Raw genomic sequence first — 57,039 nt, forward strand, 5'->3', positions numbered from 1 at the left:
GATCGCCGGCGGCGGACGAGCCGGCACCGGCGAGCGTGCGGGGGCGGGCGCGGCGCCCAGGCTGCGCGTGGCGGTGGTCAGCGCGGCCGACCCCGTGGACCGCGGGACCGGCCGGCTCGTGCACCTGCCCGACGCCCCCTTCCTCATCGGTGACCTCGACGCGCCGGCGCTGCTCGCGGGAGCCGTCGAAGGGCCCGTCCTCGTCGACAACGACGTGAACTGGGCTGCCCGGGCCGAGCGTGCGTCCGGCGACGCCGGGGCCGTCGGGGGCTCGCACGACTTCGTCTACCTCTACCTCGACGAAGGGCTCGGCTGCGCCGTCGTGTCCGACGGTGAGGTGCGGCGTGGTCACTCCGGCCTGGCCGGGGAGATCGCCCACCTCCTGACGGAGGGGCCGGACGGTCGGGCCGTGCGTCTGACCGAGGTCTTCGCCCACCTCGGGCTGCGTCGACCGGGCTCGACCGCCATCGACGTCGAGCTGTTGCGGAAGAGGGTCGCCGAGGCCGCCGCTGGCGACAGCACGCTCGTCGCCCTGGGCACCGCCGTCCTGGGTGTCCTCAGCGCGGCGATCGCGCTCGCCGACCCGGAGATGGTCGTCGTCGGTGGCGCCTGGGGGCGCGACGTCGCGTTCGTCGACGAGCTGCGTCGCCGGTCCGCCGAGCTGCCGCGACCCGTTCCGGTCGTCGCTGCTCTCGACGGCGACCGGCCGCAGCTCTCCGGTGCCCGCGCGGCGGCCCTGCACCAGCTCCGCGAGTCGGTCGTCGCCGCGGTACGTGCTCCAGCCGGGCGGCTGGTCGACCGGCAGTCGCCCCGGTAACACGCCGAGTCACGGAGTTCATCCCGTCGACATCTTCATCCGCTGTACTGGACGTCCGACGAAGGGGAGCCCACATGTCCGGAACGGAACGCAGCAGGGTGGATTCGTTCAGCCACCCCGAGGACGGCCTCCACGGGGCCACCCCGTGGTACGACTGGGGGCCCTACCTCTCCGAGCGGGCCTGGGGAACCGTGCGTGAGGACTACAGCGCCGGCGGGGCTGCCTGGGACTACTTCCCCCACGACCACGCCCGCTCCCGGGCCTACCGCTGGGGCGAGGACGGCATGGCAGGCGTCTGCGACGTCGACCAGAACCTGTGCATGGCCCTGGCGCTGTGGAACGGCCGCGACCCGATCCTCAAGGAGCGGATGTTCGGCCTCACCGGCCCCGAGGGCAACCACGGCGAGGACGTCAAGGAGTACTGGTGGTTCCTCGACGCCCTGCCGAGCCACGCGTGGCTGCACTGGCGCTACCACTACCCGCAGGCCGAGTACCCGTATGCCGCCCTCGTGGCCGAGAACGGCCTTCGCGACCAGACGCAGCCGGAGTACGAGCTCATGGACACGGGTGTCTTCGACGACGACCGCTACTGGGTGGTCGACGTCGTGCACGCCAAGGCCGACCCGCACGACCTGCTCATGGAGGTCCGCGTCACCAATGCGGGCCCCGACGTGGCGACGCTGCACGTCCTGCCGCAGCTGTGGTTCCGCAACACATGGTCCTGGGACGTGGGCGCCACCCGGCCCTCGCTCAGCGCGACGGGCCCCGACCGGGTCGTGGTGGAGCACCCGCGGTTCGGCGAGCTCGAGTGGGAGCTCGCGCCCGGGCCCACCGGTGAGTCGCCCGAGCTGCTGTTCTGCGAGAACGAGACCAACAGCCGGCGGCTGTACGGCTCCGACTCCTCAGCGGACTACCCGAAGGACGGGGTCAACGACCACGTCGTGACCGGCGCGCCGACGGTCAACCCGGAACGGGTCGGGTCGAAGAGCGCGGCCTGGTACCGCCTGACCGTCGCCCCGGGCGAGACGCAGGTCGTACGCGTCCGCCTCCGGGCGCCGTCCTCGGCGCCCGCCTTCGGCGCGCCGTTCGACGCAGTCATCGAGCAGCGTCGGGCCGAGGCCGACGAGTTCTATGCCGAGGTGATCCCGGCAGACGTCGAGCAGGACGTCCGCCTGGTGGCGCGGCAGGCCTTCGCGGGGATGATCTGGGGCAAGCAGTTCTACCGCTACGACGTGAAGCGCTGGCTGGAGGGGGACCCCACGCAGCCCCCACCGCCGGCGGAACGACGGTCCGGGCGCAACGCCGGCTGGCTCAACGTGGACGCCCGCGACATCCTGTCCATGCCGGATCCGTGGGAGTACCCCTGGTTCGCAGCCTGGGACATGGCGTTCCACACCGTCGCCCTGGCTCATCTCGACCCGGCGTTCGCCAAGTACCAGCTGCTCGTGCTCTGCCGGGAGTGGTTCCAGCACCCGAACGGCGCCCTCCCGGCCTACGAGTGGGCCTTCGGCGACGCCAACCCGCCCGTGCACGCCTGGGCGGCCCTGCACGTGTGGGACATCGACGGCAGGCGCGACACCGACTTCCTCGCCCGCCTGATGCCCAAGCTGCTCATGAACTTCACGTGGTGGGTCAACCGGATGGACCCGGAGGGCGACAACCTCTTCGCCGGTGGCTTCCTCGGTCTGGACAACATCAGCGCCATCGACAGGTCGCACCTGCCGCCGGGTGGTCGACTGGAGCAGGCGGACGGGACGAGCTGGATGGCGTTCTACTCGCTCACCCTCCTGGAGATCGCGAGGATCCTCGCCGAGAAGGACGACGCCTGGACCGACATCGAGGTGAAGTTCATCGAGCACTTCGTCCTCATCGTCGACGCCATGCACTCCCAGGGACTCTGGGACGAGGAGGACGGCTTCTTCTACGACGTCTTCCACTCCACCGACGGCAGCACCGTCCCGATCAAGGTGCGGTCGATGGTGGGGGTGCTGCCGCTGATGGGGATGGTCGTCGTGGGGCCCGACCTGCTGGCAACGCTGGCGACCCTCCAGAAGCGCTTCTCGGGCTTCCTCGGCCGACAGGACTCCAGCCACCCGGACCGCGGCGCTGGACGAGTGGTCCCGGTTCCCGGCACCGAGGCGGTCGCGTTGGGCGTGGTCCCGGCGAAGGAGGTGCGCCGGGTCCTGGCCCGGGTCTTCGACGAGGACGAGTTCCTGTCCTCGCACGGGCTGCGAGGGCTGTCGAGGTACCACCTTGAGCACCCCGTGTCGCTCGAGCTCGCGGGATCGACGGTCACGGTCGACTATGAGCCCGCCGAGTCCACGACGGGCATGTTCGGCGGCAACTCCAACTGGCGCGGACCGGTCTGGATGCCGGTCAACTACCTCGTGCTGCGCAACCTCCAGCGCTATGCCCACTCCCTCGGTGCAGCGGGTGAGGTCGAGTACCCCACGGGCAGTGGACGCACGCAGGGCCTGGGCGACTGCGCCGAGGATCTGCGCCGGCGTCTGATCTCGTTGTTCCTCAGGGGCCCCGACGGCCGTCGGCCCTGCCACGGCTGGGTCGACAAGCTGCAGGACGACCCGCGATGGCGGGACAACGTGACCTTCTACGAGTACTTCCATGGCGACAACGGCGCCGGCCTGGGAGCCAGTCACCAGACCGGGTGGACCGGACTCGTGGCAGACCTGATCTGCCGGCCCGACCCGTTCGCCGGCAGCGAGCAGCCGTGGGGCCCGTGAGCCCCGCGAGGCCCGCCACCGGGATCGCGTTCGGTCGGGGTGTCTGTGGCTCCCTCGACGAGGCATCGTCGAGGGAGTGGCTGGTGACCGACGGGCTCGGCGGGTACGCCTCCGGCACGGTCTCAGGCCTGCACACCCGTCGATACCACGGCCTGCTGTTGGCCCCCACGGCACCGGCTGGTGCGTCCCGGATGCTCGGGCTGGCCGCGCTCGACACGGTCGTGGTGGTCGGCGACCGCCGCATCCGGCTGTCGACCCACGAGTGGGAAGGGGGCGTCGTCGATCCCCGCGGGCACGAGCAGCTCGCGTCGTTCGACCTGGCCGACGGGGTGCCGCGATGGCGCTTCGACCTCGGCGCCGTCCAGCTCGAGGTCGAGGTGGCCATGGCTCACGGTCTCAGCGCGGTGGCGGTGGTGCACCGCCTGCTCGGCGGGGAGGCGCGCCTGGACGTGACTCCGCTCTGCACGTGGCGCGACCAGCACGGTGACCGGTTCGCCGGTGCCGACCCTGACGTGGAGCCGACCGGGTCCGGCCTCGTCTTCGAGTCCGCCTACCGGGTGGAGGGCCCGAACTACCGTCCCGGGGGCGAGTGGTACCGCGGGGTCCACCATCGGGAGGAGGCGGCCCGAGGGCTGGGTGCGACCGAGGACCTCTGGGCCGCAGGCACCTTCACCGCCGAGCTCAGGGCCGGTGACGTGCTCGGGGTGACGGCTACGACAGACCTGGGCGCCCCGTCTCCGGACGCGGTGGCCCTCGTGGCCGACGCCCGGGCGCGTGCCGACGCGCTGGCGGTGCAGGCCGGTGCACGTGGTGCTGTCGATCGGACCCTGGCCGTCGCGGCGGACCGGTTCGTGGTGCGGACCCCGAGCGGCCCCACCGCGGTGGCCGGCTACCCGTGGTTCGGTGAGTGGTCGCGTGACCTGTTCACCTCCTACGAGGGACTGTTCCTCGCGACGGGCCGGGCCGAGGAGGGCCGCTCGGTGCTCGTCCGAGCCGCCGACAGCGTGTCTGAGGGCATGCTGGCCAACACCGCTGACGTCGGCACGCTGGAGTACAACACCGTGGACGCCACGCTCTGGTTCCTGCACGCACTGGGTCGGCACGTCGCAGGCACCACTGACCTGGACCTGGCCGCGCAGCTCGCCGACACCGTCGTCGACATCCTGTCCGCACATCGGGCCGGCACCCGCTTCGGCATCCGCGTCGACCCGGACACGGGTCTCGTTCGGGGCGGGGCCGACGGATGGGCCCTGACCTGGATGGATGCGCGGATCGACGGCCGGCCGGTCACCCCGCGTTCCGGCTGTCCCGTGGAGGTCGAAGCGCTCTGGATCAACGGGCTCGGGAGCGCCATCGACCTGCTGGAACAGGTCGGGCGCGCCACCGACGACTGGGTCGCCTTGCGGGACAAGGCAATCGCCTCCTTCATGACTCTCTTCCCCGTCGGCCCGAACGGCCTGCCCGACCTGGTCGACGACGCCGGACAGGCGCGCACCGAGTGCCGCCCGAACCAGCTCTTGGCCGCGTCGCTGCCCCACGGCCCCGTGCAGGACCCCCGGGCCGCTGCGGCTGTCGTCGCTGCCTGCCGCGCCGACCTGGCGAGCTCGGTCGGGCTTCGGTCCTTGTCGCCCGAGGACCCCGCCTACCTCGGCCGACACCGGGGCGGCCCCGCCGCCCGTGACCGGGCCTACCACCAGGGAACGGTCTGGCCCTGGCTCATGGGTCCGTACGTGGACGCGGTGCGCCGTGCCCAGGAGGACACGACCGGCCTGCTCGACGGACTCGAGCTGCACCTGTCCGAGTTCGGGCTCGGCTCGGTGTCCGAGACGGCGGACGGGGACGCGCCGCATGGCGCGACCGGCTGCCCCTTCCAGGCCTGGTCCGTCGCCGAGCTCATCCGGGCGAGGGCCTCGCTCGCGGACGGCCCCCCGATCCCACCGACGTAGGAGCAACGCCATGAACGACACACCAGCCGTGGCCCGGACCTCGACCGACTTGCGCCGGGTCCTGATCCCGCTGGCCCTGGCCCAGTTCATCTGCAGCTTTGCCGGCTCGAACATGAACGTCATGATCAACGACATCAGCGAAGACCTGGACACGACGGTGCAGGGCGTGCAGACGGCCATCACGATCTTCCTGCTCGTCATGGCCGCGCTGATGATCCCGGCCGGCAAGCTGACCGACCGGTACGGCCGGCGGCGCTGCTTCACCGTCGGTCTCGTCCTCTACGGCATCGGCGCCCTCATGAGTGCGGCGGCCCCTGGTCTGGGGGTCCTCATCCTCGGCAACTCGATCCTCGAAGGGGTCGGCACGGCCCTGCTGATCCCGCCGGTCTACATCCTGACGACGATGCTGTTCACCGAGACCACCTCACGGGCCCGCGCGTTCGGCGTCATCAGTGCCCTCGGCGGGGTCGGGGCCGCAGCCGGCCCGCTGATCGGTGGCCTGATCACCTCTGCAGTCAGCTGGCGGGCAGCGTTCCTGTTCCAGGCCGTCGTCGTGGGCGTCATCGTCCTGCTCAGCCGACGGATCGAGGACCCCGTGCCAGCGGATCCCACGCGTCAGTTCGACACGCGCGGGGCGGTGCTGTCCGCGGTCGGTCTCGTGCTCGTCGTCATGGGCATCCTCGCTGCCGACGAGAGCGGCTGGCTGATGGTCGCCCTGCTCGCCCTCGGTGCAGCGGTGCTGTTCTGGTTCTTCCGTTCGGTGATCGCCATGGAACGCGCAGGCGAGGAACCGCTGCTGTCCACCTCGCTCTTCCACAACCGCACCTCGAACCTGGGGCTCATCACGCAGAGCGCGCAGTGGCTGATCCTCATGGGTGTGTCGTTCGTCGTCTCGGCGTACCTGCAGGTGGTCCGTGGCTACGACGCGATCTCGACCGGCGTGATCTTCACGGCGGCCACGGTCGGCCTGCTGGTCTCCTCCTTGGCAGCCGGCCGTCTAGCCCAACGTCTCGCCCAGCGGACTCTCATCCTGGCGGGCTTCGCCATCTCGACCAGCGGCATCGCCTTGCTCCTCGCCCTGGTGACGGGGTCGTCGAACGCCTGGGCCTTCATCCCGGGGCTGCTCATGATCGGCGTCGGCCTCGGCACGATGCTGACCCCCTCGGTGAACGTGGTCCAGTCCAGCTTCAGCCAGGACCGTCAGGGCGAGATCTCGGGGCTGTCGCGAAGCGTCTCCAACCTCGGCTCCTGCCTCGGGACGGCCGTCGCCGGCACGATCCTCGTCGCCGGTCTGACGACGACCCCGGAACGGGGCTACGGACTCGCCATGGCCGCTCTGGGCGTGGTCGGGATGGCGGGCCTCGCCGCTGCCGCGCGGCTTCCTCGGGCGGCCGCCACCCGATCGACCTCGGCCACGGACCCGGTGCAGCAGACCTGACCAGAAGGGGCCGCCCCGACACGCCCTGCGTGGCGGGCACGGTCCCCGACACGCCCTGCGTGGCGGGCACGGTCCCCGGCGCGCACGTCAGGCCACGAGGGGCGGCCCACCCGCCGGGGCGTCGTCGGTCAGGGAGCGGTCGCCGAAGTCGGGACGCACCGGCGTGTAGTCACCCGAGAGCAGGGGCGAGGAGATCATCAGATCGGCGCTCGCGACGTTGCAGGCGACGGCCGTGTTCCAGACCGCGGCCACCCGCAGGAGCGCCTTGACGTCGGGATCGTGCGGTTGGGGCTCGAGGGGGTCCCAGAAGAAGACGACCAGGTCGATGAGGCCCTCGGCGATCCGGGCGCCGATCTGCTGGTCGCCACCGACCGGACCGCTGGGCAGCCGGGTGACGGGCAGGCCCAGCTCGTACTGCAGCAGGGTGCCCGTCGTGCCGGTGGCGTAGAAGCGGTGCTTCGCGAGCGTCTCGCTGTTGAAGGCAGCCCACCGGAGCAGGTCGGGCTTCTTGTTGTCGTGGGCGACGAGGGCGATCCCTCGTTCGGTCGTCGTCATGGCGTCTGGCCTCCGTGGGTCGGGGCTGGTCACACCGCGGTGACCGGCCGACGTGACGCCGCGGTTGCCAGCGCGTGAGCCCCGTGTTGCGGCTGGGGTGGATGGCGCGGAAAAAACTTCTCGGATCGCTGTAACGCCCCGGCCGGCCCTGCCGATGGAGGGGTCAGAAGAGGCGCCACTCGGACCCCCGAGCGAGTGGCGCCTCTCCTGTGTCCGGGAGGCCTGCTCGCGTATGCGTGTGGCGGCGTCAGCGCGCCGGTGGCAGCACGACGCCGAAGCCGGCCACGGCCAGCCGGAGCAGCACCTGTCCGGGGGCGAGCAGGTCGGCGATGCGAGCGGCGCTGAGCACCTCCAGCTCGGCGAGCCGGACGGCATACGCCTCCGGGCCGTCGACGCGAGCCCGCTGGAGCTCGGTCGTGTTGTGCCACACCTTGGTGCGGGCCTCGCGCAGGAAGCGGGTCGAGGCGGCGCGGTTGAGCGGCGTCAGCACCCGGTCGAGCGCGTTCTTGGCACGCAGGGTGGCCAGCTCGTCGTCCTCCGCGGCGACCCGGGCGGACAGCACCCCGTCGATGCGCTCGTGGTCGCGTCGCCGCCGGTCGAGCAGGACGGGGTCGGCAAAGTCGGCGTCGCTGATGACGCCGAGGAGGGCCTGCGGCAGGTCGTAGTTGATGTGCGCGTTGATCCCGAGGAGCACCTGCCGCAGCGGCGGCAGGTCGGCGGGAGCCCCGAACGCGAGCCGCCACGGCCGCGGTGCCTGACGTTCCGGGTCGCCCGACAGGTCGGCGTCGAGGGCGTCGAGGTAGAGGTCGGCGAAGACGACGTCCCACACCTCGACCCACTCCGGGTCCTCGAAGGCGGCGGCCTCGATGGCCTCGCCGACGGCCCGCGTCGTGCGCTGGTAGGTCGCGAGGAACGCGCGCCGGGCGGAGAGCTCCGGCGGCATCTGCTCGAGGGCCGCGGTCATCCGCTCGAGGACGTCGTCGATGGTGCGCCCACCCTCGGTTCCGGTCATCGCGTTCTCCTCACGCACGCCGCCCCTCGCTCCTATTCTTAAGCGGTAGTCGCACGGTGTCAGTCGAATCCGGACGCCGTCGCGCGGGGGCGCTCCTGGTCGAGGAGGCCGGATGAGAGCACGGACGCACGGGCCCGGATCGTTCGACGCGGTCACCGTCGGGCAGCGCGAGACGGACGCGTGGGTGGGGCCTACTACCGGCACGAGTGGGCGACGTTCTTGCGGGCGTCGGTGGCGATGGTGGCGGCGGGCTTCGGGATGAACGGGCCCGACACGCTGCGGGGTGCGTGGCTCGTGCTGCGTGCCAACCAGGCGTGGGCGCCCTTCCCCGACAACGACCCCCAGCGTGCGCGCGACCTGATGCGCCGGTTCGACGCGCTCGTCGCAGAGACGGCCGGCCTCGACCTCGAGCCCACGCAGGCCGGAACCCTCGAGCTCGAGTGGTGGCGCGTGCACCGTGAGGACCAGCGCGACGGCGACGTGACGAAGGACCAGCTCGTCGGCGCCCTCGTCGACCTCGACGCGGTCGGACGGTCGAGGGGGTGAGTGGCCGTGGCGCACGTCGACCCTGCGTCCCCGCCCTCGACGACTCGGAGGGACGACCGCGTCCTGCCGGCCACCCGGGTCCTCTCCGTCGTGCTCGTGCCGATCCTGCTCACCGCGTTCGTCATCCTCTACGGCTCCCCGTCCGACACCGGGCGCCTCTTCGCCTGGACGATCAGGCCGAGCCTGACCCCCATGGTGCTCGGGTCGGCCTATCTCGGCGGGGCGTGGTTCTTCGTCCGCGTCGCGCGTGAGCGGCGGTGGGCGCGGGTCGGTGCGGGCCTGCTGTCCGTCACCCTCTTCGCGGCCCTGCTCGGGGTCGCCACGGTCATCCACTGGGACCGGTTCAACCACGGCCACGTCGCCTTCTGGCTCTGGGCCACGCTCTACTTCGTCGCCCCGTTCCTCGTGCTCGCGGCCTGGGTGGCCAACACCAGGGTCGCCGCGCTGCCCCGCCCCGACGAGCTGCGCCTCCGGCCGGGTGCGCGAGCGGTCGTCGCCGGCGGTGCTGGCCTCGCGCTCGCGCAGGGTCTCGTGATGTTCGCCGTCCCGAGCCTCGTGATCCCGGTCTGGCCGTGGCTGCTGACACCGCTCACGTGTCGCGTCGTCGGTGCGATCTTCTGCCTCGGCAGCGCCGGTCTCGTCGTGCTCCGTGACAGCAGGTGGGTACGCCTGCGGCTCATGGTCGAGGTCGAGGTCGTCATGCTGACGCTCATCCTCGTCGGGGCCGTGCGGGCGCGGTCCGACCTCTACACCGACCGTCCCCTGACCTGGCTGCTCCTCACGGGCTTCGCCGCCACGCTCGGAGCCTCGCTGCTCCTCTGGAGGGCCATGGCCGGGCGTGAGCGGGCGCGAGGGACGTCTGCGCGACCGGCGCCCCCGCGGACGTCCGCCCGCTGAGGTGGGGCCTCAGCGCGGTGAGAGCACGAGGAACGGCAGTCCCCGGAGCAGGTCATCCGTCATCCACGTCGGGTCCGACGACGTGACGACCGGCAGGAGCCCGTCATCAACGTCGTCGCATCGTGCTCATCGTCCTCTCGATCATCCCGGTCCCGCTGGCCCAGCGACTCGGCGGGCGTACCTAGACGACGTCGAACAGCTCGGTGTGGATGCGCCGCGAGGGCACGCCGCGGTCGCCGATGATCTCGGTCGCGGCGGCCACCATGGGCCCAGGTCCGCAGACGAAGTAGTCGACGTCCTCCTTGGATCGACGCTGGGGCAGGGCCCGCTCGAGCACCGCCGCCGTGAACCGCCCGACCTCGCCGTCCCACTCGTCCGGCGGCTCCTCGAGGATCTCGACCACGTGGAGGTCGAGTCGATCGCCGAGGTGCTCCCCGTCGGCGCGGTGCAGCAGGTCGTCGGCCGTGCGGCCGGCGACGACGAGCAGCACGGGCCGCTCGTCGCCCCGGTCGGCCAGGGTGCGGATCATGCTGAGCATCGGGGTGATGCCGACGCCGCCGGCAATGAGGACGAAGCGGTCGGAGCGCAGTCCGTCGAGGGTGAACGACCCGTGCGGTCCGTCGATGAAGACGCTGCGTCCGGGACGCAGGCCCGCGATGAGCTCGCTGAAGTCGCCCATGCCCTTGATCGTGAACTCCTTGCGCCAGGGCTCGGTCGCGGCCGAGGCGATGGTGAAGGGGTGCTCCTCGAAGACGTACGGCGAGGTGCCGATCTTGAGCCAGGCGAACTGTCCGGGCCGGAAGGCCACGCCGGAGTGACCGGCGGCGTGCAGCACGAGGGTCGTCGCGGTCGGCGAGACGTGCCGTACCTCGTCGACGACATAGCGGTTGCGGTAGGACCGCAGGGGACGCCAGACCCAGCGGTGCAGGAAGGCGAGGACGAGGAACACGGCCAAGGTCTGGAACCACAGTCGTGCCGACGGGAAGCGGGTCAGGTCCCCGAGCCACAGGACGTGCAGGGCCGTCGCGAGGAGCACGATGTGGGCGAGCAGCACGTGGACGAGGCGCCACCCCTCGTAGCGCGGTCGACGGCGGCGACGACTCATGCCGAGGGCCACGATGCCGGCCAGGCCAGCGGTCGCGATGAGTGCCGCCCAGACCCGCGGGGGTGCCGATCGCAGGTCGAGGACTGCCACCCCGGGCCCGGGGCGGACGATGACCACGCCGACGTGCACGGCGACGAGCGTCACGGCAGCGAGGGCCAGGGCGCGATGGTTGCGCAGGAGTCGCTCGACGCCGAGGTAGCCCGTGACGGGTCGGAAACGGCTCGGCAGCACGAACGTCAGCACGAGCAGCGACGCGGCGGCGAGGGCCGTGACGAGCGAGACGACCCTCAGCGGCCCCTGGTGCGCGCCGTCGGGCGCCGACCACAGAGCCCACAGCGGCACGACGAGGGCAGCGGCGACGAGCAGCGCCCACAGTGCAGGGGCGAGTCGCCGCCGAGATGCGCCGCCCCTGCCGCCCCACCACATGCGCCGACCGCCGACGGGGGTCGAGCCCACGATGACTCCATCCGGAGGCGGAAGATCCTCCCGAGCCTACGGAGTCGCTCGACCACCCGCCTCAAGCCCGGGTCAAGAAACCCTTAAGCCGGACGGTCCGGCCTCACGCCCGTCGGGCCGTGACGAGGAGGTACTCCCACCCCATCCGCCCGTGCGCGTCCATGTGGTCGCGGGCCAGGTCCAGCAGGGCCGCGTCGAGGGCTGCGACCGCGTCCGGGGAGTCGGCGATGCCGCGGTAGGTGACGATCGTCGGACCGTAGGCGCGCTTGAAGAAGTCCCGGAAGTCCTCGGGGTGCTCGAAATGCACTGGGAGCGAACGCTTCTCGGCGGTGAGCTCTGCGACCTGGCTCCCGAGGAGCTCGCGCACGTGCGCCTCGTCGCCCCACAGCGGGGGCGGCTGCGCGCCCGGAGGCGGCGGCGCGGCATACGGCTTCATCGTCGCGAACATCTGCCCGATGAAGCCCTGCGGCGTCCAGCTGGCGAGCCCCAGCGTGCCGCCCGGTCGTGCGACGCGGACGAGCTCGTCCGCAGCGGCCCGGTGGTGCGGCGCGAACATCACGCCGACGCACGAGAGGACGACGTCGAAGGTGGCGTCGGCATACGGAAGGGCCTCCGCATCGCCCTGCTCCCAGTCGATCGCGACTCCGGCCTCGGCGGCGAGCCGGCGGCCGACGTCGAGCAGCTCGGGGGCGAGGTCGCTCGCCACGACGCGTGCGCCGGTCCGCGCTGCGGGGATCGCGGCGTTGCCGGTCCCTGCGGCGACGTCGAGGACGTCCTGTCCGACCGTGACGCGGCACGCGTCGACGAGCACGCGGCCGAGCGCCGGGATGACCTCCCGGGCCACGGCCGGGTAGTCGCCGAGCGCCCACATGGCGGCATGCCGGGCCTTGAGTGCGGCGTCGGGGGCGGTGGCCTCCGTCGTCCGGGTGTGTGTCGTCATTCGCGTTCCCTCCATCGGTGACGGGCCCGCTGCGATCCGGCGGCCCGGCGGCCCACCCGGGCCGTCCGTCTCCAGAGTCCGCTGCCGCCGACGCGGGCTCCAGTACACGAAGTGGACTGACGCGGTGCACGTCGAGGACCGATACTGGGCGGTGGGCCGCGGTGCAGGTCAGGGTCCGCGGCCTCTGACCGGAGGTGGGCCATGGGACGACATGATCCCGGGGCGGGCCAGTACTGCCCGATCTCACGGACGCTGGACGTCGTGGGGGAGCGGTGGTCTCTGCTCATCCTGCGCGACCTGTTGACGGGGACGACGCGCTTCAACGACCTCTCGCGGGGCCTGCCCGGGCTGTCGCGCACGCTGCTGACGAAGCGGCTGCGCCATCTCGAGCGGTACGGCGTCGTCGAGCGGTCGGGCACCCGCTACGTGCTGACCCCATCGGGGCGCGCGCTCGAGCCGGTCGTCTTCGGTCTGGCGCAGTGGGGAGCCGACTGGATGTTCGGCGATCCGCAGCCGGAGGAGCTCGACGCCCAGCTGCTCGTCTGGTGGATGCACACGCGCGTCGACACCTCCGTCCTGGCGGGTGACCGGCACGTGCTCCACCTGCGTTTCGACGACGATGTGCGCCGCTTCTGGATCCTCGTCGAGCACGGCACGCCCTCGGTGTGCATGACCGACCCGGGGTTCCCCGTCGACGTGACGATCAGCAGCGACGTGGCGTCGTTGTATGCCGTGTGGCTCGGCCGTCTGCCCCTGACCACGGCGCTGCGGTCGGGCCGGGTGCACCTCGACGGGTCGACGGCGGTGACGCGCCGGCTCGACGAGGTGCTCCGGCTCAGCCCAGTGGCGCCCTTCGTCGCGGCCATGCGGGCGCGGCCGGCGTGACCCGGGGGAGAGCGCTCAGCAGCCGTCGGGCCCGCAGGCGACCGTGTCGGCGGCGTCGATGGCGATCCCCGTCGCGACGGGCTGGAGCATGACGAGGGGGTGCGACTCGCACCAGGCCTGCTCGAGCGCCTGGGTGAAGAGCTCGGTGGGCTGAGCACCGGAGACGCCGTACTTATCGTCGAGCACGAAGAACGGAACGCCTCTGATGCCAAGGGAGTTCGCGGCGGTGATGTCGGCGACGACCGCGTCCCGCCACGTGTGTGTCGCGAGGTCGCGCGCGATCTCGTCGGCGTCGAGCCCTGCCTGGGTGCCGATGCGAACGAGGACCTCACGGTCGCCGATGTCCTGCCCGTGCTCGAAGTGCGCCGACAGCAGCGCCTCCTTGACCTCGTCGCCCACGCCGCGGGCCTTCGCGAGGTGGAGCAGCTCGTGGCCGGCGAAGCTGTTGGCCACGACGACGGACCCGAAGTCGTAGCGCAGGCCCTCGTCGGCGGCGATCGACGTCACCTGGTCGAACATCTGGCTCACCTGGGCGCGCGACATGCCCTTGCGGTCCACGAGGTAGTCGAGCTCCGTGCCGTCGTGGTGGTCGGGCAGCGTCGGGTCGAGCTGGTAGCTGCGCCACTGCACCTCGACCTCGTCGCGGTGCGGGAACGCGGCCAGTGCCCTCTCGAAGCGGCGCTTGCCGATGTAGCACCACGGGCAGGCGATGTCAGACCAGATCTCGACCTTCATGCACCGCTCAACGACGGCGACGGGGGATTGCTTCCCCGAGGGTCAGGCGCGCGAGCCGTCTCCGTCGTCGGTGGTGTCCCGCTCGGGGGTGAGGGGGGCGCCGGTGGCGTCGGCGCGGGGGGCGTCGTCGGGCACGACGTCGCCGAGCGGGGCGCCCGCCGGGGCCGGTGCCGGAACGTCGGTGTTCTCGGGGAAGTGGCAGGCGACCTGGTGCAGCGGCGCGAGCTCGACGAGCGGCGGCTCCTGCGTCTTGCAGATCTCCTGGGCCTTCCAGCAGCGCGTGTGGAACCGGCAGGCCGGCGGCGGGTTGACCGGGCTCGGCACGTCGCCCTCGAGGCGAATGCGCTCGCGCTTCGTGCGCCGCTGCGTGTCGGGGATCGGCACGGCCGAGAGCAGCGCGGTCGTGTACGGGTGCATCGGTCGCGTGTAGAGCTCGTCGCGCTCGGCGATCTCGACGAGCTTGCCGAGGTACATCACGGCCACCCGGTCGGACATGTGGCGCACGACCGACAGGTCGTGGGCGATGACGACGTAGGTCAGGCCCAGCTCGTCCTGGAGGTCCTCGAGGAGGTTGATGACCTGCGCCTGGATCGACACGTCGAGGGCCGACACGGGCTCGTCGGCGATGATGAGCTTCGGCTTGAGGGCGAGCGAGCGCGCGATGCCGATGCGCTGGCGCTGACCGCCCGAGAACTCGTGCGGGTAGCGGTTGTAGTGCTCCGGGTTGAGGCCGACGAGCTCGAGGAGGTCCTGGACCTCGCGCTTGATGCCGTGCTCGGTCTTGATCCCCTGCAGGTGGTACGGCGCCCCGACGATGGTGCCGACGGTGTGCCGCGGGTTCAGCGAGCCGTAGGGGTCCTGGAAGATCATCTGCACGTCGCGGCGCAGTGGCCGCAGCTTGCCGGCGGACCAGTGGGTGATGTCCTCGCCCTCGAGCAGGATCGTGCCGCCGGTCGGCTCGAGCAGGCGCGTCAGCATGCGGCCGGTCGTCGTCTTGCCGCAGCCGGACTCGCCCACGAGCGAGAGCGTCTCGCCGCGCGACACGTTGAACGTCAGGCCGTCGACCGCCTGGACCGCACCCACCTGGCGCTGGAGCAGGCCACGCGTGATCGGGAAGTGCTTCGTCAGGCCGGTGACCTGCAGCAGCGACTCGCCCGCCTGCTTGGACGCGGTCGGCTTGACGTGGGTGGTGGTCACGATGGGGCTCCTGTGCTGAGGTCGCGGGGTGCGCGACCGGACGCGGTGTGGACGGACGACGCGGGCATCACAGCGTCGGCCTGATGTCGTTCTCCCAGATGGCGGTCCGCTCCTCGCGGGTGAGGTGGCACGCGGAGTAGTGTCCCGGGTGCGTCTCGGCGAAGGGCGGCCGCTCGGTCTGGCTCAGCCCGTTCGTGCGATCGGCGTAGGCGCACCGCGGGTGGAACGGGCAGCCCGGCGGCACGTTGATGAGGCTGGGCGGTGTCCCCTTGATCGGGCGCAGGCGCTCGGTGCGCACCCGGTCGAGGCGGGGCATCGAGCTGAGCAGGCCCCACGTGTAGGGGTGCTGGGGCCGGGTGAAGACCTCGTCGGCGGTGGCGTACTCGACCGAGCGACCGGCATACATCACCATGATGTCGTCGGAGAGCTCGGCGACGACCCCGAGGTCGTGGGTGATGAGGATGACGGCCGAGTTGAACTCCGACTGGAGGTCGCGGATGAGGTCGAGGATCTGGGCCTGCACCGTGACGTCCAGCGCCGTCGTCGGCTCGTCGGCGATGAGCAGGTCGGGGTCGCACGACAGGGCCATCGCGATCATGGCGCGCTGGCGCATCCCGCCCGAGAACTGGTGCGGGTAGTCGTCGACCCGGCTCGACGGCTGGGGGATGCCCACGCGTCCGAGCATGTCGATCGCGTGCTTCTTCGCGACGGTCGTGCTGACCTTGTTGTGGATCCGGTAGGCCTCGATGATCTGGTGGCCCACCGTGTAGAAGGGGTGCATCGCCGAGAGCGGGTCCTGGAAGATCATCGCCATGCGCTTGCCGCGCAGCTCGCGCACGCGCTCGGGCTTGGCGGCGATGAGCTCGGTGTCGTCGAGCTTGATCGAGCCCGTCATGCGCACCGTGCCGGGCTTGTGCAGGCCCATGATCGACATGCTCGTGACGCTCTTGCCCGAGCCGGACTCACCGACGATGCCCAGGGTCTTGCCGCGCGCCACGTCGAAGGAGAGGCCGTCGACGGACTTCACGACGCCGTCGTCGGTGGGGAAGTGGACGCGGAGGTCACGCACCGACAGGAACGCGTCGGCGGGCGGGGCGCCCAGGCCACCGATGCCGTCGAGGGTGTTCGCTGACGTGGTGCCCTTGTCGCTGCGGCGCGTGCGGTCGTCCGCGCGGCTCGTGGTCTCGTTGGTGGACTGGCTCATGAGGTGCGCACCCTGGGGTCGAGGACGGCGTAGAGGAGGTCGACGATGAGGCTTGCGAAGATGACGAACACGGCGCCGAAGAGGGTCACGCCGAGCACCTTCGGGAGGTCGTTGTTCGTGATGGCCTGCACGGCGTAGTAGCCGATGCCCTGGAGCGAGAACGTCGTCTCCGTCAGCACGGCGCCACCGAGCAGGAGGCCGAGGTCGAGACCGAAGATCGTAAGGATGGGCGTCAGCGCCGAGCGCAGCCCGTGCCTGACGACGACGTCGTGCTCCTTCAGGCCCTTGGCGCGGGCCGTGCGGATGTAGTCCTCGTTCATCGTCTCGAGCATGCCGGCGCGGGTCAGGCGGGCGTACGAGGCCGCGTAGAGGAACGCGAGCGTGATCCAGGGCAACAGCATGCGATGGACGAGGTCGAGCGGACCGGTGGCGTCCATCGGACTCGCGCCACCGGCATACGTCCACTTGAGGCCGTAGCTGAAGATCGTCAGCGAGAGCAGGCCGGTGAAGAAGATCGGGAGGGACACGCCGGCGAGGGCGACGCCCATGAAGCCGCGGTCGAGGACGCTCCCGCGCTTGAGCGCGGAGATGACGCCGGTGCCGACGCCGCCGACGAGCCACAGGAACGCGGCGCCCGCCGCGAGGATCCCGGTGACGGGGAGGCGGTCGAGGATGTCGGGCAGCACGGGGTTCTGCGTGATGTAGGAGTAGCCGAGGCACGGGGCCGGGCAGTGGTCGATGCCGGCACCGGTGTCGTAGTCGGATCCCGTGAGGACGCCCTTGACGAACCGGCCGTACTGCACCCAGATCGGGTCGGTGAAGCCCAGCTTGATCGCTTGTGCGTGGATCTGGGCCTCGCCGGCGCTCTTGCCGACGTAGCGGGAGGCGAGGTCGTCCGCCGTCGCACCGCCGATGCGGGGCACGAGGAAGAAGATCACGAAGACGACCGCGCTCACGATGAAGAGCAGCAGGACGGCGGCGAAGAGCCGGCGGATCAGGTACGTCAGCACGATGTGGTGGCCGGACGCGGCGACGAGCAGCTCGTGGCTACCCGTCGCCGCGTCACGCCTTCACCTACTTTCGATGAAAAGGTTCGAACCGGAGGGCCTACGGAAGGGCCCGTGGGTCACGGGTTGGCGACGCCCGTCGAGGCGTAGTCGTAGTAGGAGTAGCCGTCGTTGACGAACACGTTGGAGATGGTGTCCGGGCGGAAGAGCAGCGACTTGGGCCAGACACCGGGGATCACCTGGGCGTTCTCCATGACGACCTTGTCGATCTGGCCCCAGATGGCCTCGCGCTTGGTCGTGTCGGCCTCGTTGAGTGCCTGGTCCATGAGCTTGTCGACCTCGGGGATCTTGATGCCGAGGTTGGTGTTGCCCGCGGGGCGGATGACGCGGCTGTCGACGATCTGCTGCAGGAACCCGAAGCCGTCGGGCCAGTCAGCACCCCAGCTCATCACCATGAGGCCGAGCTTGTTGGCCTTGGCGAAGTCCGGCTTGCCGGCGTAGAGCTTGAAGTAGTCACCGGCCGGGTAGGGCTTGAGGGTCAGCTTGACGCCGATCTTGGCGAGCGACTGCTGCATGGACTCGGCTGCGGCCTTCTCCTTCGGGCGCTCCGGGCGGTAGGAGATGTTCGTCTCGAAACCGTTCGGCTGACCGCACTTGGTCAGCGCCGCCTTGGCCGAGTCGACGTCTCCGGTCGGCTTGGACTTGGAGTTGTAGAGGTCCATCTCCTGGAAGCCCGGGATGATCGGGGGCAGCAGGCCGGTGGCGATCGTGCCGCCGATGTCGCCGCCGTAGGCGCGCTGGTAGCCCGTCTTGTCAGCGGCGAAGATGACGGCCTTGCGGCAGTCGATGTTGTCGAACGGTGCGACGTCGCTGTTGATCTGGGCGTAGTTGGCGCGCGCCGTCGTCGGGTTGTCGGTGTGGGCCTTGAGGGCCGGGTCGGCGAGGATCTTGCCCTGCGCCGCGGCCTGCACACCGGTGCCGGCGAGGTCGATGTCGAGGTCACCGGCCATGAGGCGGTTGTCGAGGTCGGCGGCGTTGACGCCGATCTCGACGGTGATCTTGTCCGGGAGCGCCTTGCGGCCCGTGTCAGGGTCGGTCGCGGGGTCGTACTGGTCGTTGCGGACGAGCTCGATGCGCTTGCCCGTCTGGTAGACCGAGAACTTGTACGGGCCGCTCGAGACGACGTGCTCCTTGTACTTCGAGCCGGTGTCCTTGGCCTGAGGCACGGGGGAGGTGGACGACAGCTGAGCGAAGTAGTCGAAGCCGGCGAACGGCTTGCTCAGGTGGAAGATGATCGTCTTGTCGTCGGGCGTCTCGATGGCCTTGAGGCTGTCGAGGTTCTTGTCCTTGTAGACCGAGTAGCCCTCGGGCACGTCGGCGAGGAAGTCGTTGAAGTACGTCGGGCCGTTGGGGAACGTGCCCTTGTCGAGCTGGCGCGCGACGCCGTACTTGATGTCCTTGCTCGTGATCGGCGTGCCGTCCTCGTACTTCAGGCCGTCACGAAGGGTGTACGTCCACGTCTTGTTGCCATCGCTGGCCTTGCCGAGCGACGTGGCGAGGTCGGGCACGAGCTGCGCACCCTCCTTGCCCGGGGCCGACTTGAACGACACGAGCTGCCGGGCGTAGTTGCGCAGGAAGTCCCACGACAGTCCGTAGTACGTGTCACCGGGGTCGACGGAGTCCCAGTCGCTGGAGATGCCGAAACGAAGCGTTCCGCCCTTCTTGTCGGACGGGTTGAAGACCGCGGTCAGGGCAGCGTTCGCTGTGGGCGCCGCTCCCGAACCACCTCCGGCCGTGCCGCTGGGCGTCGTGCCCGGCGTCGTGCTGCCCGCGCACGCGGACAGACCCAAGGCGAGGGCGGCCGCGGTCGCGACCACCATCACGCGTGTGTTCTTCATGAGTGGATGCGCTCCTTCGTGTTGCGGGATGCGGGCTGCGGTGGGTTACCGAGACCGCGGATCGAGGGCGTCACGCAGGCCGTCCCCGAAGAGGTTGAAGGCCAGCACCGTCACGAAGATGGCGAGGCCGGGCCAGAGCATGAACCAGGGGTCGATCTGGTACCACTGGGCGGCGTCGGAGAGCATGCCGCCCCACGTGGCGGTGGGCGGCTGCACGCCGACACCGAGGAACGAGAGGCCTGCCTCGAAGAGGATGTTGCTCGGGATGAGCAGCGTCGCGTAGACGAGGATCGGGGCCAGGAGGTTGGGCAGCAGCTCCTTGAAGAGGATGTAGGGAGTTCGCGCTCCGAGGCTGCGCGCCGCGTCGACGAACTCGCGCTCGCGCAGCGACAGCGTCTGGCCGCGCACGATGCGGCCGATGTAGGGCCAGTTGAAGAAGCCGATGATGAAGACGATGACGGAGATGCGCAGCGCGTCTCCCTTGAGGCCGAACGCCTCGTCGGGCACGACGCCGGCGAGGGCGAGGGCGAAGACGAGCAGCGGGAAGGCGAGGAAGACGTCCATCGTGCGGCTGATCAGGGCGTCGATGGTGCCGCCGAAGTAGCCGGCGATGACCCCGAGGATGGTGCCGATGACCACCGAGAGGAGCGTCGCGAGGAAGGCGATGAGGAGGGAGACCTGCGAGCCGTAGATGACGCGGCTGAAGATGTCGCGACCGTTGACCGGCTCGAGGCCGTAGAGGAAGTCCCACGACATGCCGCCGTAGGGGCCGATCGGGATCTGGGTGTTGGGGTCGATGAGGTCCTGGTGGAACTCGTTCGGCGGGTGGCCGAGCAGGCCGACGACGAGCGGGGCCGCGATCGCGACGACGATGAGGTAGATGACGAAGATGCCGCCGGCGAGCGCGACCTTGTCGCGCTTGAGACGGGTCCAGGCGATCTGGCCGAGCGACCTGCCCTCGATGCGCTTCTCGCCCTGCAGGACCGACTCGGGCTCAGCCGAGGTCGCGCCGGGCTCGAGGTCAAGGGGAGTGCTCATGGATGCCGTCACCTCCGGGTCGTGATCGGTGCCGGAGACCGGGTCGGCCCTCCAACATGCTGGGTAGCAGCCGCAACCTACCGCCCCCGCGACCGCGCGCTTCATCATTCAGCGGCTCGACACGGTCAGCAACCGACTTGGCCGAATCGTGACTCGGAGGAGATCTTCCGGCGACCTGGCCCGCACGACCGGAAGATCGCCCGCGCCCGCCGAGGCTCGGAGGGGACTCCCAGCAGGGGCCCAGCGCCGCCCGTGACACACGCGGCCGTACGCGTACGGGCCCGGTCGGGACGGACGCGCGCCTACGCGTCCGTCTCGTCGTCGAACTGACCGAGGACGCGCTCGAGGAGGTCCTCCATCGTCACGAGGCCGGCCGGGCCCGACGGGCCGTCGACGAGGACGAGCTGGACGTGCTGCGCCCGCATCGCCGACACGGTGTCGAGCAGCGAGAGGCCGGCGTCGACGTGGACCGCCGGCGACGTGACGGTGGTGACGGGCGCGCCGGGAACGGCGCGGACGATGTCGCGCACGTGGGCGATGCCCACCGGCGTGTCGCCCTCTCGGACGACCAACCTCGAGCGGCCGGTGTCGCGTGACACGGCCTCGGCCTCGGCGCACGTCGCGGTCGTGTCGACCCCGACGGCCCGCTCGATGGGGACGAGGACCTCGCGGACCGGTGTCGTGTCGAGGTCGATGGCACCGGCGAGGACGCGGTGCTCGGGCTCGGCGAGCATGCCGTGGTCCTTCGAGCTCGCGATGAGCAGCTGCAGCTCCTTGGGGCCGTGGACCTGGCCGAGCTCGTCCTGCGGCGTCACGCCGACGAGGCGCAGGCAGCCGTTGGCCATGGCGTTGAGCAGGCTGAGCGCCGGGCGCATCACGCGGGCGAAACCGCGGAACGGCAACGCCAGCAGCACCGCTGACCGCTCGGGGTGGGCGATCGCCCACGACTTGGGGGCCATCTCACCGACGACCATGTGCAGGAACACGACGATGCCGACGGCCAGCACGACGGAGACGACGTATGCCGCCGCCTCCGGGACGCGCGCGAAGGTGAACACCGGGGTGAGCAGCTCCGCCACGGCCGGCTTGGCCAGCGAGCCGAGCCCCAGGGTGCACAGCGTGATGCCCAGCTGGGCGCCGGCGAGCATGAGCGAGAGCTCGCGGCTGCCGCGCACGGCGGCCCGCGCCGCGACGCTGCCACGCTCGGCGAGGTCCTCGAGCCGGTGGCGCTTGCTGGCCACGAGCGCGAACTCCGCCGCGACGAAGAAGGCGTTGAGCACGAGGAGCAGGAGGGACACGAGCAGGGCGGTCGTCATCGGCCGGCCTCCGTCCGTGAGCCGGCCGTGCGGTCGGTCGCATCGCCGCCGGCAGCGTCCGACCCGTGGTCGGAGCCGGTGTCGATGTCGAGGGCCTCGAGGTCGGACATGAGGTCGAGCACCTCGACGCGCACCGCCGACGGGACGTGTCGCTCGACGGCCTCGACGGTGAGGCGGACCGAGACCGGCAGGTGCCGGTGCTCGCGGTCGTGCTCGCGGTCGTGCTCGCGGTCGGGCTCACGCGGATCGCCAGAGCGCCCCGGTGCCTCGTGGTCGCCGGACGGCTCGGCGTTCTCGTGGACGTCACCGGAGCGGACGTCGGCACCGTCGCCCTCGGACCCGTGGTGACCGTCGGACACGACCTCGCGGCGCGCCTCGACGTGGACCTCGTCACCGACGACGGCCGTGCGGCCCAGGTCCTCGAGGATGAGTCCGCTGATGGTCGAGTACTCGTCGCTGCTCGCGAGGCGCAGCTCGGTCGCGGTGTCGAGCTCGTCGAGGCGCAGGTGGCCCGGGACGAGCCACGTGTCGGCGCCCGTCTCGACGATGCCGGGCTCCGGGGTGTCGTCCTCGTCGAGGATCTCGCCGACGACCTCCTCGGCGATGTCCTCGAAGGTGACGATGCCGGCGAAGCCACCGTGCTCGTCGACGACGACGGCCAGCTGCCGGTGGTCGGCCCGGATCTGCTCGAGGACGCGGGGCAGCGGAGCGCTCGTCGGGACGACGGTCGGGTCGGAGACGACGGAGCCGACCGTCGTGGTGCCGCGCCGGTCGGGCTCGACGGCCAGCACCTCGGCGATGCCGGCGACCCCGACGATGTCGTCACCGTCGCGGCCGGTCACCGGGAAGCGTGACCAGCCGGTGTCGAGCAGGTCGACGAGGGCCGTGACCGGGGCGTCGGCGTGGATCGTCGTGACGCGAACGCGTGGCGTCATGACGTCTCCCGCGTCGAGCTCGCGGAAGCGCAGGCCGCCCTCGAGCACGTCGGAGAGGTCGTCGTCGAGCAGGCCGCCCGCGTGCGACTCGTCGATGATGCGGGTGAGGTCCTCGGCCGTCGCGCCCTGCTCGAGCTCCTCGACCGGCTCGATGCCGACCTTGCGCAGCAGGGCCGTCGACGAACGGTCGAAGAGCCGCACGATCGGCCCGGCCACCGTGAGGTAGGCGAGCGTCGACCGGCTCAGGGAGCGGGCCAGGGGCACGGTCCGCGCGATGGCGAGGTTCTTGGGCGCGAGCTCGCCGAAGACCATCTGCACGACCGTCGAGAAGACGAGGACGGCGGTGACCGAGAGGCTGAGCCGGGCGGCATACGACATCGAGGGGTCGAGCAGCTCGGCGATGCCGGCGCCGACGAGTGGCTCGGAGACGTAGCCGACGAGCAGGGCGGTCACGGTGATGCCGAACTGGGCGGCCGACAAGGTGAACGACAGCTGCGACGTGACGCGCAGGGCGCGTTCGGCGGGGGCGTCACCCTCCGCCGCGAGCTGCTTGAGGGCGTTGCGGTCGACGGCGACGTAGGCGAACTCCTGGGCCACGAAGTAGCCGGTCGCCGCCGTCAAGGCGAGGATCAGTGCGATGCCCAGGCAGATGCCGAGGGCGGTGCTCATGCGTTCACCACCCGGGTGAGCGAGCGGTGCGTCTGGGGCGGCCGGATCGGGTCCGGCCAGGGACTATGGCCCTCCCGGGACTCGGCACGCGAGTCGGAGCGTGAGTGGGATCGCATGAGGCAATCCTAAGTTACGGGCGCGACCCGCCCACCCGGCGACGTCCGGACCGGACCCGGGCATCCTCAGGCGACTCCCAGAGGTCCTCGGCTGAGCCGGCACGGCTCAGCCCGTCGCGGCGGCGCCCCGGCGGGTGGCCTCCTGGCTGATCTGGTGCGCGAGCTCGACGTCGAGCTGGGTCAGGCCGCCCTCGGAGTGGGTCGACAGCGCGAAGGCGACGGTGCGCCAACGGATGTCGATGTCGGGATGGTGGTCCATCGTCTCCGCGGCGGACGCGACCTCCTGCACGAGGGCGATGCCGGTCAGGAAGTCCGGCGCCTCGAAAGAAGCCCGGATCGTGTCGTCGTCACGCGTCCAGTCGGGCAGGTCGCCCAGCTGGCGCTCGATCTCCTCGTCGGTGAGCCGTCGTGTCATGTCACCAGTAAACGCCCCACCGTGCTCGCCCTGTCGTACTGGACCTCGTGCTGTGGCACCATCGGTGGCGCCATGAGCAGTCCAGACCCCGTCCAGCACCCGGTACGCCTCGTCGTCGGGGCCGCCGTCGTCGACGACCTGGAGCGACCGACCCGACTGCTGTCGGCCCGCCGCACGGAGCCGTCGGCGCTCGCCGGCGGCTGGGAGCTGCCCGGCGGCAAGGTCGACGAGGGCGAGTCCCCGCTGTCGGCCCTGCACCGCGAGCTGTTCGAGGAGCTCGGCGTCCGCGTGCGCCTCGGCGCGCACGTGCCCGGTCCGAAGCCGGGCTCCACGTGGCCGCTGGGCGATCGGTACGAGATGCTGGTGTGGTTCGCCGAGGTCGTCGAGGGCACGCCCGAGCCCCTGGAGGACCACGATGAGCTGCGCTGGCTCGACCGGGACGACCTCCGTGCCGTCGGGTGGCTCCCCGCCGACCTGCCCATCGTCGAGCAGCTCGAGCAGCTGCTGCGCCCGCCCGCATCCGACCCGGACGCCCGAAGCGCCTCCTGAACCACACGAGAACCACCCACGACGCCGTGGTCCGAACCACCCTCGAAACCCTGAGAGACTGTCCCTCATGCCCATGAAGACCCGCGCGGACATCCGCAACGTCGCCATCGTCGCCCACGTCGACCACGGCAAGACCACCCTCGTCGACAAGATGCTCTGGCAGTCCGGCGCGTTCGGCGAGCACCAGCACGTCGACGAGCGCGCGATGGACTCCGGCGACCTCGAGCGCGAGAAGGGCATCACGATCCTCGCGAAGAACACCGCGGTGCACTACACGGGCAAGGCCGCCCAGGACCGCGGCCTGACCGACGGCGTCACGATCAACATCATCGACACCCCCGGCCACGCCGACTTCGGTGGTGAGGTCGAGCGCGGCCTGTCGATGGTCGACGGTGTCGTCCTGCTCGTCGACGCGTCCGAGGGCCCGCTGCCCCAGACCCGCTTCGTGCTGCGCAAGGCGCTCGCCGCGAAGATGCCGGTCATCCTGTGCATCAACAAGGTCGACCGTCCGGACTCACGCATCGCCGAGGTCGTCGACGAGGCCTACGAGCTCTTCCTCGACCTCGACGCGACGGAGGAGCAGATCGACTTCCCGATCGTCTACGCGTCGGCCAAGGCCGGCCGCGCCTCGCTCGAGCGCCCCGACAACGGTGGCCTGCCGGAGGGCGAGGACCTCGAGGCCCTCTTCGAGACGATCCTCCAGACGATCCCCGCGCCGACGTACGACGACGAGGCGCCCCTGCAGGCGCACGTCACCAACCTCGACGCCTCCAACTTCCTCGGCCGCCTCGCCCTGCTCCGTGTCTTCAACGGTACGATCAAGAAGGGCCAGCAGGTCATGTGGTGCCGCCACGACGGCTCGCAGCAGCGCGTCAAGATCACCGAGCTGCTCATGACCGAGGCGCTCGAGCGCAAGCCCGCCGAGGAGGCGGGCCCCGGCGACATCATCGCCGTCGCCGGCATCCCCGAGATCACCATCGGCGAGACGCTCGCCGACCCCGAGAACCCCATCCCGCTGCCCCTCATCACGGTCGACGAGCCGGCGATCTCGATGACCATCGGCACCAACACGAGCCCGATGGTCGGCCAGGTCCGCGGCTCGAAGGTCACGGCCCGCATGGTCAAGGACCGCCTCGACAAGGAGCTCATCGGCAACGTGTCGCTGCGCATCCTCAACACCGAGCGTCCGGACGCCTGGGAGGTCCAGGGCCGTGGTGAGCTCGCGCTCGCCATCCTCGTCGAGCAGATGCGTCGCGAGGGCTACGAGTTGACCGTCGGCAAGCCGCAGGTTGTCACCCGCGAGGTCGACGGGAAGGTCCACGAGCCCGTCGAGCGCCTCACCATCGACACCCCCGAGGAGTTCCTCGGCGCCATCACGCAGATCATGGCCGCCCGCAAGGGCCGCATGGAGCAGATGACCAACCACGGCACCGGCTGGATCCGCATGGAGTTCCTCGTGCCCAGCCGTGGCCTCATCGGCTTCCGCACCGAGTTCCTCACCGAGACGCGCGGCACGGGCATCGCCCACCACGTCTTCGAGGACTACGAGCCGTGGTTCGGCGCCATCACGACCCGCACGAGCGGCTCGCTGGTCTCCGACCGCAAGGGCGTCGTCACCTCCTACGCCATGGTCAACCTCCAGGAGCGCGGCACGCTCTTCGTCGACCCGACGACGGAGGTCTACGAGGGCATGATCGTCGGCGAGAACTCCCGCGCCGACGACATGGACGTCAACATCACCAAGGAGAAGAAGCTCACCAACGTGCGCGCCTCCTCCTCGGACAACTTCGAGAAGATCGTCCCGCCGCGCAAGCTGAGCCTCGAGCAGAGCCTCGAGTTCTGTCGCGAGGACGAGTGCGTCGAGGTCACGCCCGAGTCGGTCCGCATCCGCAAGGTCGTCCTCGACGCCGGCGAGCGCGCCCGAACCGCGTCACGGGCGCGTTCGGCGGCGAAGGCCGAGGGCTGACCGAGCCGTGCGCAACGTGGTGCGCGGGCTGAGGAGGTCGTCGGCCGTCGCGGTCGTCGCTGCCGTCCTGGCAGCGGGCGCCGCGGCGTGCACCGGGTCGAGCGACCCGACGAGCACCCAGGAGGCGTTGGGCGCCGCCCCGTCGGCCGCGACGGGGCAGCCCCAGCCGGGCGGCACGCTGCAGGTCCTCGTCTCGGGCACCATCGCGACCTGGGACCCGCAGCTGATGTACGTCGGGCCCGAGGCGTTCTTCGCCCAGCGCACCTTCGCCCGCGGCCTCACGGCATACGGCACGGGTGAGCACCAGCGAGACGTCGAGGCCGACCTCGCCACCGACACCGGCACCCCGAGCGACGGCGCACGAACGTGGTCCTTCACCCTGCGCGAGGGGCTGGCCTGGCAGGACGGCTCGCCGATCACGTGCGACGACGTGCGCCACGGCGTCGCCCGCACCTTCGACCGGCGCACGCACGTCGGCGGCACCAACTACGCGAGCTACCTGCTCGCGATGCCGACGAAGGTGACGCCCGAGGGTCTCGAGAAGCCCGTCTACGCCGGCCCGTCCGACACGGCCCACCAGTCCGACTTCGACCGCGCCGTGTCGTGCAAGGGCCGCACCATCACCTTCCGGCTGCGCGACGCCGAGCCCGACTTCGCGCACATCGTGGCGCTGCCCGAGTTCGCGCCGCGCAAGGTCGCGGCCGACACCACGAGCGACAAGGCGACGTATGCCGTCATGTCGAGCGGGCCCTACCGCCTCAAGGAGCCGTGGGTCGTCGGCAAGGGCGGCACCTTCGTGCGAAACGAGCACTGGGACGCCCGCACCGACCCGATCCGGCACGCCTACCCCGACGAGATCCACGTGACGTCCGGGCTGGGGGAGTCGACGGTCATCCAGCGGCTGCTCAACCAGCAGGACGACGACGCGTACGCCGTGTCGTGGGTCCAGGCGAGCCCCACCCTGCGCAACCAGGCCGGCACCGACCTCCAGACGCGGCTCACCTTCCCCTACACGGGCAACGTCGACTACCTCGCCGTCAACATGCGCAGCAAGGTCATGTCCGACCCGGCGGTGCGCAAGGCGCTGTCCCTGTCGACGAACCGCGCGACCTACGTCACCGCGACCGGGGGTGAGGGGGCGGGCACGCCGACGTGGTCGGTCCTGTCGCCGACGGTCGACCCCGAGTCCGTGTCGCCGCCGCCCGGCCTCGGCGTCGAGGGCGACCCCGAAGGCGCCCGGAAGCTGCTCCAGAAGTCCGGCGTCACCCTCCCCGTCCCGCTGCGCGTCGTCTACGCCCGCTCGGTGCTCGGCGACAAGGCGTATGCCGCCCTCGCCGCCGGGTGGGAGCGCGCGGGCTTCAAGGTCGAGCTCACGGGCGTGCCGCCCGAGGAGTACTACGAGACGATCGAGAAGCCGACGTCGGTCGACTCCTACGACGTCTTCCGTGGGGTGTGGACCCCCGACTGGCCGTCCGCCGGAGGGGTGCTGCCGGCGCTCTTCGACCCCCGCATCAACATCGACTCGTCGGGTCCCGGCCAGGACGTCGGCTACTTCAGCAACGACGCCGTCAACGCGCTCATCGACAAGGCCGACGCCACGGCCGACCCCGCCGCCCGGTCCAGGGTGTGGGAGCAGGCCGACCGGTCGATCCGCGACGAGGGCGGCTACATCGCGCTGTCGGCGACGAAGGCCCTCTACCTGCACGGAGCGGGCGTCAAGACCTACGAGGACCACAGCGTCGGCGGCATCGTCGACCTCGCCACCGTGTCCGTGCGCTGACGCACCGAGCGCCCGACGCTCCCCGACGCTTCGAGAGGACCACCGTGCCCCGCCTGCTCTTCGTCCACGCCCACCCCGACGACGAGACCCTGACGTGCGGCATCGCGATGGCCCACCACGTCGCCCGTGGCGACGAGGTGCACGTGCTGACGTGCACCCTGGGTGAGGAGGGCGAGGTCATCCCCCCGGGGCTCGCCGAGCTCGAGGGTGACCCCGACGACCGGCTCGGACCGTACCGCCACGGTGAGCTGACCCGCGCCCTCGACCGGATCGGGGCCGTCGTGCACGTGCTCGGGGCCGACGAGGCGGCCGGGCGGCTCTCGCGCTACCGGGACTCCGGCATGGTCGGCTCCCCGGCTGCGGCTCGCCCCGAGGCCTTCGCGGCGGCGGACCTCGACGTGGCCGGCGGTCTCGTCGCCGAGCTCGTGCGCGACCTGCGCCCCGACGTCGTCGTCACCTACGACGAGCACGGCGGCTACGGCCACCCCGACCACGTCCAGACCCACCGGGTCACGCGGCGCGCCCTCGAGCTCCTCGACGCCGCGGACCGGCCGACGCGCGTGTACGAGATCCTCACGCCGCTCGGCTGGGCGCGCGAGGACCGCGCGTGGCTGGCCGCCGCCGACCCCGACCTGCTCGACACCAGCGCGTGGTGGAGCCGTCAGGACCTCGGCCCGGAGCCGCCCGCGCCGCCGCGGCTCGTCGTGCCCGCGGCCGAGGACGCGTTCCCGCCGTCGGTCGTCGACGACGACCGCGTCACGCACGCCGTGGTCGACGAGGCCGCCCGCACGGTCCAGAGCGACGCGTTGCGCGAGCACGCGACCCAGGTCATCGTCGCGAGCGCGGACGTGCACGCCCTGTCCAACCTCGTCGCCGCGCGGACGACGGCCCGCGAGGGCTTCCGGCGTGTCGACCCGCTCACGTGGCAGACCGTGGGTGGCCCCGTGCAGGCGGGCGAGGCCGGCCTGCTCGCCTGACTGACGGCAACGATCTCGTCACGGAGCCGACACCTCGCGGTGCTTCGCTGCAATCGGACAGCCGCGGCGTTACCTTCGTGCCACACGATGTCCCCTGCCCGGAGAGCCGATGGCCCACGACTGGTCCGACGACACGCGCCGCGAGCGGCGCTCGACGGTGCTGCGCCTGCTCGTGGCCACGATCGTCCTCGGCGGCGGCTACGCCGGCCTCTGCGTGTGGTCCTCGCAGCACGTCCCGGCATCGGTGTCGGTGGGTGACATCCGGGTCGGTGGGATGACGCCCGAGTCCGCCCGGGCGGCCATCGACAAGGGCTCGCGGTCGCTGCTCGACACGCCCATCGTGCTCAGCGTGCCGGGCCGTGCCGCGCCGATCGAGGTCGTACCGCGTGACGCCGGACTCACGGTCGACGCCGAGCGCTCCCTCGAGGGGCTCACCGGCTTCACGCTCGACCCGCGGGTCGTGTGGGACAAGCTCACCGGGTCGGTCCGGACACCGCTGCTCACGGCCGCGGACGACGAGGCCCTCACGGCCTACCTCGACCGGCTCGCACCCGGACTGGCCGTCGCCCCCGTGGAGGGCCAGGTGACCTTCCCCGACGGCTCCGTCTCCGTCGACATGCCGGCGCCGGGCAGCACGCTCGACGTGGCCGCGACGAAGCTCGCGCTGCGCCGCGCCTTCCCCGACTCCACCCAGGCCACGGCAGTGGTGCGCCAGGTGCCGCCCGCCGTGAGTGCGGACGTCGTCCAGCAGGTCGGCTCGCAGTTCGGCAGCACGGCGATGTCCCGGCCGCTCACGCTCGTGTCCGGCTCGACGCGCGTGCTGCTCTCCCCGGCCGAGTACGCCCCGATGGTCTCGGTCGTGCCCGACGGGTCGGGCGGGCTCACGCCGCGCTTCGACGAGCCCGGCCTCGCCCGGCTCGTCGCCGGCAAGGTGACGGTGCCGAGCCGGACGGCGAGCAGCGCCCGCTGGGTCTTCGAGCCGAACAACGGCAAGCCCCGCCTCGTGCCCTCCGTCGACGGGCTCACCTTCGACGAGGACGCGGTCGCCAGGCAGGTCGTCGCCGCCATCTCCGGCACCGAGCGCACGGTGGACGTGCGGCCCGCGGTCGCCCAGCCACCCTTCACCACCGAGGACGCCCAGCAGGCCGGCGTCAGCACCCTCGTGGCCGACTTCCGCTCGCCCTTCCCGACGAACGACGCGACGCGCACCAACAACCTCGTCGTCGCGACGAAGCGCATCAACGGCATCTACGTGCCGCCCGGGGGCACCTTCAGCCTCAACGGGATCCTCGGCGAGCGCACCGAGGACAAGGGGTATGCCGACGGCACCGTCATCATCGACGGCCGGCTGACGCGCGGGACCGGGGGCGGCATCAGCCAGGTGTCCACCGTCGTCTACAACCTGGCCTACTTCGCCGGTGTCGACTTCCTCGCGTTCAGCCCGCACGCGTTCTTCATCCCGCGCTACCCGGAAGGCCGTGAGGCCACCGTCTACTGGCCGACGATCGACAACAAGTGGAAGAACGACACCCCCTACGGGATGCTCCTGCAGACCTGGGTCGAGGGTGGCTTCGTCCACGGACGGGTGTGGAGCACGAAGACCTGGGACATCACGTCGGTCAAGGGCCCGCGGCGAAACGTCGTGCCCCCCAAGACGATTCGCACCGACAGCCTGAAGTGCTACCCGCAGCAGCCCAACCCGGGCTTCGACGTCACCGTGACGCGCGAGTGGCGCCGCCCCGGGGCGAGCGCCCTCGTCAGGAGCGAGCCGGTCAGCACCCACTACGTGCCCGAGGACCACATCATCTGCACGAACCCCGCCGCCACGCCGCCGTGACCGAGGCGGGACTGCGACCGTGCTACGTCGGGTGCGCCCCGGTGCTCAGGCGGTCGGACGGGCGAGGTAGGTGTACTCGTGGTGCACACCGAACCCCAGGCCCTCCCAGAACGCGACACCGTCGGCGTTGTCGGCCGAGACCTGCAGGTAGATCGCCGGCATGTTGTTCTCGCGGGCGACCATGGCGATCGCCGAGACGATGGTCGTGGCCAGGCCCTTGCGGCGGTGGTCGGGGTGCACCCAGAGCCCGAAGATGCCGGCCCACCCGGGGTGGATCGCCATGCGCGCCAAGGCGATGATCCGCTTCGACTCGGGATCGGTGACCGAGAGGAAGAGCTGCCCGTCGCTGCCCGTGAGGACCGCCTCGGTCGCTCCCGGCACGACGGTGCGCTGCTCGGCGTAGCTCATGAGCCAGTCGAGCTTGAGCTCCGCATCGGCGGTGACCGGGACCGACGCCTCGGTGAGGGGTGGCACCGCGGCGGACAGGCCCGTCATGACGAGCACCCGCTGCCAGTCGTCACGGCCGCCGCCGATGGCATAGCCGCGCTCGAGCAGCGCTGCGGCAGCGGGGATCCCGTCGACGGCGAACCCACGCTCGCCGTGGACCTGGAAGATCGGCGGACGGTCGCGCTCGGCGTACCACTTCTCGACGAAGTCGATCGCCTTGTCGACCGGCAGGCTCGGGTCGCCCACGACGAGCGCCGAGTTGGCCCGACCCGTGAAGCCGTCGGACGCGCGGAGCACCCAGTCGCCGATGCCGCCGCGGTCGAGCGCCTGCCAGCCCTTGGCCATCAGCTTCTCGAGGTCGTCGGCCGACACGCGCTCGTGCGCGCGGCCGGGGCGGCTGGCGGGCGGCGGCACGTCCTTGGCGGCGACGACGTCCGCACGGATCAGCTTCACCCGCTCCGTCTTCGTGTCGACGACGAGGAAGTCGTCGTTGCGGGCGACGAGCTCGCCGACGAAGTCGGTGGCGGCCGCCTCGGCGCCCTCGGCGAGCCGGTAGCGCACGACGACCCTGCTGCCGATCGTCAGGTCCGCGGTGAGGCGGTGGCCGGTGGTGTCCGCGGCAGCGGTGGGGGAGAGCGGGGTCGCCTCCGAGCCCTTCGTGGTGTCCTCCGAGGACGTCGTCTCCGGGTCGGTCTCATCCGTGGGGCCGTGCGTGGGCTCGCCGTTCATGTCCGGCATACTAGGCCGTGCAGCATCCGCTCCCGAACGCTCCACAGCAGGAGGTCCGCTCCCCATGACCTATGTCATCGCCCAGCCTTGCGTCGATCTCAAGGACCGTGCCTGCATCGAGGAGTGTCCGGTCGACTGCATCTACGAGGGCAAGCGGTCGCTCTACATCCACCCCGACGAGTGCGTCGACTGCGGCGCCTGCGAGCCCGTGTGCCCCGTCGAGGCGATCTACTACGAGGACGACGTCCCCGAGCAGTGGGCCGACTACTACAACGCCAACGTCGAGTTCTTCAACGACCTCGGCAGCCCCGGTGGCGCCGCCAAGCTCGGCATCATCGACAAGGACCACCCGCTCATCGAGGCGCTCCCGCCGCAGGAACACGACGAGTGACCGTGCCCGGCGCGCCCAGCGCGTCCGTGCGGGGGCTCGACCTCCCGGACTTCCCGTGGGACTCGCTCGCGCCCTACAAGGCGCGAGCGGTCGCGCATCCGGAGGGCATCGTCGACCTGTCGGTCGGCACGCCGGTCGACCCCACCCCCGAGGTCGTGCGCCGGGCGCTCGCGGACGCCTCCGACGCCCCGGGCTACCCGCTGACCGTCGGCACCGCCGACCTGCGGGCCGCGATCTGCGAGTGGTTCGAGCGTCGCCGCGGCGTCCCGGGCCTCACCGTCGACGCGGTCCTGCCGACCATCGGCAGCAAGGAGCTCGTGGCCTGGCTGCCCACCCTGCTCGGCCTACGCGCCGGTGACGTCGTCGGGATCCCCGCGGTCGCCTACCCGACCTACGACATCGGCGCGCGCATCGCCGGCGCGACGGGCGTCGTCGCCCAGTCGCTGACGAGCCTCGGCCCGCTCACGGCGGCCACGACGCCGAAGCTGTTGTGGCTCAACAGCCCCGGCAACCCCAACGGCCAGGTGCTAGGCGTCCCGCACCTGCGCAAGGTCGTCGAGTGGGCGCGTGGGCACGGGGTCGTCGTCGCCAGTGACGAGTGCTACGCCGAGCTCGACTGGCGCGAGGGCCACGTCGGCACCGCGACGCCGAGCATCCTCCACCCTGACGTCTGCGGCGGGTCCCACGAGGGCCTGCTCGCCGTCTACTCGCTGTCCAAGCAGTCCAACCTCGCCGGCTACCGCGCCGCGTTCGTCGCCGGGGACCCCGCGCTCGTCGGCGCGATCCTCGAGGTGCGCAAGCACGCCGGCATGATCATGCCCACACCCGTCCAGCACGCCATGGCGGTCGCCCTGCGCGACGACACCCACGTGCAGACGCAGCGGACGGCATACGCCCGGCGTCGCGAGCAGCTGCTCGCCGCCGTCACCCGAGCGGGGCTGCGCGTCGACCACTCCGAGGCCGGGCTCTACCTCTGGGCCACCCGCGAAGAGGACTGCTGGACAACGGTTTCCGATCTCGCCGACCGCGGCATCCTCGTTGCCCCGGGCGCGTTCTACGGCGCGGCCGGTAGCCAGCACGTGCGCATCGCGCTCACGGCCACCGACGAACGCATCGCCGCCGCCTGCTCCCGGCTCTGACGCCGAGGCCGTCTCGCCCCCCGTTCCGGCCCGACCTCGTGCGGTGGTATGGGGTGGACCTGTTTTCTCAGCGGACCCGACGCTGGGGTAACGTCGCTCGCGGATACGTCCGGCGCCGTTGGGCCGGAGTTACAGGAGGCGAGGAACAGTGACGAAGGCAGTGGACGCGACACTCAAGGTCGCAGACAAGGAACTCACGTTCCCGGGAGTCGACGCCGTCGAGGGCAACGACGGGCTCGGGGTGGGGTCCCTGCTGAAGGAGACCGGCCTCGTCACCTATGACGTCGGCTTCGTCAACACCGCGTCGTGCAAGAGCGCGATCACCTACATCGACGGCGACGAGGGCATCCTGCGCTACCGCGGGTACCCCATCGCCGAGCTGGCCGAGAAGTCCACGTTCGTCGAGGTCTCCTACCTGCTCATCTACGGCGAGCTGCCCACGCCTGAGGAGCTGACCCGCTTCGAGGACTCGATCCGCCGGCACACGATGCTGCACGAGGACCTCCGCGCGTTCTTCAACGGCTTCCCGCGCGACGCGCACCCGATGCCCGTGCTCAGCTCGGCCGTCTCGGCGCTCGGCACGTTCTACCAGGACAGCCTCGACCCCTTCGACCAGGAGCAGGTCGAGATCTCGACCGTCCGCCTCCTCGCCAAGCTGCCGACCATCGCGGCCATGGCGCACAAGAAGAGCGTCGGCCAGCCGTACATGTACCCCGACAACTCGCTGTCGTTCGTCGAGAACTTCCTGCGGATGACGTTCGGCTATCCCGTCGAGCCCTACGAGGTCGACCCGACCGTCGCCAAGGCCCTCGACCTGCTCTTCATCCTGCACGCCGACCACGAGCAGAACTGCTCGACCTCGACGGTGCGCCTCGTCGGCTCGGCGCACGCGAACCTCTTCAACTCGGTCTCGGCCGGCATCCACGCCCTGTCCGGCCCGCTCCACGGCGGCGCCAACCAGGCGGTCCTCGAGATGCTCGGCAAGCTCCACGAGTCGGGCGACGACCCGAAGAAGTTCATGGAGAAGGTCAAGAACAAGGAGGACGGTGTCCGCCTCATGGGCTTCGGGCACCGCGTCTACAAGAACTACGACCCGCGCGCCGCGATCATCAAGAAGGCCGCCGACGACATCCTCGAGAAGCTCGGCCAGAACGACCCGCTGCTCGAGATCGCCAAGGGGCTCGAGGAGATCGCGCTGGCCGACGACTACTTCGTCGAGCGCAAGCTCTACCCGAACGTCGACTTCTACACCGGCCTCATCTACAAGGCCATGGGCTTCGAGTCGAAGATGTTCACGGTGCTCTTCGCCATCGGCCGTCTCCCGGGCTGGATCGCCCAGTGGCGCGAGATGATGACCGACCCCGAGACGAAGATCGGCCGTCCGCGCCAGATCTACACGGGTGAGGCCCAGCGCAGCTACCCCGCCTGAGCCGTCGGCTCACCCGAGATCCACCCGATGCCCCCGCCCCTCCTGGGACGGGGGCATCGGCATGATGGGGCGATGGCCAAGTACCTCGTCAACGACGCGGCCGTCGCCCGGTGCCGCGACCTCATCGACAAGCGGCAGTACGTCCTGGACAGCGACTGGGGCCAGGTCCAGCCGGATCCAGAGGCGCAGAACGCCTACCTCGAGCGGCACCCGTGGGACGACTACGCCGCTTGGCACCTCGGCCTGACCGAGGGCGCGAACGACGGGACCAAGGCGCGCTACGCCTTCGTCGTCGGCGACTTCCGGCGGGTCCACCGCACGGCGCTCATCGCCTGCGTCTACCGCGCGAGCGAGTGGCGGCACAAGGACGTCGAGCTCGCCGCGCACGACCTGCTCCAGCACCTCGACCGGGTGTCCGGCTGACCACGACCCGTCCCCCTGGAGCCAGCAGGGTGCCCGCCCGGGGGCGTATGCCGCCGGGCTCAGCCGAGGGTGATCGTGACCGTCGTGCCGTCGGAGCCGGACGACCAGCCCTCGTCGCCCTTCGAGCGGTCCCACACGCGGTCGCCGACACTGACCTTGCTCGCCCCGTAGATCTCGGCGCGCGCCACGGCCCACTGCGCGACGGCCCAGGCAGTCGTGCGGTCGCGGGCCGTCACGGTGAGCACGCCCTCACCGGGTCGGACCGAGGTGACGCCCATCTGCTCGGACAGGTCGGCAGCCACGCGCTGCGGCGTGAGGCTGGTCTTCACCGCGTCGAGGCGGCACGTCAGGCCGGTGGGGGAGTGCCCGGTCAAGGTCGAGGCGAGCACCCGGCCCTGGCCCTCGTGGTCGCGGTAGGCCTCGGGGAAGCCGCTCTTCTGGACGCGCTGGGCGATCTTCGTGATGTCGGCGGTCTCGTAGCCCTGGTACTTCTCGAGGGCGTCGTAGAACGCGTTGGTCGCGTGGACGGGGTCGAGGATCTGCTCCTTCGTGCCCCAGCCCTGGCTCGGCCGCTGCTGGAAGAGGCCGAGCGAGTCGCGGTCGCCGTAGCGCAGGTTGCGGATCTTCGACTCCTGGAACGCCGTCGTCAACGCGATCGTGGCCGCACGCGGGGGCATCTCACGCTTGATCGACAGCGCCGCGATGAGGGCGGCGTTGGCCGTCTGGTCGGGGTCGAAGGTCTCGGTGATCCCGCCGGCCTTGATCGTGCACTGCGGGTTGACGACGCTCTGGATGAGGAAGCGGGCGCCGAACCACCCGGCCGTGCCGACGACCGCCAGCACGAGCAGGATCGGCACCCAGCGGGGGCGGCGACGAGCGCGCGGGCGGCCCCGGGAGTCGGCAAGGGTCGGGCCCGGTCGGTTCTTCGGCATGGGGTCCTCAGGTGGTCCGGCTCTGGTCTGAACCGGTGGCGTCCGGTCTGGGTCAGTCGTTGGCGTGCAGGGCGGCGTTGAGAGTGATGCCCGTCCCCGCGCGGTCGCGGGCCTCGACGGCACCGCTCACGCTGTTGCGGATGAACAGGATGTTGCTCGACCCCGACAGCTCCTTGGCCTTGACCACGGTGCCGTCGGGCAGCGTCACCTTGGTGCCCGCCGTCACGTAGAGCCCGGCCTCGACGACGCAGTCGTCCCCGAGCGCGATGCCGATGCCGCCGTTGGCTCCGACGAGACAACGCTCGCCGATGCTGACGCGTTCCGTCCCGCCACCGGACAGGGTGCCCATGATCGAGGCGCCGGCGCCGATGTCGGACCCGTCCCCGACGACGACGCCCTGCACGATGCGGCCCTCGACCATCGAGGTGCCGAGCGTGCCGGCGTTGAAGTTGCAGAAGCCCTCGTGCATGACCGTCGTGCCCGCCGAGAGGTGCGCGCCGAGGCGCACCCGGTCGGCGTCGGCGATGCGCACGCCCTGCGGCACGACGAAGTCGGTCATCCTCGGGAACTTGTCGACGCCGTAGACGGCGACGTGCTGGCCCCGGGCCCGCAGCCGCATCCGCGTCTGCTCGAAGCCGTCGACGGCGCACGCGCCTGCGCTCGTCCAGACGACGTTCGGCAGGGCGCCGAACACTCCGTCGAGGTTGATGGTGTTGGGCTCGACGAGGCAGTGCGACAGCAGGTGCAGACGCAGGTAGGCGTCCGGCGCGTCGGCCGGGGGAGCGTCGAGGTCGATCTCGACGAGCCGGACCTCGGTGCGCACGCGGCGCGCCTCGTCGGTGCCGACGAGGGCGTCGAGGCCCTCGGGGACGGTCGCGCCGGCCGGGCGCTCCCCGAGCGCCGGCTGCGGGAACCACGTGTCGAGCACCTGCCCGTCGTCCGTGGTCGTCGTCAGTCCGTGTCCCCATGCGTTGCGCTCCGACATGGCCGCAAGGATATGGGGACGGCCCGCACCGGTGAAACGGGGACCCGCACCGTGGTCACCGGACGGTGACGGTCGGACGGTCCCGCGGGCGCCGCGACGTGGTGGCCTCCGGATAACCTTCGCGTATGCCGTCCACCTCGCCGTCCGTCGACCCGACCACCGTGCCCGCCGACACGGGGGCCCGCGCCGCCACCCTCGACCTGTCCGCCGACGTCACGACCCTCACGGCCGCGATCTGCGACATCGAGTCGGTCAGCCAGGACGAGGCGGCGCTCGCCGACGCGATCGAGGCCGCCCTGCGGCCCCTCTCGCACCTCGAGGTCGTCCGCGACGGCAACACCGTCGTCGCCCGCACCTCCCTCGGCCGCTCGGAGCGGGTCGTGCTGGCCGGACACATCGACACGGTGCCGCTGACCGCGGTGCCCAACCTGCCCACGCGCCGCGTCGACGGTGAGCTGTGGGGCCGGGGCACGGTCGACATGAAGGGCGGTGTCGGCGTCATGCTCCGCATCGCGGCGCAGGTGCCCGACCCGAGTCGCGACCTGACCTTCCTCTTCTACGAGTGCGAGGAGATCGACGGGCAGTACAACGGTCTGGCCCGCCTCGCCGACACCTCGCCCGAGCTGCTCGCCGGCGACTTCGCCGTCCTGCTCGAGCCGACCGACGGCGCCATCGAGGGCGGCTGCAAGGGCACCCTGCGCGCCGAGGTCGTCACCAAGGGCGTCGCCGCCCACTCGGCCCGCCCGTGGAAGGGTCACAACGCCATCCACGACGCCGCCGCGGTGCTCTCGCGGCTGACCGCCTACGAGGCCGAGACCATCACCGTCGACGGGCTCGACTACCACGAGGCCCTCCAGGCCGTCGGGATCAGCGGCGGGATCGCCGGCAACGTCATCCCCGACCGGTGCACCGTCACCGTCAACTACCGCTACGCGCCTGACAAGAACACCGAGGAGGCCTTCGCGCACGTGCGCCAGGTGTTCGACGGTTTCGACGTGACGCTCGGCGACGCGGCCGACGGCGCGCGGCCGGGTCTGCTGCTGCCGGCCGCCAAGGCGTTCATCGACGCGCTCGGTGTGCCCGTCAACCCCAAGGAGGGGTGGACCGACGTCGCGCGCTTCTCCGCGCTCGGCATCCCCGCCGTCAACTTCGGGCCCGGAGACCCCAACCTCGCGCACATGGACGACGAGCGCTGCCCGGTCGAGCAGTACGTCGAGGCCGAGGCCGCCCTGCTGCGCTGGCTCGGCTGACCTCTCCGCATAGGGTGGCGCTGTGACCGACCACCAGCCTGCACCCGTCACCTCGGGGAGCCCGCACGAGGACCGGCGCCAGACCGGTCCGGTGACGCTGCGCCGTCACAAGGTGCCCGTGACGACGACCGACCAGCGACTGCTCGAGGCGCACCAGCCCAACGAGTGGCTGCACGCCGACCCGTGGCGCGTCATGCGCATCCAGTCCGAGTTCGTCGAGGGTTTCGGCACACTCTCCGAGCTCGGGCCGGCGGCAGCGGTGTTCGGATCGGCGCGCACGCGACCCGAGGACCCGGCATACGCCATCGGGGTCGAGGTGGGCCGCCTGCTGGCGGAGGCGGGCTACGCCGTCATCACCGGCGGTGGGCCGGGCGCCATGGAGGCGGCCAACAAGGGTGCCTTCGAGGCGAAGGGGACCTCGGTCGGGCTCGGCATCGAGCTGCCCTTCGAGACGGGCCTCAACGAGTACGTCGACCTCGGCATCAACTTCCGCTACTTCTTCGCCCGCAAGGTCATGTTCCTCAAGTACTCCCGCGGCTTCATCGTGCTGCCGGGGGGCTTCGGCACGCTCGACGAGCTCTTCGAGGCGCTGACGCTCGCGCAGACGCAGAAGGTCACCGAGTTCCCCATCGTGCTCATGGGCGTCGCGTACTGGCAGGGGCTCATCGACTGGCTGGGCGACACGGTGCTCGACCACGGCATGATCAGTCCGGCCGACCTCAAGCGGCTCATCGTCACCGACGACCCGGACGAGGCCGTCAAGGCGATCCGCACGTACGAGGAGCCGCGCGCGTGAAGTGGTTCATCCTCCTCGTCGGGATCGTCGTCCTGTGCTCCGTCGTCGCGCTCATTCTCGGGCTCGCCGGTGGTGGCCTCGGCCGCAACACGACGAGCCTGAGCCACGAGCCCCTGCCCGACGAGCCGATCCGCGACACCGACTTCGACGACCTCGTCTTCGACGTGGGCGCCCGGGGCTACCGGATGAGCCAGGTCGACGGGGTCGTCGACCGGCTGAGGCGCGAGCTCCGCGAGAAGGACGAGGAGATCGCCGTGCTGCGCGGGGACGCCCCGGCGGAGCTCGCTCCCGAGCCGGCCCAGCACGTGCCCGGCCCCGCCGAGCCCGCCGAGCCCGCCGAGGCGGAGACGGAGGGGCTCGAGCCGACCCCCGAGCCGGCCGACACGGCTGAGGCTGCCGAGGAGGCCGAGCCGGCCGAGCCGGCCGAGCAGTCCGATCCGACGGTCGGCCGCGAACGCACCACATGACCGAGGTGCTCTCGCTGCGTTCGCGCGGCGTCTTCGTCGACTGGGTGCTCGCGGTCTACGCGCTGGCCCGGGTCGTCACGACGACGATCCTGCTGCTCGTCATGCAGCACCAGGTCCCGTCCGGCATGACCGGCGGCGACGACGTGCCCGTGTCCTACTTCCCGTTCACGGCGCTCTGGGACGGCCAGTGGTACCAGACGATCGCCCAGCACGGGTATCCCTCGGAGCTACCGGTCGGCGAGAGCGGGGCCGTCCAGCAGAACCCGTGGGCCTTCTACCCGCTCTTCCCGTTCATGGCCCGCGCCGGCATGGCCCTGACCGGGCTCGACTTCCCGGCGGTGGGCTCGACGATCGCGCTCCTCTGCGGGGCCGGCGCGGCCGTGCTCATGGGACTGCTGCTGCGCGAGCGCATCGGCGACCCGGCGGCATACCTCGTCGTCGCCCTGTGGGCGAGCTTTCCCGCGTCGGTGACGCTGCAGCTGGCCTACACCGAGTCGCTCGCCATGCTGCTGCTCGTCGGCTACCTCTACGCGCTGGCCAAGGAGCGGTGGCTCGTCGCGACGGCCGTGGCCCTGCTCGTCGGGCTCTCGAGACCGATCGCCGTGCCGCTGGGACTCGTGACGCTCGTCGTGGTCTTCCTGCGCTGGCGGGCGCGCCGTGAGCGCCCGATCAGTCGCGGGACGTATGCCGCGATGCTCGCCTCGCTCGTCGGCTGCGGTGTCGCCGGGCTGCTGTGGCCCGCCATCGCGTGGTGGCGCACCGGCGTGCCGTCGGCCTACACCGACACGATGGCGTCGTGGCGTGGCTCGGGCACCGTCGAGCCGTTCACGCCGTGGGTCGGGATGTCGGAGTATGCGTTCGGCGACACGTGGGGCCCGGTGATGCTCGTCGTCGCGCCGCTCGTCGCCATCGCCGTGGTGGCCGGACCGTGGGCCCGCAACCTCGGCGCCGACCTGCGCACGTGGACGCTCGCCTACCCGGCGTACCTCGCGGCGGTGCTCGACCCCTTCACGAGCATCTTCCGCTACCTCATCCCGCTCTTCCCGCTCCTCGTCGTCGTGCTCGGGGCGGGCTGGGCCGACCGTCGCGGCAACACGTGGAAGCGGCTGCTGTGGCGCTTCGTCCCGCTCCTCGTCCTCAGCGTCGTGGGCCAGTACTACTGGACCGACATCCTGTGGCGCTTCGTCCCCCCGAGCGACTACCCGCCGTGACCGGACACCGGTCTGACCCCGCCGTTCTCGGTGGTTCGACCGGCAGATGATCTGCCGATCAGTGTGCTGATCACCCCACCATCACGCAGACCATGCTGCGGGTCACGCCTGGTCCTCCACACCCATGACCAGCGTGACCCGTCGTCCACAGCGTCGCCCGCCGCAAGCGCGCCACTCGCCTCAGCGGGGCAGGGTGACGGAATGACCCTGACCGACGCGGCAACTGCTCTGGCCGAGGTGCAGCACGGAGTGGTGTCCCGGCGTCAGCTCCTCGAAGCCGGTGTCACGCGCGAGACCCTGCGCTGGCGGGTCGGTCGGGACTGGAGGCTCCTGCTGCCCGGCGTCTACGCGCTTCAGACCGGCCTGCCTTCGGTGTGGCAGCGGCTCGTCGCTGCGCAGCTCGTGGGCGGCGAGGGAGCGTGGCTCGCAGGATCCACCGCCGCCTCGCTGCACGGGATCACGAGCGCCCCGATATCGATGCCGATCCGGGTGCTCGTGCCTGCACCACGCAGGTCCAGGCGGATCTCGTGGGTCGACGTCCGGAGCACGACCCTGCTGGGCGAACGCGTTGTCGAGCGCGGCCCGCTCCGCCTCGGATGCCTCGCCCGCGCCGTCGTCGACGCAGCACATGAGACTCCTGATGAGCGAGCGGCGCGTGGTGTCGTCATCGAGGCGGTCCAACGCCGTCTCGTCCGGCTCGACGACCTGGAGCACTGGGTCGATGCCAGGGGCCGTCGTGGCTCCGCGCGGCTGCGGCGGATTCTCGCCGAGGTCGCGGAGGGCGCGTGGTCGGTGCCCGAGAGCGACCTGCTCGCGCTGGTCCGGACCTCGCGCCGACTGCCCCCGCCGATGGCTAACCCGATCCTCACCGGTCCGGGCGGCGAGACCTTGACCTCGCCCGATCTCTGGTTCGACGACGTGGGCCTGGCCGTGATGGTGCAGTCTCGTCGATTCCATGCCGACCGCCTCGACTGGGAGGCCACCGTGGAGCAGGGATCCGATCTGTCGACGATGCGCGTCGTGGTCGTCGGCGTCACCCCGACTGCACTCGCGCGCGACCCCGAGGCGCAGTTGCGCCGCATCGAGCGGGCTCACGAGGCGGCTGCGCGCACCGGTGTGCGAGCCCCGGTCACCGCCAGCGTCCGCGCCACCGTGCCCCTCGGGGTGACGGGCTGAGCCAGACATGCGTGGTGGTCCGGCTGATCATCGTGCATCTGGTGGGGTAATCACCACACCAGATGCAGCACCATGGGCAGGTTCATCGGGAGACGCGCGCGAGCGGGTCCGGCGGTCAGGTGCCGGTGTAGGTGGGCTTCTCCTTGGCGAGGAAGGCGTCGACGGCGGCCCGGTGGTCGCTGCTGCCACCCGTCAACGCCATGAGCTCGGCTTCGTGGGCCAGGGCAGCGGGCAGGTCTGCGCCCGCCGAGTAGGCGACGGCCCGCCGGATCGAGCCGTAGGCCAGCGTCGGGCCGTCGGCGAGGGTCCGTGCCAGCTCGGTCACCGTCGCCTCGAGCTCGTCGGCGGGCACGACCTTCGTGACGAGCCCCATCGCCAACGCCTCTGCCGCCGAGACCGTGCGCGGCAGGAGCAGCAGCTCCTTGGCGCGGGCGGGCCCGACGAGACGGGGCAACGTCCACGAGGCCCCGGAGTCGCACGAGAGCGCGATGCCCGCGAACGAGGTGTTGAGCCCGGCCTGCTCCGACGCGACCCGGAAGTCGCACGCCAGCGCGAAGCTCATCCCCGCCCCGGCCGCCACACCGTTGAGGGCCGCGACGACGGGCTTGTTCATCGTCGAGAGCGCGATGACGATCGGGTTGTAGTGGTCGGTCACGGTCGTCTCGAGCGTCGACGTCGGGTCGCCGAGGCTGCGGACGTGCTCCTTGAGGTCCTGCCCGACGCAGAAGGCCCGCCCGGTCCCCGTGAGCACGACGCACCGCACGGCGGGGTCCCCACCGACCTCGCGGAGGGCCGCGACGAGGGCGTCCTTGAGGGCGTCGTCGAGGCTGTTCATGGCGTCCGGGCGGTTGAGCCGGAGCCAGGCGATGCCGTCGGCGACCTCGACGAGCAGGGGCTCGGTGGCGGGCGAGGAGGAGGAGTCGGGCGTCTGCGTCATGGGCGCCACTCTGTCCCAATCCGTCCCCGGGCGGAAGCGTGACGAGCCTCGGAGGGCCCGGACGTGCCCTCTGTCACATCCCCAATTAGGTCTCGCAAACGAGACACGGAATAATGGGGCCAAAGACCGAGGATTCCTAGGGAAGGGGAACCATGGCAGCAATGAAGCCGAGGACCGGCGATGGCCCGCTCGAGGTCGTCAAGGAGGGCCGCGGCATCGTGCTGCGGATGCCCCTTGAGGGCGGCGGGCGTCTCGTCGTCGAGATGACCCCCGACGAGGCTGCAGCTCTGCGTGACGCGATCCAGGGTTGTGACGGCGTCAACTGACCCTTCCGCCTGATCCAGGTTCGACGGCCCCTGACCTCACGGTCGGGGGCCGTTTCGCATGCCCGCCCCGGCGGAGGATGGCGTATGCCGTCCGGCCGGCCGGACGGCATACGTGCGCTCAGCGCTTGACGGCCACGAGCAGACCGTCGCCGACCGGCAGCAGCGACACGGTGAACTGGTCGTGCTCGCGGATCGCGCGGCCGACCTCGCGGAGGGTGCGCGTCTCGGCGTCCCGGTTGGCGGGGTCGGACTCCTTGTCGGTCCACGTCATGACGAGGGTGCCGCCGGACCGCAGCAGGCGGGTGGCCTGCGCGAGGTACTCGGGGTACTCCTCCTTGTCGGCGTCGACGACGACGAGGTCGTAGGCGCCGTCGGTCATCCGGGGGAGCACCTCGAGAGCACGACCGGCGATGCAGCGGGTGCGCTGGTGGGCGATGCCGGCAGCCGCGAAGGCGTCGCGCGCGGCCCGCTGGTGCTCGGTCTCGAGGTCGATGGTCGTGAGGATGCCGTCGGCGGGCATGCCGCCGAGCAGCCAGAGACCCGAGGCGCCCGCGCCGGTCCCGATCTCCATGACGGCCTTGGCCTCGGTCGCGGCCGCGAGCATCTGGAGCACGGCGCCGACGCCGTTGCCGACGGCCGGCGCACCGAGCTCCTCACCGCGGTGGGTCGCCTCCTCGACGTGCTCGCTCGGGGTGACGAACTCCTCGGCGTGCGACCACGCGGCGACCTTCTGGGTGCTCATGTTCGTCACCCTACTGTGACGTGCCGGGCCGATTCGGCACCCCGTCGCCCTGAAGCGGGTAAGGATCAGGTCATGGACGAACACGACAAGCCGACCGCGGAGCACCTGCGTCCGGGCGGCGTCGACGACGCCACGGTCGAGGCCCTGGGCAAGCTGTCCGAGGCCCTCGAGGTCGTCGAGGACGCCCGCGGCCACCTCTACGGCTTCCACCGGCTCACGGGGATGGCGGACCTCACCCTGGGCGAGGCCGTCGACCTCTTCCGCGAGGCCGGCCACACCGAGCTCGCCGACCGGCTGCAGACCGAGCTCGTCGGGCGCAACGTCGTGCAGGGACGGTGGACCTTCCAGATCGTCGAGGAGTACGACGACGGCTACTACGCGACCTTCAAGGAGCTCGAGAAGACGGCGCGCGACGACCTCGTCGGTGGCCGACGCCACCTCTTCGAGGCGGAGATGAAGGAGGACCGACGCACACACGGCCGGGCCCACCACGAGGCGGTCCCGCACGACGGCAGCGAGCAGTCCCGCTGACCACCCCGCCCGCCGTCCCGCCACCCCGTCCACAGCAGAACCACAGGTTCTGGCTGGCGATCGGACAGGGCAATCCGAGACGATCGACGGGAACGAAACGAGATCTGACGGCGTTCTTGTGGTTGACCCCTCTCCGTGAAAGGCCCAGCCCCCAGTGAGCACCAGCGTGACGTCCACCTCTCCCACCTCGGTGGAGCAGGCCGACTCGACGTGGACTCCCCCCACGTGGGAGGAGATCGTCGAGCAGCACTCGGCGCGCGTCTACCGCCTGGCCTACCGCCTCACGGGCAACCCGCACGACGCCGAGGACCTGACGCATGACGTCTTCGTCCGCGTCTTCCGGTCGCTGCACTCCTACCAGCCGGGCACCTTCGAGGGCTGGCTGCACCGCATCACGACCAACGTCTTCCTCGACAAGATGCGTCGCAAGCAGCGCATCCGCTTCGACGCCCTGCCCGACGACGCCGCCGGTCGGCTCCCCAGCAACGAGAAGGGGCCGGAGCAGACCTACCACGACGCCCGTTTCGACGACGACGTGCAGCGGGCGCTCGACGCCCTCGCGCCGGAGTTCCGCGCGGCCGTCGTCCTCTGCGACATCGAGGGCCTCAGCTACGAGGAGATCAGCGCGACTCTCGGCGTCAAGCTCGGCACCGTCCGCTCGCGCATCCACCGTGGCCGCGCCCAGCTGCGCGAGGCCCTCGCGCACCGCGCCCCCGAGGTGGCCGCCGCCGCCCGTCCGGCCAAGCCCGAGTCGCGCGCCGCTCGCGCCGGCCTGCGCCTTCCCGGCCGCCGAGTCGCGGCGAGCTCGCGCTGATGGGTCCGGAGGTGATGTCGTGACGCCGCACCTCAAGGGATACGTCCGCGCCTATGTCGACCGCGCCCTGCCGCCGGCGATGCTGCACCTCTACGACAAGCACCTCGTGTGCTGCACCGTCTGCCGCGCCGCCGCCGACCAGGAGCGCCGCATCGTCGCGTCGCTGCGCTCCGACACCGGCGTCCCGATGAGCCTGCGCACCTCCCTCATGGGTCTCGGTGCGGCTCCCTCGGGTGAGCCCCAGCCCGCGCCCGCTCCCTCGCGGGAGCCCAGGGCCCCGCGCATCCCGCTGCCGCCCGTCGGCTTCCGTATGCCGTCGACGCCGTCCTACGAGCCCGTGCCCACCGTTCGGCCCACCGCCCCTGCCCTGCACCGCTCGCCGATGCGTGCTGCGGTGGTGGCCTCGATCGCGGCGGGCGCGTCGGTCGCTGCCGCGTGGGGGCTCGCGATCGCGCCCGTGCCCGGCTCGCGGGCCCCTTCGGTGCGGGGCCCGGTGGCCAACTTCGGGGCCGGCCCCGTCAGCGCCGTGAACTTCGGCGGCTCCGTGCTGCCCGGCAACAGGATCTCGCCCGTCACGCGTCAGACGCAGGGCCTCAACGACGTCGGCGCCGGCAACGTCCCGTACTGGGTCGTCACGACCCGCACGTCGGCCCGTACCGCGTCGCTGGCCGTCGGCCCGACCTCCGCCCTGGTGGCCCCGGTTCGGGTCACCAACGTCCGTTCGGCACAATCAGGGCCATGAGCGACGAGTCGACGACGCCGGACCCCGATCCGACGGCAGCAGCTCCTGAGCCCCGCGAGCTCACTCAGGCCCCCGGCGGTGACCCGGAGGTGGAGCAGACCGGCATCATCGACCTGCACGACACCCGGGCCATCCCGTCCGCGTCGCCGACGACACCGGCCCCCGTCCCGTCCGCCTCGGAGGCGCAGCCGCCGGTGAGCGCCTCCGGCCCGGGCCTCTCCGACACGGGTGACGACGCCTGGTTCGACGTCTTCGGAGGCGAGCACCCGACCGAGGGTGCCGGCGTCCCTGCCCGGGCCGATGCCGCCTGGGGCAGCGACCGCGCCGACTCCCTCGCCGAGGAGGCCCACCGCTCGGCCTACGCCCCGCCCACCCCCGCGGCCGACGCGCCCTCTGCGACCGGGCCCGGTGCGTCCACCCCTCCGGGCGACGTGCTGGCCGGCGCCGCCGCGGCAGCCGGCGGGACGGCATACCTCGGCTCCGTGCCCCACGCACCCGCGGCGGGCGACCCCGACCTCGGCAGCGGTCCGGTGCCGTCCGGGGGCGGCGTCGCACTCACCGACCCGCCGGCGCCGTCCGCCCGCCGCGGTCGCGGCAAGGTGGTCGCCGCCGTCGTCGGGCTCTGTCTGCTCTCCGGTGTCATCGGTGGCATCGCCAGCCAGGTCGCCGAGGACCGCATCAACCTCGCCGGCTCGACCCTGCCCGAGCCCGGTCCGGGCGCCACGCAGCGACCGGCCGGCTCGGTCGCCAACATCGCCGCCGTCGCCCTGCCGAGCGTCGTGACCATCAAGGTCGACGCCGGCAGCGAGGGATCGGCCACCGGTTCCGGCTTCGTCATCGACGGCAAGGGCCACGTCCTGACCAACAACCACGTCGTCGAGCCCGGCGTCAACGGTGACATCGAGATCGTGCTGAGCAACGGCGACACCGAGAAGGCGACCATCGTCGGGCGCGACGCGAGCTACGACCTCGCCGTGCTCAAGATCAACCGCACCGACCTCAAGCCCCTGACGCTCGGCGCGTCCGACAAGGTCGTCGTCGGCGACCAGGTCATCGCCGTCGGTGCACCGCTCGGCCTCGACCAGACCGTCACCACGGGCATCGTCAGCGCGCTCAACCGCCCCGTGACGCCGGGAGAGGGCAGCGAGTCCTCCTTCATCAACGCCATCCAGACGGACGCGGCGATCAACCCCGGCAACTCGGGTGGCCCGCTGCTCGACATGACGGGCAAGGTCATCGGCGTCAACAGCGCCATCGCCCGGGTCCCGGGGACGAGCGGCGCCACCGGCGGCAGCATCGGGCTCGGCTTCGCCATCCCGAGCGACCAGGCCCGGCGCACCGCCGACCAGCTCATCGCGACGGGCAAGGCCACCCACCCGGTCATCGGCGTCAACCTCAGCCGGACGTTCGTCGGTGACGGCGCCCAGGTCCTCGACGCGCCCGACGCGGTGACCTCCGGGGGGCCGGCTGCCAAGGCCGGGGTCCAGGCCGGCGACGTCATCGTCGGCTTCGAGGGCAAGCGCATCCGCACCCCGGACCAGCTCATCGTCTCGATCCGCGCGCGGGCCGTCGGCGACACCGTGAGCCTCAAGGTCGAGCGTGACGGCAAGGAGCTCGAGCTCCAGATGACGCTGGAAGCGGATCCGGCCAAGTAGAGCACGACGCGCCACCGTAGGATGGCGCAGCCGGTACGCGTGGAAGCGAGGGACTGTGTTCGACATCAACGGGTGGGAGCTGCTCCTGCTCGGTCTGCTCGCGATCCTCATCCTGGGTCCGGAGCGCCTGCCCGAGTACGCCGCCAAGTTCGGCAAGTTCGTCCGCCAGGCCCGCGGCATGGCCGACCGGGCCAAGCAGCAGCTCAAGGACGAGATGGGGCCGGAGTTCTCCGACGTGGACTGGCGGGCCTACGACCCGCGCCAGTACGACCCGCGCAAGATCGTGCGCGACGCGCTCTCCGCGCCACCCGACGAGGACGACCAGCCGTCGCCCGTCGTCGACAAGCCCGTGAGCACGCCGCGCGGCCACGACCCGTCGGTCCCGACCCCCTGGGACAGCGAAGCGACGTGAATCTCTGACCCAGAGGCATCTCTGTCGGTGGTCGGGGTTATCGTCACTCCTTGATGCCTGCTGATCCTGCCTCTCAACCGCCCGCCTCCGTCCGGTCCCTGTGGCGCCTGCGCGGCTACCTGCGCCCGCACCGCTGGGCCCTCGCCGTCATGTTCGCCGCATCGCTCGCCGGCGTCGGCCTCTCCATCGCCATCCCGCTCGTGACGCGAGCCATCATCGACGGGCCGATCACCCGGCACGAGCTCGCGCCGGTGCTGCCCCTCGGCCTGCTCGCCCTCGCGCTCGGGGTGCTCGAGGCCGTCCTCATCTTCGTGCGCCGGTGGGTCCAGTCCAACGCCGTGCTCGGGCTCGAGACGGAGCTGCGCCGCGACCTCTACGAGCGCCTCCAGGCACTGCCGATGAGCTTCCACACCCGGTGGCAGTCGGGGCAGCTGCTCTCCCGCGCGACGACCGACCTCTCGGCCATCCGCCGGTTCAGCGGGTTCGGCCTGCTCTTCCTCGTCGTCAACGTCCTGCAGGTCACGGCCGTCACGATCGTGCTCCTGACGATGTACTGGCCGCTCGGGCTCGTCGTCGCCGCGACGGCGGCGCCGATCATCTGGCTCTCGATGCGCTTCGAGAAGGCCTACGTCGTCGTCTCCCGGCGCGTCCAGGACCAGCAGGGCGACCTCGCGACCCAGGCGGAGGAGGGCGCGGTCGGCATCCGCGTCATCAAGTCGTTCGGACGCAGCGACCACATGGCCCGTCGCTACGACGAGGCGGCGCTCGAGCTGCGGGCGACGAGCCTCGACAAGGTCCGCCTCTCGGCGAAGTTCTGGACCTTCCTCGAGGTCATCCCCAACCTCGCCGTCGTCGTCGTGCTCCTGCTCGGCGCCATCGGCGTCGGCCAGGGTGACCTGACGCCCGGCGAGCTCGTCGCCTTCATCACCCTGATGCTCTCGCTCGTGTGGCCCGTGTCCTCCCTCGGCGTCATCCTCGCGATGGCGCAGGAGGCGATGACCGCGGCCGCGCGTGTGCTCGAGATCTTCGACACCGAGCCCGACATCGTCTCCGGCGCGCACGAGGTCGGTGCGCGCCGCGGCCACCTGCGCTTCGAGCACGTCGACTTCGCCTTTCCCGACGCGCCCGACCAGCCGGTGCTGCGTGACGTCAACCTCGACGTCGCCCCCGGCGAGACCCTCGCGCTCGTCGGCGCGACAGGCTCGGGCAAGACCGCCCTCACCGCGCTCGTCCCGCGCCTCTTCGACGTCACCGCTGGGCGCATCACCATCGACGGCGTCGACGTGCGCGACCTCGAGCTCGCCGCGCTGCGCAGCCTCGTCGCGACCGCCTTCGAGGAGCCGACCCTCTTCTCGATGAGCGCCCGCGAGAACGTCACCCTCGGCCGTGCCGACGCCCCCGACGACGACGTGCTCGCGGCCCTCGAGATCGCCCAGGCCGGCTTCGTCCACGATCTCCCCTGGGGCCTCGACACCCGCATCGGCGAGCAGGGGCTGTCGCTCTCCGGCGGTCAGCGCCAACGGCTCGCCCTGGCCCGGGCCGTGCTCTCGCGCCCGGCCGTCCTCGTCCTCGACGACACCCTCTCCGCCCTCGACGTGCACACCGAGAAGCTCGTCGAGGAGGCGCTCTCGAGGGTGCTGTCCGAGACCACCGGCCTCGTCGTGGCCCACCGGGCATCGACCGTCATGCTCGCCGACCGGGTCGCCCTGCTCGAGCACGGGACCATCACCCACGTCGGCACCCACCGGGAGCTGCTCGACGGCGTCCCGGCCTACCGCGAGCTGCTCGCGGCCGACGCCTTCGACGAGGCTGACGCGCCCGGCTCCGGCGACCACGCCAGCGACGCGAACGAGGAGGTACGCGCATGACGGCCCCGACCCAGCAGTGGCGCGGTGTCGCCGCCGACGACATCGACGGTGAGCTGTCGGCCGAGACCTCGGCCCGGCTCGCCGGCCGCTCCCGGCGGCTGCTGCGCGACGTGCTGCGGCCGTGGCGCCGGGCGCTCTGGTGGCTCATGGTCGTCGTCGTCATCGAGAACGCCGCGCGCCTGTCGATCCCGTACCTCGTCAAGGAGGGCATCGACACCGGCATCCCGCCGATCCGCGAGTCGGGCGACCTCGGCCCGCTCCTGCTCGTCGTCGGGCTCGTCCTCGTCGCCACGATCACCCAAGCCGTCTCGCGCAACCTCTTCCTTCTGCGGTCCGGCCTCATCGGCCAGGACATCCTCCTGTCGATCCGGCGGCGGATCTTCCGCCACTTCCAGCACCTGAGCCCGGCCTTCCACGACCGCTACACGTCCGGTCGCGTCATCTCCCGGCAGACCTCCGACGTCGACGCCATCTACGAGATGCTCGAGACCGGGTTCGACGGACTCGTCACCGCGGCCCTGACCCTCGTGGGCACGTCGGTGCTGCTGCTCGTCCTCGACGTCAAGCTCGGCCTCGTGGCGCTGCTCTGCGGCCCGGCCCTCGCGCTGCTGACCAACTGGTTCCGCAAGGAGTCGGCCAAGAGCTACCGCGCCACCCGCGAGAAGGTCGCCCTCGTCATCGTCCACTTCGTCGAGTCGATGAACGGCATCCGTGCCGTGCAGGCCTTCCGCCGTGAGCCGCGCAACCAGGCGATCTTCGAGGACGTCAACGACCAGTACCGCCGCGCCAACCTCGTGGCCTTCCGGCTCGTCGCGTGGTTCATGCCGGCCATCCGGCTCATCGGCAACGTCACGATCGCCCTCGTCCTGCTCTACGGCGGCTACCTCGCCTACCACGGTGAGGTCACCGTCGGGGTGCTCGCTGCCTTCCTGCTCTACCTGCGGCAGTTCTTCGAGCCGATGATGGAGATCTCGCAGTTCTACAACACCTTCCAGTCGGCCTCGGCCGCGCTCGAGAAGCTGTCCGGCGTGCTCGAGGAGGTGCCCGACGTCCCCCTGCCGACCGACCCGATGCCTCTCGGGGCTCCCCGCGGTGAGGTCCGGTTCGACGACGTCCGCTTCGAGTACGTCGCCGGCACCGCGGTGCTGCCCGGCCTCGACCTGACCGTGCCGGCCGGGCAGACGGTCGCGCTCGTCGGCACGACCGGTGCGGGCAAGACCACCATCGCCAAGCTCGCCACCCGCTTCTACGACCCGACCGCCGGGACGGTGAGCCTCGACGGGGTCGACCTGACCCGGCTGGCGTCCGACGACCTGCACCGCGCCGTCGTCATGGTGACGCAGGAGAACTACCTCTTCAGCGGCACCGTCGCCGACAACATCCGTTTCGGTCGGCCCGACGCCACCGACGACGAGGTCGAGACGGCGGCCCGCTCGCTCGGCGCGCACGACTTCATCGTGGAGCTGCCGCAGGGGTATGCCACGCCGGTGTCCAACCGGGGTGGGCTGCTGAGCGCCGGTCAGCGTCAGCTCGTCGCCTTCGCGCGGGCCTTCCTCGCCGATCCGGCGGTGCTCATCCTCGACGAGGCGACGTCGTCGCTCGACGTGCCCTCCGAGCGGCTCGTGCAGCAGGCCCTCGGGACGATCCTCGCCGGGCGCACCGCCATCGTCATCGCGCACCGCCTCTCGACGGTCGAGATCGCCGACCGGGTGCTCGTGCTCGAGCACGGCCGCATCGTCGAGGACGGCGCGCCGAGCGACCTCGTCGCAGCCGGCGACGGCCGCTACTCGGACCTCCACCGAGCCTGGGTCGACTCGCTCGCCTGACCCGCCCGCGCCGAGCCCGGGCCCTCCCGTCGTCCCCTCGCCGAACGCAGCGTTCGGTCGCGAACTCAGTGTTCTACCAACGCTTTCACCACCGAACGCGGCGTTCGGTGGAGAGGCGGTGGGACGGGGACCCGGTCAGCGGGCTTCTCGGAGGGTCAGCGGCCGGCGGGGGTGAGGCCGAGCGAACGGCCGGCGAGGCCGCGGGCGCGAGAGCCGAGGTTGCGGGCGATGCCGCGCAGCGCCACGGCAGCAGCGGTGTCGGGATCGCCGAGCACGACCGGCGTGCCGTTGTCGCCGCCCTCGCGCAGGCGCGTGTCGAGGGGGATCTGGCCGAGCAGCTCGACCGGGGCACCGATGCTCTTCGTCAGCGAGTCGGCGACCGCCTGCCCGCCACCGGAGCCGAAGATCTCCTGGCGGGTGCCGTCCGGCAGCTCGAGCCAGCTCATGTTCTCGATGACGCCGACGACCCGCTGGTGGGTCTGCAGGGCGATCGAGCCGGCCCGCTCGGCCACCTCGGCGGCGGCCTGCTGCGGGGTCGTCACGACGAGGATCTCGGCCGTCGGGATGAGCTGTGCGACGGAGATCGCGATGTCGCCGGTGCCGGGCGGCAGGTCGAGCAGGAGGACGTCGAGGTCGCCCCAGAAGACGTCGCCGAGGAACTGCTGGAGCGCGCGGTGCAGCATCGGGCCACGCCACACGACGGGCTGGTTGCCGGGCACGAACATGCCGATCGAGATGACCTTCACGTCGTGGCTGATGGGCGGCAGGATCATGTCGTCGACCTGCGTGGGCCGCTGCTCGACGCCGAGCATGCGCGGCACCGAGAAGCCGTAGACATCGGCGTCGACGACGCCCACCCGCAGGCCCTGAGCGGCCATCGCGGCCGCGAGGTTGACGGTCACCGACGACTTGCCGACGCCGCCCTTGCCGGAGGCCACGGCATACACCCGCGTCAGGCTGTTGGGCCTGGCGAAGGGGATCTCCTTCTCCGGGGCGCCACCACGCAGCTGCGAGCGCAGCTCGGCGCGCTGCTCGTCGCTCATGACGTCGAGCTCGACATCGACCGAGGTCACGCCGTCGAGGGCGAGGAGCGCGTTGCTCGAGTCCTTGGTGAGCGTCTCCTTCATGGGGCAGCCGGAGACGGTCAGGAAGATCGCGAGGTCGACCTTGCCGGCGTCGTCGATCTCGACCGACTTGACCATGCCGAGCTCGGTGATCGGCTTGCGGATCTCGGGGTCGTTGACCTTCGACAGCGCCGTGAGCATGGCGTCACGGCTGGGCAGTGCGGCGACAGACATGTGTTCCATCGTATGCCGCCGTGCCGGGCACCCCGACCACGGCCGGGGTGCGCTCGCTCACGGTCGGTGTCGGTTGTCCTTGGGCTCGTCGTCGGCGCCGCGGACGATCCCGCGGTCCTCCATCTCCTCGAGCAGCGAACGCAGCTCGGAGCGCACGAAGTCACGCGTGGCCTGCTCACGCAGGGCGAGACGCAGGGAGGCCACCTCGCGGGTCAGGAACTCGGTGTCGGCGAGGTTGCGCTCGTCGCGGGCCCGGTCCTGCTCGAGGGCCACGCGGTCGCGGTCGGCCTGACGGTTCTGCGCGAGGAGGATGAGCGGTGCGGCATACGACGCCTGGAGGCTCAGCATGAGCGTCAGGAAGATGAACGGGAACTCGTCGAAGACGAGCGCCGGGGGCGCGAGGACGTTCCAGGCGATCCAGGCGGCGACGAAGACCGTCATGCCGATGAGGAACTGGGCCGTGCCCATGAAGCGGGCGAACTGCTCGGACAGGACGCCGAAGGCCTCCTGGGTCAGGGTGATCCGGGGCAGGACCCGGGCTCGCTTCTCCTGGGGCTGGTCGAGCTTGTCCCCGCGGACGGCCCGGGCGCCAGGACGACGCTCGGCGCGCTCGCTCACGGCTTCACCCCCAGCTCGTGCCGCTCCTCACGCCAGTCCTCAGGGAGGATGTGGTCGAGCACGTCGTCGACGGTGACCGCTCCGATGAGGCGTCCGTCGTCGTCGACGACGGGCAGCGAGACGAGGTTGTAGGTCGCGAGGGTGCGCGTCACGGTCTCGAGCGACGCCGTGGCCACGACGGGCTCGATCTCCTTGTCGATGATCGACCCGACGGCGCCGTGCGGCGGCTCGCGCAGCAGTCGCTGGATGTGGACGAGGCCGAGGTAGCGGCCGGTCGGGGCCTCGAGCGGCGGGCGGCAGACGTAGACCATCGACGCCAGCGCCGGGGCGAGCTCCTCGCGGCGCACCGTCGCGAGAGCCTCGGCGATGGTCGCCTCGGGTCCGAGGATGACGGGCTCGGTCGTCATCATGCCGCCGGCGGTCTTCTCGTCGTACGCGAGCAGACGACGCAGGGGGGCGGCCTCGTCGGGCTCCATGAGCTGGAGCAGCTCCTCGGCCTGCTCGGGCGGCAGGTCGGCGAGCAGGTCGGCCGCGTCGTCGGGCTCCATCGCCTCGAGGACGTCGGCCGCGCGCTCGTTGGCCAGGCCGGCGAGGATCTCGACCTGGTCGTCCTCCGGCAGCTCCTCGAGCACGTCGGCGAGGCGCTCGTCGTCGAGCGCGGCGGCCACCTCGGCCCGGCGCTTGGGGTTGAGGTCGTGGATGACCTCGGCGAGGTCGGCGACCTTGAGGTCGTCGTAGGTCTCGAGGAGGCGCTCGGCGCTCTGGGCGCCGGCCTGCTCGTGGAGGCCGACGACGTCGCGGATGTCGACGAGCATCGTCTTGCCCGAGCGGCGACGCGTGAGCCGGGACATCGCCTTCGAGGCCGAGGAGACCCCCGCCGGCGCCTGCCGGACGAAGACCCGCGTGCCGATCCAGTCGCGACGCGGGCCCTGCTCGATGGCGAGGTCCTCGACGAGCGAGTCGGCGAAGCCGGCCTCGACGGCCTCGGCCGTCGTGACGCGGACGGTCCGGTCGAACAGCTCGGCGGCGACGAGGACCTCGTTGGTGCGCTGCTCGAAGCGGCGCATGTTGACCAGGCCGGTCGTGATGACGGCGCCGGCGTCGATCGACGTGACCCGGGTCATCGGCACGAAGACCCGGCGGCGACCGGGCACCTCGACGACGAGGCCGATGACGCGGGGCTCGGGTCGGTTGACCGAGAACATCACGACGACGTCGCGCACGCGCCCGACCTGGTCACCGAGCGGGTCGAAGACGCTCAGTCCGGTCAGGCGCGCGACGAAGACGCGGGTGCTCGCACTCATGGCCCAAGGCTATGGGGTCAGCGTCCGCGGCGACGGGTGCCACGTCGCTGGCGCTTCTTGCGCAGCTTCGCGCGTTCCTTCGCGGCGTTGCGCGCGGCCTTCGCCTCGTCCTTGACCCGCTTGCGCTCGGCCTTCTCCTCGCCGCGCCCACCCCAGTGCCACGGGCGCCAGGACGTGGTCGTCGCGGCGGTGCGGGCCGGGGGCTCGCGGTGGTCGTGGGCGGCATATGCGCCGGGGGACTCGAGCGGGCTGTCGAAGGGCACGAGGGCGGTGACGGTGCACTCGGCCGCCCAGCGTGTCAGCGAGTCGTCCACCGAGTTGAGCCGCGACGCGCGGAGGAGCTCGGCGGCGCGCTGCCACTCGGGGGTGCCGGGCTCGAGGACGTGGACGTGTGCGCGGACCGTGAGCAGGCGGCCCCCGGTGTCCTTGCTGCGCAGGATGACCCTGACCTCCTTGGGCAGCCACGGGAGCGGCTGCTCGCCCGGTCCGCTCACGACGAGGGCAGCCCCGTCGTCCCACACGTGCCAGGCCGGCCAGGTGCGGTCGTCGGCGACCTCGATCCAGAGCAGACCGGACTTCGCCATCGCCTCGCCGAGCAGGGCGGTCGCGGAGGCGGCGGCCGCGGCGGACTGCGGGTCGGCCTGCGGGTCGGACTGCGTGGACGGCCCCGTGCGCGGCGCCGTGGGCGCGGAGGGCACCTGTTCGGTGCCCGTCCCCGTGCCCTTCTCGGGGCTCGTCCCTGCGCCCTGCTCGGTCACAGGCTCGGTCGCGCGCTCGGTCACACCGCCACCTTAGTGATCCCGCCCTCATCGGCGGCGCGCGTGACTGTCGTCATAACGCGGGCCGTCCGCCCGTTGCTACGTTGACGCCCATGCGCAGCGCCAAGGACTTCTTCCGGCCGCTCGCGGTGGGGGCGCCGAAGCCCCTGACGCAGGTGCCGGCCCGCCCGTCCCGGGTCATCCACTTCTTCGACCCGAGCAACCCGAAGATGGCCGCGAAGGTGCCGGGTCTCGTCGGCACCGTCGACGTCCTCCTCGGCAACCTCGAGGACGCCGTCAAGGCCGACCGCAAGGAGGCGGCCCGGGCCGGCCTCGTCGAGATCGCGAAGGCCACCGACTTCGGTGAGAACACCCAGCTCTGGACGCGCATCAACGCGCTCGACAGCCCGTGGGCGCTCGACGACCTCACGACCCTCGTCACGGAGATCGGAGACAAGCTCGACGTCGTCATGGTGCCGAAGGTGCAGGGCGCCGAGGACATCCACTACGTCGACCGCCTCCTCGCCCAGCTCGAGGCGAAAGCGGGCCTGACCCGTCCGATCCTCGTGCACGCGATCCTCGAGACGGCGCGCGGCATGGTCAACGTCGAGGAGATCTGTGGCGCCTCGCCGCGCATGCAGGGCCTGTCGCTGGGACCGGCCGACCTCGCGGCCGACCGACGCATGAAGACGACCCGCGTCGGCGGCGGGCACCCCGGCTACCTCGTGCGCACCGACCCCGTCGACGGTGACATCACGGGGGCGCGCGCGACGGCGCAGCAGGACCTCTGGCACTACACGATCGCCCGCATGGTCGATGCGTGCGCGATGCACGGGATCTACCCGTACTACGGACC

52 protein-coding genes (1 of these 52 only partly in view) are annotated in these 57,039 nt (G+C 71.3%); 30 read left to right on the top strand and 22 right to left on the bottom strand.

Annotated features, from left to right (window positions below):
• The 4 genes from AC1DW8_RS19210 to AC1DW8_RS19225 all read left to right on the top strand — a co-directional run.
• Window positions 1–817, top strand: an 817-nt coding sequence (locus tag AC1DW8_RS19210) for an ROK family protein (protein WP_478095533.1), incomplete at its 5' end; no start/stop codon positions are given.
• 74 nt (window positions 818–891) lie between these two features.
• Entirely contained in the window at window positions 892–3,558 is a 2,667-nt protein-coding gene (locus AC1DW8_RS19215; protein WP_478095534.1) for an MGH1-like glycoside hydrolase domain-containing protein, read from the top strand.
• Window positions 3,559–3,641: 83 nt separating this feature from the next.
• Entirely contained in the window at window positions 3,642–5,504 is a 1,863-nt protein-coding gene (locus AC1DW8_RS19220) for an amylo-alpha-1,6-glucosidase (protein ID WP_478095535.1), read from the top strand.
• Between the two features lie 10 nt (window positions 5,505–5,514).
• The gene (locus AC1DW8_RS19225) at window positions 5,515–6,942 is read left to right on the top strand and encodes an MFS transporter (RefSeq protein WP_442296050.1); all 1,428 of its coding nucleotides are present in this window, start codon (window positions 5,515–5,517) and stop codon (window positions 6,940–6,942) included.
• A gap of 87 nt (window positions 6,943–7,029) precedes the next feature.
• Here AC1DW8_RS19225 and AC1DW8_RS19230 read toward each other — a convergent pair whose 3' ends face one another.
• Complete coding sequence (locus AC1DW8_RS19230; protein WP_478095536.1) at window positions 7,030–7,497, bottom strand: methylglyoxal synthase; 468 nt, start codon at window positions 7,495–7,497, stop codon at window positions 7,030–7,032.
• A gap of 247 nt (window positions 7,498–7,744) precedes the next feature.
• The gene (locus AC1DW8_RS19235; protein WP_478095537.1) at window positions 7,745–8,509 is read right to left on the bottom strand and encodes a DUF5995 family protein; all 765 of its coding nucleotides are present in this window, start codon (window positions 8,507–8,509) and stop codon (window positions 7,745–7,747) included.
• Window positions 8,510–8,689: 180 nt separating this feature from the next.
• Between AC1DW8_RS19235 and AC1DW8_RS19240 the strand changes: the two genes are divergently transcribed.
• Together AC1DW8_RS19240 and AC1DW8_RS19245 are read left to right on the top strand one after the other, a co-directional pair.
• Entirely contained in the window at window positions 8,690–9,055 is a 366-nt protein-coding gene (locus AC1DW8_RS19240; protein WP_478095538.1) for a hypothetical protein, read from the top strand.
• A 6-nt stretch (window positions 9,056–9,061) separates the two neighbouring features.
• Window positions 9,062–9,952, top strand: a complete 891-nt coding sequence (locus AC1DW8_RS19245; RefSeq protein WP_478095539.1) for a hypothetical protein — start codon at window positions 9,062–9,064, stop codon at window positions 9,950–9,952.
• A gap of 181 nt (window positions 9,953–10,133) precedes the next feature.
• Here the strand turns inward: AC1DW8_RS19245 and AC1DW8_RS19250 are convergent, their stop codons facing one another.
• Window positions 10,134–11,513: a ferredoxin reductase family protein gene (locus tag AC1DW8_RS19250; RefSeq protein WP_056770944.1), complete on the bottom strand. Its 1,380-nt coding sequence runs from the start codon at window positions 11,511–11,513 to the stop codon at window positions 10,134–10,136.
• Window positions 11,514–11,616: 103 nt separating this feature from the next.
• Window positions 11,617–12,453, bottom strand: a complete 837-nt coding sequence (locus AC1DW8_RS19255; RefSeq protein WP_478095540.1) for a class I SAM-dependent methyltransferase — start codon at window positions 12,451–12,453, stop codon at window positions 11,617–11,619.
• A 201-nt stretch (window positions 12,454–12,654) separates the two neighbouring features.
• Here AC1DW8_RS19255 and AC1DW8_RS19260 point away from each other — a divergent pair, with 201 nt between their 5' ends.
• Window positions 12,655–13,338 carry a winged helix-turn-helix transcriptional regulator gene (locus tag AC1DW8_RS19260; protein ID WP_056770938.1) on the top strand — a complete coding sequence of 228 codons (684 nt, stop codon included), beginning with the start codon at window positions 12,655–12,657 and terminating at the stop codon, window positions 13,336–13,338.
• Between the two features lie 15 nt (window positions 13,339–13,353).
• Here AC1DW8_RS19260 and AC1DW8_RS19265 read toward each other — a convergent pair whose 3' ends face one another.
• The 9 genes from AC1DW8_RS19265 to AC1DW8_RS19305 form a co-directional block, all read right to left on the bottom strand.
• Window positions 13,354–14,073 (bottom strand): DsbA family oxidoreductase, encoded by a 720-nt coding sequence (locus AC1DW8_RS19265; RefSeq protein WP_478095541.1) that lies wholly within the window; start codon window positions 14,071–14,073, stop codon window positions 13,354–13,356.
• Window positions 14,074–14,115: 42 nt separating this feature from the next.
• Window positions 14,116–15,270: an ABC transporter ATP-binding protein gene (locus tag AC1DW8_RS19270; RefSeq protein WP_478095542.1), complete on the bottom strand. Its 1,155-nt coding sequence runs from the start codon at window positions 15,268–15,270 to the stop codon at window positions 14,116–14,118.
• A 67-nt stretch (window positions 15,271–15,337) separates the two neighbouring features.
• A complete protein-coding gene (locus AC1DW8_RS19275) occupies window positions 15,338–16,474 on the bottom strand; it encodes an ABC transporter ATP-binding protein (RefSeq protein ID WP_478095543.1) in 1,137 nt (378 codons plus the stop codon).
• Window positions 16,471–17,484 (bottom strand): ABC transporter permease, encoded by a 1,014-nt coding sequence (locus AC1DW8_RS19280; protein WP_442275148.1) that lies wholly within the window; start codon window positions 17,482–17,484, stop codon window positions 16,471–16,473. Before AC1DW8_RS19280 ends, AC1DW8_RS19275 begins: the two co-directional genes overlap by 4 nt.
• A gap of 116 nt (window positions 17,485–17,600) precedes the next feature.
• Complete coding sequence (locus tag AC1DW8_RS19285) at window positions 17,601–19,379, bottom strand: ABC transporter substrate-binding protein (RefSeq protein ID WP_478095544.1); 1,779 nt, start codon at window positions 19,377–19,379, stop codon at window positions 17,601–17,603.
• A 45-nt stretch (window positions 19,380–19,424) separates the two neighbouring features.
• Window positions 19,425–20,417, bottom strand: coding sequence for an ABC transporter permease (locus AC1DW8_RS19290; protein ID WP_478095545.1), 993 nt, complete (start codon window positions 20,415–20,417; stop codon window positions 19,425–19,427).
• 302 nt (window positions 20,418–20,719) lie between these two features.
• The gene (locus tag AC1DW8_RS19295) at window positions 20,720–21,733 is read right to left on the bottom strand and encodes a hemolysin family protein (RefSeq protein ID WP_056822007.1); all 1,014 of its coding nucleotides are present in this window, start codon (window positions 21,731–21,733) and stop codon (window positions 20,720–20,722) included.
• Entirely contained in the window at window positions 21,730–23,337 is a 1,608-nt protein-coding gene (locus AC1DW8_RS19300) for a hemolysin family protein (protein ID WP_478095546.1), read from the bottom strand. Before AC1DW8_RS19300 ends, AC1DW8_RS19295 begins: the two co-directional genes overlap by 4 nt.
• 222 nt (window positions 23,338–23,559) lie before the next feature.
• Window positions 23,560–23,868, bottom strand: a complete 309-nt coding sequence (locus tag AC1DW8_RS19305; RefSeq protein ID WP_056770921.1) for a 4a-hydroxytetrahydrobiopterin dehydratase — start codon at window positions 23,866–23,868, stop codon at window positions 23,560–23,562.
• Window positions 23,869–23,940: 72 nt separating this feature from the next.
• On the opposite strand from AC1DW8_RS19305, the gene AC1DW8_RS19310 reads away from it, so the two are divergent.
• The 5 genes from AC1DW8_RS19310 (at window position 23,941) to AC1DW8_RS19330 (ending at window position 30,977) form a co-directional block, all read left to right on the top strand.
• Window positions 23,941–24,417, top strand: a complete 477-nt coding sequence (locus AC1DW8_RS19310) for a (deoxy)nucleoside triphosphate pyrophosphohydrolase (RefSeq protein WP_478095547.1) — start codon at window positions 23,941–23,943, stop codon at window positions 24,415–24,417.
• A 67-nt stretch (window positions 24,418–24,484) separates the two neighbouring features.
• The gene (gene typA / locus AC1DW8_RS19315) at window positions 24,485–26,383 is read left to right on the top strand and encodes a translational GTPase TypA (protein WP_056770920.1); all 1,899 of its coding nucleotides are present in this window, start codon (window positions 24,485–24,487) and stop codon (window positions 26,381–26,383) included.
• A 7-nt stretch (window positions 26,384–26,390) separates the two neighbouring features.
• On the top strand, window positions 26,391–28,163 hold the full coding sequence (locus tag AC1DW8_RS19320; protein WP_478095548.1) for an ABC transporter substrate-binding protein: 1,773 nt from the start codon (window positions 26,391–26,393) through the stop codon (window positions 28,161–28,163).
• A 44-nt stretch (window positions 28,164–28,207) separates the two neighbouring features.
• Complete coding sequence (gene mshB, locus AC1DW8_RS19325) at window positions 28,208–29,140, top strand: N-acetyl-1-D-myo-inositol-2-amino-2-deoxy-alpha-D-glucopyranoside deacetylase (RefSeq protein ID WP_478095549.1); 933 nt, start codon at window positions 28,208–28,210, stop codon at window positions 29,138–29,140.
• A 109-nt stretch (window positions 29,141–29,249) separates the two neighbouring features.
• Complete coding sequence (locus AC1DW8_RS19330; protein WP_478095550.1) at window positions 29,250–30,977, top strand: VanW family protein; 1,728 nt, start codon at window positions 29,250–29,252, stop codon at window positions 30,975–30,977.
• Window positions 30,978–31,022: 45 nt separating this feature from the next.
• Here the strand turns inward: AC1DW8_RS19330 and AC1DW8_RS19335 are convergent, their stop codons facing one another.
• The gene (locus AC1DW8_RS19335) at window positions 31,023–32,153 is read right to left on the bottom strand and encodes a GNAT family N-acetyltransferase (protein ID WP_478095551.1); all 1,131 of its coding nucleotides are present in this window, start codon (window positions 32,151–32,153) and stop codon (window positions 31,023–31,025) included.
• Window positions 32,154–32,217: 64 nt separating this feature from the next.
• On the opposite strand from AC1DW8_RS19335, the gene fdxA reads away from it, so the two are divergent.
• The 4 genes from fdxA (at window position 32,218) to AC1DW8_RS19355 (ending at window position 35,535) form a co-directional block, all read left to right on the top strand.
• Window positions 32,218–32,544 carry a ferredoxin gene (fdxA, locus tag AC1DW8_RS19340; RefSeq protein ID WP_056770903.1) on the top strand — a complete coding sequence of 109 codons (327 nt, stop codon included), beginning with the start codon at window positions 32,218–32,220 and terminating at the stop codon, window positions 32,542–32,544.
• 2 nt (window positions 32,545–32,546) lie between these two features.
• A complete protein-coding gene (gene dapC, locus AC1DW8_RS19345; protein WP_304437909.1) occupies window positions 32,547–33,683 on the top strand; it encodes a succinyldiaminopimelate transaminase in 1,137 nt (378 codons plus the stop codon).
• A 148-nt stretch (window positions 33,684–33,831) separates the two neighbouring features.
• A complete protein-coding gene (locus AC1DW8_RS19350; protein WP_081633811.1) occupies window positions 33,832–35,112 on the top strand; it encodes a citrate synthase in 1,281 nt (426 codons plus the stop codon).
• 72 nt (window positions 35,113–35,184) lie between these two features.
• Entirely contained in the window at window positions 35,185–35,535 is a 351-nt protein-coding gene (locus AC1DW8_RS19355) for a hypothetical protein (protein ID WP_478095552.1), read from the top strand.
• A gap of 59 nt (window positions 35,536–35,594) precedes the next feature.
• Here the strand turns inward: AC1DW8_RS19355 and AC1DW8_RS19360 are convergent, their stop codons facing one another.
• Window positions 35,595–36,467 carry a hypothetical protein gene (locus AC1DW8_RS19360; protein WP_478095553.1) on the bottom strand — a complete coding sequence of 291 codons (873 nt, stop codon included), beginning with the start codon at window positions 36,465–36,467 and terminating at the stop codon, window positions 35,595–35,597.
• Between the two features lie 52 nt (window positions 36,468–36,519).
• A complete protein-coding gene (gene dapD / locus AC1DW8_RS19365; protein WP_056770895.1) occupies window positions 36,520–37,452 on the bottom strand; it encodes a 2,3,4,5-tetrahydropyridine-2,6-dicarboxylate N-succinyltransferase in 933 nt (310 codons plus the stop codon).
• 125 nt (window positions 37,453–37,577) lie between these two features.
• On the opposite strand from dapD, the gene dapE reads away from it, so the two are divergent.
• The 5 genes from dapE to AC1DW8_RS19390 all read left to right on the top strand — a co-directional run bounded on the left by dapE (window position 37,578) and on the right by AC1DW8_RS19390 (window position 42,352).
• Window positions 37,578–38,702, top strand: coding sequence for a succinyl-diaminopimelate desuccinylase (gene dapE, locus AC1DW8_RS19370; RefSeq protein ID WP_082622618.1), 1,125 nt, complete (start codon window positions 37,578–37,580; stop codon window positions 38,700–38,702).
• Window positions 38,703–38,724: 22 nt separating this feature from the next.
• Entirely contained in the window at window positions 38,725–39,498 is a 774-nt protein-coding gene (locus tag AC1DW8_RS19375; RefSeq protein ID WP_056821991.1) for an LOG family protein, read from the top strand.
• Window positions 39,495–39,965: a hypothetical protein gene (locus AC1DW8_RS19380; protein ID WP_056770886.1), complete on the top strand. Its 471-nt coding sequence runs from the start codon at window positions 39,495–39,497 to the stop codon at window positions 39,963–39,965. The genes AC1DW8_RS19375 and AC1DW8_RS19380 overlap by 4 nt, the downstream gene beginning before the upstream one ends.
• The gene (locus AC1DW8_RS19385; RefSeq protein WP_478095554.1) at window positions 39,962–41,176 is read left to right on the top strand and encodes a hypothetical protein; all 1,215 of its coding nucleotides are present in this window, start codon (window positions 39,962–39,964) and stop codon (window positions 41,174–41,176) included. Before AC1DW8_RS19380 ends, AC1DW8_RS19385 begins: the two co-directional genes overlap by 4 nt.
• Window positions 41,177–41,377: 201 nt before the next feature.
• Entirely contained in the window at window positions 41,378–42,352 is a 975-nt protein-coding gene (locus AC1DW8_RS19390) for a hypothetical protein (RefSeq protein ID WP_478095555.1), read from the top strand.
• A 115-nt stretch (window positions 42,353–42,467) separates the two neighbouring features.
• Here AC1DW8_RS19390 and AC1DW8_RS19395 read toward each other — a convergent pair whose 3' ends face one another.
• On the bottom strand, window positions 42,468–43,289 hold the full coding sequence (locus AC1DW8_RS19395) for an enoyl-CoA hydratase/isomerase family protein (RefSeq protein ID WP_478095556.1): 822 nt from the start codon (window positions 43,287–43,289) through the stop codon (window positions 42,468–42,470).
• 152 nt (window positions 43,290–43,441) lie between these two features.
• Here AC1DW8_RS19395 and AC1DW8_RS19400 point away from each other — a divergent pair, with 152 nt between their 5' ends.
• Entirely contained in the window at window positions 43,442–43,615 is a 174-nt protein-coding gene (locus AC1DW8_RS19400) for a DUF3117 domain-containing protein (protein WP_013493416.1), read from the top strand.
• 118 nt (window positions 43,616–43,733) lie between these two features.
• Here the strand turns inward: AC1DW8_RS19400 and AC1DW8_RS19405 are convergent, their stop codons facing one another.
• Window positions 43,734–44,357, bottom strand: coding sequence for an O-methyltransferase (locus tag AC1DW8_RS19405; protein WP_056772578.1), 624 nt, complete (start codon window positions 44,355–44,357; stop codon window positions 43,734–43,736).
• Window positions 44,358–44,429: 72 nt separating this feature from the next.
• Here AC1DW8_RS19405 and AC1DW8_RS19410 point away from each other — a divergent pair, with 72 nt between their 5' ends.
• The 7 genes from AC1DW8_RS19410 to AC1DW8_RS19440 all read left to right on the top strand — a co-directional run bounded on the left by AC1DW8_RS19410 (window position 44,430) and on the right by AC1DW8_RS19440 (window position 52,205).
• Window positions 44,430–44,888, top strand: coding sequence for a hypothetical protein (locus AC1DW8_RS19410; protein WP_056770874.1), 459 nt, complete (start codon window positions 44,430–44,432; stop codon window positions 44,886–44,888).
• A gap of 166 nt (window positions 44,889–45,054) precedes the next feature.
• Window positions 45,055–45,702: an RNA polymerase sigma factor SigE gene (sigE, locus tag AC1DW8_RS19415; protein WP_156415385.1), complete on the top strand. Its 648-nt coding sequence runs from the start codon at window positions 45,055–45,057 to the stop codon at window positions 45,700–45,702.
• 19 nt (window positions 45,703–45,721) lie between these two features.
• Complete coding sequence (locus AC1DW8_RS19420) at window positions 45,722–46,444, top strand: anti-sigma factor (RefSeq protein ID WP_056770868.1); 723 nt, start codon at window positions 45,722–45,724, stop codon at window positions 46,442–46,444.
• Window positions 46,441–48,099 (top strand): S1C family serine protease, encoded by a 1,659-nt coding sequence (locus AC1DW8_RS19425; protein WP_478095557.1) that lies wholly within the window; start codon window positions 46,441–46,443, stop codon window positions 48,097–48,099. The genes AC1DW8_RS19420 and AC1DW8_RS19425 overlap by 4 nt, the downstream gene beginning before the upstream one ends.
• Before the next feature lie 55 nt (window positions 48,100–48,154).
• Window positions 48,155–48,511 (top strand): twin-arginine translocase TatA/TatE family subunit, encoded by a 357-nt coding sequence (locus tag AC1DW8_RS19430; RefSeq protein WP_020143116.1) that lies wholly within the window; start codon window positions 48,155–48,157, stop codon window positions 48,509–48,511.
• Window positions 48,512–48,564: 53 nt separating this feature from the next.
• Window positions 48,565–50,379, top strand: coding sequence for an ABC transporter ATP-binding protein (locus AC1DW8_RS19435; RefSeq protein WP_056821974.1), 1,815 nt, complete (start codon window positions 48,565–48,567; stop codon window positions 50,377–50,379).
• Entirely contained in the window at window positions 50,376–52,205 is a 1,830-nt protein-coding gene (locus AC1DW8_RS19440; RefSeq protein WP_478095558.1) for an ABC transporter ATP-binding protein, read from the top strand. The genes AC1DW8_RS19435 and AC1DW8_RS19440 overlap by 4 nt, the downstream gene beginning before the upstream one ends.
• Window positions 52,206–52,360: 155 nt before the next feature.
• Here AC1DW8_RS19440 and AC1DW8_RS19445 read toward each other — a convergent pair whose 3' ends face one another.
• Genes AC1DW8_RS19445 through AC1DW8_RS19460 form a run of 4 tightly spaced genes read right to left on the bottom strand, consistent with a single transcriptional unit; the run spans window position 52,361 to window position 56,207 of the window.
• The gene (locus AC1DW8_RS19445; protein WP_478095559.1) at window positions 52,361–53,503 is read right to left on the bottom strand and encodes an Mrp/NBP35 family ATP-binding protein; all 1,143 of its coding nucleotides are present in this window, start codon (window positions 53,501–53,503) and stop codon (window positions 52,361–52,363) included.
• A gap of 57 nt (window positions 53,504–53,560) precedes the next feature.
• Window positions 53,561–54,121: a DUF1003 domain-containing protein gene (locus AC1DW8_RS19450; protein WP_056770855.1), complete on the bottom strand. Its 561-nt coding sequence runs from the start codon at window positions 54,119–54,121 to the stop codon at window positions 53,561–53,563.
• Entirely contained in the window at window positions 54,118–55,425 is a 1,308-nt protein-coding gene (locus AC1DW8_RS19455) for a magnesium transporter MgtE N-terminal domain-containing protein (RefSeq protein ID WP_020143111.1), read from the bottom strand. The genes AC1DW8_RS19450 and AC1DW8_RS19455 overlap by 4 nt, the downstream gene beginning before the upstream one ends.
• A 17-nt stretch (window positions 55,426–55,442) precedes the next feature.
• Window positions 55,443–56,207: a hypothetical protein gene (locus AC1DW8_RS19460; protein ID WP_200958929.1), complete on the bottom strand. Its 765-nt coding sequence runs from the start codon at window positions 56,205–56,207 to the stop codon at window positions 55,443–55,445.
• An 89-nt stretch (window positions 56,208–56,296) separates the two neighbouring features.
• Between AC1DW8_RS19460 and AC1DW8_RS19465 the strand changes: the two genes are divergently transcribed.
• Window positions 56,297–57,039, top strand: the 5' portion of a protein-coding gene (locus AC1DW8_RS19465) for an HpcH/HpaI aldolase/citrate lyase family protein (RefSeq protein WP_478095560.1). Its footprint extends 331 nt past the window's final position; the window shows 743 of its 1,074 coding nt (coding positions 1–743); the start codon lies at window positions 56,297–56,299; its stop codon lies beyond the right edge, outside the window.

This window comes from Terrabacter sp. P2_E3, from assembly GCF_056403915.1.

Excerpts from the sequence above, each read along its gene's own strand:
- AC1DW8_RS19215 (WP_478095534.1), top strand. The coding sequence starts at position 892 with ATGTCCGGAACGGAACGCAGCAGGGTGGATTCGTTCAGCCACCCCGAG.
- AC1DW8_RS19225 (WP_442296050.1), top strand. The coding sequence starts at position 5,515 with ATGAACGACACACCAGCCGTGGCCCGGACCTCGACCGACTTGCGCCGG.
- AC1DW8_RS19230 (WP_478095536.1), bottom strand. The coding sequence starts at position 7,497 with ATGACGACGACCGAACGAGGGATCGCCCTCGTCGCCCACGACAACAAG.
- AC1DW8_RS19235 (WP_478095537.1), bottom strand. The coding sequence starts at position 8,509 with ATGACCGGAACCGAGGGTGGGCGCACCATCGACGACGTCCTCGAGCGG.
- AC1DW8_RS19255 (WP_478095540.1), bottom strand. The coding sequence starts at position 12,453 with ATGACGACACACACCCGGACGACGGAGGCCACCGCCCCCGACGCCGCA.
- AC1DW8_RS19260 (WP_056770938.1), top strand. The coding sequence starts at position 12,655 with ATGGGACGACATGATCCCGGGGCGGGCCAGTACTGCCCGATCTCACGG.
- AC1DW8_RS19265 (WP_478095541.1), bottom strand. The coding sequence starts at position 14,073 with ATGAAGGTCGAGATCTGGTCTGACATCGCCTGCCCGTGGTGCTACATC.
- AC1DW8_RS19275 (WP_478095543.1), bottom strand. The coding sequence starts at position 16,474 with ATGAGCCAGTCCACCAACGAGACCACGAGCCGCGCGGACGACCGCACG.
- AC1DW8_RS19285 (WP_478095544.1), bottom strand. The coding sequence starts at position 19,379 with ATGAAGAACACACGCGTGATGGTGGTCGCGACCGCGGCCGCCCTCGCC.
- AC1DW8_RS19290 (WP_478095545.1), bottom strand. The coding sequence starts at position 20,417 with ATGAGCACTCCCCTTGACCTCGAGCCCGGCGCGACCTCGGCTGAGCCC.
- AC1DW8_RS19295 (WP_056822007.1), bottom strand. The coding sequence starts at position 21,733 with ATGACGACCGCCCTGCTCGTGTCCCTCCTGCTCCTCGTGCTCAACGCC.
- AC1DW8_RS19300 (WP_478095546.1), bottom strand. The coding sequence starts at position 23,337 with ATGAGCACCGCCCTCGGCATCTGCCTGGGCATCGCACTGATCCTCGCC.
- AC1DW8_RS19305 (WP_056770921.1), bottom strand. The coding sequence starts at position 23,868 with ATGACACGACGGCTCACCGACGAGGAGATCGAGCGCCAGCTGGGCGAC.
- AC1DW8_RS19310 (WP_478095547.1), top strand. The coding sequence starts at position 23,941 with ATGAGCAGTCCAGACCCCGTCCAGCACCCGGTACGCCTCGTCGTCGGG.
- typA (WP_056770920.1), top strand. The coding sequence starts at position 24,485 with ATGCCCATGAAGACCCGCGCGGACATCCGCAACGTCGCCATCGTCGCC.
- AC1DW8_RS19330 (WP_478095550.1), top strand. The coding sequence starts at position 29,250 with ATGGCCCACGACTGGTCCGACGACACGCGCCGCGAGCGGCGCTCGACG.
- AC1DW8_RS19335 (WP_478095551.1), bottom strand. The coding sequence starts at position 32,153 with ATGAACGGCGAGCCCACGCACGGCCCCACGGATGAGACCGACCCGGAG.
- fdxA (WP_056770903.1), top strand. The coding sequence starts at position 32,218 with ATGACCTATGTCATCGCCCAGCCTTGCGTCGATCTCAAGGACCGTGCC.
- AC1DW8_RS19355 (WP_478095552.1), top strand. The coding sequence starts at position 35,185 with ATGGCCAAGTACCTCGTCAACGACGCGGCCGTCGCCCGGTGCCGCGAC.
- AC1DW8_RS19360 (WP_478095553.1), bottom strand. The coding sequence starts at position 36,467 with ATGCCGAAGAACCGACCGGGCCCGACCCTTGCCGACTCCCGGGGCCGC.
- dapD (WP_056770895.1), bottom strand. The coding sequence starts at position 37,452 with ATGTCGGAGCGCAACGCATGGGGACACGGACTGACGACGACCACGGAC.
- dapE (WP_082622618.1), top strand. The coding sequence starts at position 37,578 with ATGCCGTCCACCTCGCCGTCCGTCGACCCGACCACCGTGCCCGCCGAC.
- AC1DW8_RS19385 (WP_478095554.1), top strand. The coding sequence starts at position 39,962 with ATGACCGAGGTGCTCTCGCTGCGTTCGCGCGGCGTCTTCGTCGACTGG.
- AC1DW8_RS19390 (WP_478095555.1), top strand. The coding sequence starts at position 41,378 with ATGACCCTGACCGACGCGGCAACTGCTCTGGCCGAGGTGCAGCACGGA.
- AC1DW8_RS19395 (WP_478095556.1), bottom strand. The coding sequence starts at position 43,289 with ATGACGCAGACGCCCGACTCCTCCTCCTCGCCCGCCACCGAGCCCCTG.
- AC1DW8_RS19400 (WP_013493416.1), top strand. The coding sequence starts at position 43,442 with ATGGCAGCAATGAAGCCGAGGACCGGCGATGGCCCGCTCGAGGTCGTC.
- AC1DW8_RS19405 (WP_056772578.1), bottom strand. The coding sequence starts at position 44,357 with ATGAGCACCCAGAAGGTCGCCGCGTGGTCGCACGCCGAGGAGTTCGTC.
- AC1DW8_RS19410 (WP_056770874.1), top strand. The coding sequence starts at position 44,430 with ATGGACGAACACGACAAGCCGACCGCGGAGCACCTGCGTCCGGGCGGC.
- AC1DW8_RS19425 (WP_478095557.1), top strand. The coding sequence starts at position 46,441 with ATGAGCGACGAGTCGACGACGCCGGACCCCGATCCGACGGCAGCAGCT.
- AC1DW8_RS19435 (WP_056821974.1), top strand. The coding sequence starts at position 48,565 with ATGCCTGCTGATCCTGCCTCTCAACCGCCCGCCTCCGTCCGGTCCCTG.
- AC1DW8_RS19440 (WP_478095558.1), top strand. The coding sequence starts at position 50,376 with ATGACGGCCCCGACCCAGCAGTGGCGCGGTGTCGCCGCCGACGACATC.
- AC1DW8_RS19445 (WP_478095559.1), bottom strand. The coding sequence starts at position 53,503 with ATGTCTGTCGCCGCACTGCCCAGCCGTGACGCCATGCTCACGGCGCTG.
- AC1DW8_RS19455 (WP_020143111.1), bottom strand. The coding sequence starts at position 55,425 with ATGAGTGCGAGCACCCGCGTCTTCGTCGCGCGCCTGACCGGACTGAGC.